Origin of the sequence: Kitasatospora sp. NPDC101155 (genome assembly GCF_044768305.1) — a bacterium.
Classification (GTDB): domain Bacteria; phylum Actinomycetota; class Actinomycetes; order Streptomycetales; family Streptomycetaceae; genus Kitasatospora.
The window spans coordinates 1-57671 of sequence record NZ_JBIWPN010000018.1; the positions used below are offsets into that span (position 1 = coordinate 1).

Annotated in this window: 42 protein-coding genes and 1 rRNA gene (1 of these 43 running past the window's edge); 31 read left to right on the forward strand and 12 right to left on the reverse strand. The window is 73.2% G+C overall.

The genetic code is table 11. The features are described 5' to 3' along the window. Window positions 1-87: ribosomal RNA gene (gene rrf, locus ACIRYZ_RS25640) — 5S ribosomal RNA — on the forward strand; the annotation flags it as partial. Window positions 88-148: 61 nt separating this feature from the next. Beyond that, window positions 149-994, forward strand: coding sequence for a phosphatase PAP2 family protein (locus ACIRYZ_RS25645; RefSeq protein WP_402948142.1), 846 nt, complete (start codon window positions 149-151; stop codon window positions 992-994). Here the strand turns inward: ACIRYZ_RS25645 and ACIRYZ_RS25650 are convergent. Both ACIRYZ_RS25650 and ACIRYZ_RS25655 read right to left on the reverse strand, forming a co-directional pair. Further along, window positions 987-1550, reverse strand: a complete 564-nt coding sequence (locus ACIRYZ_RS25650) for an acetate uptake transporter (RefSeq protein ID WP_387629426.1) — start codon at window positions 1548-1550, stop codon at window positions 987-989. The genes ACIRYZ_RS25645 and ACIRYZ_RS25650 overlap by 8 nt on opposite strands. A gap of 254 nt (window positions 1551-1804) precedes the next feature. Then, window positions 1805-4351 (reverse strand): SpoIIE family protein phosphatase, encoded by a 2547-nt coding sequence (locus ACIRYZ_RS25655; RefSeq protein ID WP_402948145.1) that lies wholly within the window; start codon window positions 4349-4351, stop codon window positions 1805-1807. Between the two features lie 497 nt (window positions 4352-4848). Here ACIRYZ_RS25655 and ACIRYZ_RS25660 point away from each other — a divergent pair, with 497 nt between their 5' ends. The 9 genes from ACIRYZ_RS25660 (at window position 4849) to ACIRYZ_RS25700 (ending at window position 18161) form a co-directional block, all read left to right on the forward strand. Beyond that, window positions 4849-9465: a HAMP domain-containing protein gene (locus ACIRYZ_RS25660; RefSeq protein WP_402948382.1), complete on the forward strand. Its 4617-nt coding sequence runs from the start codon at window positions 4849-4851 to the stop codon at window positions 9463-9465. Between the two features lie 323 nt (window positions 9466-9788). Next, on the forward strand, window positions 9789-10424 hold the full coding sequence (locus ACIRYZ_RS25665; RefSeq protein ID WP_402948148.1) for a response regulator: 636 nt from the start codon (window positions 9789-9791) through the stop codon (window positions 10422-10424). A gap of 168 nt (window positions 10425-10592) precedes the next feature. Continuing rightward, window positions 10593-13271 carry a DNA translocase FtsK gene (locus ACIRYZ_RS25670; protein ID WP_402948151.1) on the forward strand — a complete coding sequence of 893 codons (2679 nt, stop codon included), beginning with the start codon at window positions 10593-10595 and terminating at the stop codon, window positions 13269-13271. A 260-nt stretch (window positions 13272-13531) separates the two neighbouring features. After that, a complete protein-coding gene (locus ACIRYZ_RS25675) occupies window positions 13532-14392 on the forward strand; it encodes a helix-turn-helix domain-containing protein (RefSeq protein WP_402948154.1) in 861 nt (286 codons plus the stop codon). Window positions 14393-14489: 97 nt separating this feature from the next. After that, a complete protein-coding gene (rimO, locus tag ACIRYZ_RS25680; RefSeq protein ID WP_402948157.1) occupies window positions 14490-15995 on the forward strand; it encodes a 30S ribosomal protein S12 methylthiotransferase RimO in 1506 nt (501 codons plus the stop codon). Continuing rightward, entirely contained in the window at window positions 15992-16630 is a 639-nt protein-coding gene (gene pgsA, locus ACIRYZ_RS25685; RefSeq protein WP_402948160.1) for a CDP-diacylglycerol--glycerol-3-phosphate 3-phosphatidyltransferase, read from the forward strand. The genes rimO and pgsA overlap by 4 nt, the downstream gene beginning before the upstream one ends. Next, window positions 16627-17124, forward strand: coding sequence for a CinA family protein (locus tag ACIRYZ_RS25690; protein ID WP_393027271.1), 498 nt, complete (start codon window positions 16627-16629; stop codon window positions 17122-17124). The genes pgsA and ACIRYZ_RS25690 overlap by 4 nt, the downstream gene beginning before the upstream one ends. A 317-nt stretch (window positions 17125-17441) precedes the next feature. Next, window positions 17442-17810, forward strand: a complete 369-nt coding sequence (locus ACIRYZ_RS25695) for a helix-turn-helix domain-containing protein (protein WP_393027273.1) — start codon at window positions 17442-17444, stop codon at window positions 17808-17810. A gap of 57 nt (window positions 17811-17867) precedes the next feature. After that, window positions 17868-18161 (forward strand): hypothetical protein, encoded by a 294-nt coding sequence (locus ACIRYZ_RS25700; protein WP_402948163.1) that lies wholly within the window; start codon window positions 17868-17870, stop codon window positions 18159-18161. Window positions 18162-18238: 77 nt separating this feature from the next. Here the strand turns inward: ACIRYZ_RS25700 and ACIRYZ_RS25705 are convergent, their stop codons facing one another. Beyond that, a complete protein-coding gene (locus ACIRYZ_RS25705) occupies window positions 18239-23035 on the reverse strand; it encodes an ATP-dependent helicase (protein ID WP_402948165.1) in 4797 nt (1598 codons plus the stop codon). Window positions 23036-23246: 211 nt separating this feature from the next. Between ACIRYZ_RS25705 and ACIRYZ_RS25710 the strand changes: the two genes are divergently transcribed. The 6 genes from ACIRYZ_RS25710 (at window position 23247) to rny (ending at window position 30353) form a co-directional block, all read left to right on the forward strand. Beyond that, window positions 23247-24854 carry a S8 family serine peptidase gene (locus ACIRYZ_RS25710; protein WP_402948168.1) on the forward strand — a complete coding sequence of 536 codons (1608 nt, stop codon included), beginning with the start codon at window positions 23247-23249 and terminating at the stop codon, window positions 24852-24854. A 71-nt stretch (window positions 24855-24925) separates the two neighbouring features. Continuing rightward, window positions 24926-25120, forward strand: a complete 195-nt coding sequence (locus ACIRYZ_RS25715) for a DUF3046 domain-containing protein (RefSeq protein WP_402948171.1) — start codon at window positions 24926-24928, stop codon at window positions 25118-25120. Between the two features lie 35 nt (window positions 25121-25155). Continuing rightward, on the forward strand, window positions 25156-26367 hold the full coding sequence (locus ACIRYZ_RS25720; RefSeq protein ID WP_402948174.1) for an AI-2E family transporter: 1212 nt from the start codon (window positions 25156-25158) through the stop codon (window positions 26365-26367). 199 nt (window positions 26368-26566) lie between these two features. Continuing rightward, the gene (gene recA, locus ACIRYZ_RS25725) at window positions 26567-27679 is read left to right on the forward strand and encodes a recombinase RecA (RefSeq protein WP_387626923.1); all 1113 of its coding nucleotides are present in this window, start codon (window positions 26567-26569) and stop codon (window positions 27677-27679) included. 4 nt (window positions 27680-27683) lie between these two features. Beyond that, window positions 27684-28751: a recombination regulator RecX gene (gene recX / locus ACIRYZ_RS25730; protein WP_402948178.1), complete on the forward strand. Its 1068-nt coding sequence runs from the start codon at window positions 27684-27686 to the stop codon at window positions 28749-28751. 132 nt (window positions 28752-28883) lie between these two features. Beyond that, a complete protein-coding gene (gene rny / locus ACIRYZ_RS25735) occupies window positions 28884-30353 on the forward strand; it encodes a ribonuclease Y (RefSeq protein WP_402948181.1) in 1470 nt (489 codons plus the stop codon). Window positions 30354-30404: 51 nt separating this feature from the next. Here the strand turns inward: rny and ACIRYZ_RS25740 are convergent, their stop codons facing one another. The 5 genes from ACIRYZ_RS25740 to ACIRYZ_RS25760 all read right to left on the reverse strand — a co-directional run bounded on the left by ACIRYZ_RS25740 (window position 30405) and on the right by ACIRYZ_RS25760 (window position 35611). Beyond that, window positions 30405-32138, reverse strand: a complete 1734-nt coding sequence (locus ACIRYZ_RS25740) for an FAD-dependent monooxygenase (RefSeq protein WP_402948184.1) — start codon at window positions 32136-32138, stop codon at window positions 30405-30407. A gap of 122 nt (window positions 32139-32260) precedes the next feature. After that, window positions 32261-33109: an amino acid ABC transporter permease gene (locus ACIRYZ_RS25745; protein ID WP_393027293.1), complete on the reverse strand. Its 849-nt coding sequence runs from the start codon at window positions 33107-33109 to the stop codon at window positions 32261-32263. Then, entirely contained in the window at window positions 33106-33756 is a 651-nt protein-coding gene (locus tag ACIRYZ_RS25750) for an amino acid ABC transporter permease (protein ID WP_402948187.1), read from the reverse strand. The genes ACIRYZ_RS25745 and ACIRYZ_RS25750 overlap by 4 nt, the downstream gene beginning before the upstream one ends. A 56-nt stretch (window positions 33757-33812) precedes the next feature. Then, window positions 33813-34718 carry a glutamate ABC transporter substrate-binding protein gene (locus tag ACIRYZ_RS25755; RefSeq protein ID WP_402948190.1) on the reverse strand — a complete coding sequence of 302 codons (906 nt, stop codon included), beginning with the start codon at window positions 34716-34718 and terminating at the stop codon, window positions 33813-33815. A 119-nt stretch (window positions 34719-34837) separates the two neighbouring features. After that, on the reverse strand, window positions 34838-35611 hold the full coding sequence (locus ACIRYZ_RS25760) for an amino acid ABC transporter ATP-binding protein (protein ID WP_402948192.1): 774 nt from the start codon (window positions 35609-35611) through the stop codon (window positions 34838-34840). 383 nt (window positions 35612-35994) lie between these two features. Between ACIRYZ_RS25760 and ACIRYZ_RS25765 the strand changes: the two genes are divergently transcribed. Together ACIRYZ_RS25765 and ACIRYZ_RS25770 are read left to right on the forward strand one after the other, a co-directional pair. Further along, on the forward strand, window positions 35995-36753 hold the full coding sequence (locus tag ACIRYZ_RS25765) for a response regulator transcription factor (protein ID WP_387626911.1): 759 nt from the start codon (window positions 35995-35997) through the stop codon (window positions 36751-36753). A gap of 6 nt (window positions 36754-36759) precedes the next feature. Next, window positions 36760-38193: a sensor histidine kinase gene (locus tag ACIRYZ_RS25770; RefSeq protein ID WP_402948195.1), complete on the forward strand. Its 1434-nt coding sequence runs from the start codon at window positions 36760-36762 to the stop codon at window positions 38191-38193. Window positions 38194-38207: 14 nt separating this feature from the next. Here ACIRYZ_RS25770 and ACIRYZ_RS25775 read toward each other — a convergent pair whose 3' ends face one another. Continuing rightward, window positions 38208-39227, reverse strand: a complete 1020-nt coding sequence (locus ACIRYZ_RS25775) for a TAXI family TRAP transporter solute-binding subunit (RefSeq protein WP_402948197.1) — start codon at window positions 39225-39227, stop codon at window positions 38208-38210. Between the two features lie 153 nt (window positions 39228-39380). On the opposite strand from ACIRYZ_RS25775, the gene miaB reads away from it, so the two are divergent. Together miaB and ACIRYZ_RS25785 are read left to right on the forward strand one after the other, a co-directional pair. Beyond that, window positions 39381-40883 carry a tRNA (N6-isopentenyl adenosine(37)-C2)-methylthiotransferase MiaB gene (miaB, locus tag ACIRYZ_RS25780; RefSeq protein WP_393027307.1) on the forward strand — a complete coding sequence of 501 codons (1503 nt, stop codon included), beginning with the start codon at window positions 39381-39383 and terminating at the stop codon, window positions 40881-40883. A gap of 89 nt (window positions 40884-40972) precedes the next feature. Next, window positions 40973-41671, forward strand: coding sequence for a hypothetical protein (locus ACIRYZ_RS25785; RefSeq protein ID WP_402948201.1), 699 nt, complete (start codon window positions 40973-40975; stop codon window positions 41669-41671). 3 nt (window positions 41672-41674) lie between these two features. Here the strand turns inward: ACIRYZ_RS25785 and ACIRYZ_RS25790 are convergent, their stop codons facing one another. After that, a complete protein-coding gene (locus tag ACIRYZ_RS25790; protein WP_393027311.1) occupies window positions 41675-41920 on the reverse strand; it encodes an antitoxin in 246 nt (81 codons plus the stop codon). A 161-nt stretch (window positions 41921-42081) separates the two neighbouring features. Between ACIRYZ_RS25790 and miaA the strand changes: the two genes are divergently transcribed. The 5 genes from miaA (at window position 42082) to hflX (ending at window position 48850) form a co-directional block, all read left to right on the forward strand. Continuing rightward, window positions 42082-43056: a tRNA (adenosine(37)-N6)-dimethylallyltransferase MiaA gene (miaA, locus tag ACIRYZ_RS25795; RefSeq protein WP_402948204.1), complete on the forward strand. Its 975-nt coding sequence runs from the start codon at window positions 42082-42084 to the stop codon at window positions 43054-43056. A gap of 229 nt (window positions 43057-43285) precedes the next feature. Then, window positions 43286-43798: a hypothetical protein gene (locus ACIRYZ_RS25800; protein ID WP_402948207.1), complete on the forward strand. Its 513-nt coding sequence runs from the start codon at window positions 43286-43288 to the stop codon at window positions 43796-43798. A gap of 105 nt (window positions 43799-43903) precedes the next feature. Beyond that, window positions 43904-44815: a diaminopimelate epimerase gene (gene dapF / locus ACIRYZ_RS25805; protein WP_402948209.1), complete on the forward strand. Its 912-nt coding sequence runs from the start codon at window positions 43904-43906 to the stop codon at window positions 44813-44815. Window positions 44816-45011: 196 nt separating this feature from the next. Further along, a complete protein-coding gene (locus ACIRYZ_RS25810) occupies window positions 45012-47351 on the forward strand; it encodes a RelA/SpoT family protein (RefSeq protein WP_402948212.1) in 2340 nt (779 codons plus the stop codon). Beyond that, window positions 47348-48850, forward strand: coding sequence for a GTPase HflX (hflX, locus tag ACIRYZ_RS25815; RefSeq protein WP_380611936.1), 1503 nt, complete (start codon window positions 47348-47350; stop codon window positions 48848-48850). Before ACIRYZ_RS25810 ends, hflX begins: the two co-directional genes overlap by 4 nt. A 62-nt stretch (window positions 48851-48912) precedes the next feature. Here the strand turns inward: hflX and ACIRYZ_RS25820 are convergent, their stop codons facing one another. Together ACIRYZ_RS25820 and ACIRYZ_RS25825 are read right to left on the reverse strand one after the other, a co-directional pair. After that, entirely contained in the window at window positions 48913-50031 is a 1119-nt protein-coding gene (locus ACIRYZ_RS25820) for a trypsin-like serine peptidase (RefSeq protein WP_402948215.1), read from the reverse strand. A gap of 28 nt (window positions 50032-50059) precedes the next feature. Beyond that, window positions 50060-51265 carry a trypsin-like serine peptidase gene (locus ACIRYZ_RS25825; RefSeq protein WP_402948218.1) on the reverse strand — a complete coding sequence of 402 codons (1206 nt, stop codon included), beginning with the start codon at window positions 51263-51265 and terminating at the stop codon, window positions 50060-50062. A gap of 381 nt (window positions 51266-51646) precedes the next feature. Between ACIRYZ_RS25825 and ACIRYZ_RS25830 the strand changes: the two genes are divergently transcribed. The 5 genes in view from ACIRYZ_RS25830 to ACIRYZ_RS25850 are tightly spaced (at most 12 nt apart) and all read left to right on the forward strand, a layout consistent with a single transcriptional unit that may run on beyond the window. Beyond that, window positions 51647-53398 carry an IucA/IucC family protein gene (locus ACIRYZ_RS25830; protein WP_402948384.1) on the forward strand — a complete coding sequence of 584 codons (1752 nt, stop codon included), beginning with the start codon at window positions 51647-51649 and terminating at the stop codon, window positions 53396-53398. Next, complete coding sequence (locus ACIRYZ_RS25835; protein WP_402948387.1) at window positions 53290-53961, forward strand: GNAT family N-acetyltransferase; 672 nt, start codon at window positions 53290-53292, stop codon at window positions 53959-53961. The genes ACIRYZ_RS25830 and ACIRYZ_RS25835 overlap by 109 nt, the downstream gene beginning before the upstream one ends. Before the next feature lie 9 nt (window positions 53962-53970). Next, window positions 53971-55365 carry a lysine N(6)-hydroxylase/L-ornithine N(5)-oxygenase family protein gene (locus ACIRYZ_RS25840; RefSeq protein ID WP_402948221.1) on the forward strand — a complete coding sequence of 465 codons (1395 nt, stop codon included), beginning with the start codon at window positions 53971-53973 and terminating at the stop codon, window positions 55363-55365. Beyond that, the gene (locus tag ACIRYZ_RS25845; protein WP_402948224.1) at window positions 55343-57166 is read left to right on the forward strand and encodes an IucA/IucC family protein; all 1824 of its coding nucleotides are present in this window, start codon (window positions 55343-55345) and stop codon (window positions 57164-57166) included. The genes ACIRYZ_RS25840 and ACIRYZ_RS25845 overlap by 23 nt, the downstream gene beginning before the upstream one ends. A 12-nt stretch (window positions 57167-57178) precedes the next feature. Beyond that, window positions 57179-57671, forward strand: partial view of an ATP-dependent DNA helicase gene (locus ACIRYZ_RS25850; RefSeq protein ID WP_402948227.1) — the beginning only. 1616 nt of this gene lie beyond the right edge of the window; 493 of the gene's 2109 nt are visible here — the first part of the coding sequence; the start codon lies at window positions 57179-57181; its stop codon lies off the right edge, out of view.

The following is a 57671-nucleotide window of genomic DNA, read 5'->3' on the forward strand; positions in this document are numbered from 1 at the left end:
GGTTACATTCCGAACCCGGAAGCTAAGCCTCACAGCGCCGATGGTACTGCAGGGGGGACCCTGTGGGAGAGTAGGACGCCGCCGAACAATCATTCCAAAAAGACCCCCTCCCATTCGGGAGGGGGTCTTTTTGCGTTAACCTCTGCCAATGCAGAACCTGACCCTGACCTGGCAGTCCGCCGGGGGTGCCGCCGTCGGCCTCTACGGTGGCGCGTACGTCGCCGCGCGGGTCCGGAAGCCGGGGGTCTCGGCGCTGCTGCGAGAGGCCGGCACCCTGCTGGCGCTGTTCGCGCTCTGGCAGTTGGTGGGGCACCTGTCGGTGATGAGCGCCGACCACGCGTTGGACCGGGCGAGCTGGATCCACCACACCGAGCAGATCATCGGACTGCCGGACGAGGCGTCCTGGCAGGCGGCGATCACGCCGTACCCGGTGCTGGTGAGGCTGGCGAACTACTACTACGCGGTCATGCACTTCGCCGTGATGCTTGCTGTGCTGCTCTGGGTGTTCCTGCGGCACCGGGAGCGCTACGCATGGGTGCGCAACACGGTGGTGATCACCACCGCGGTCTGTCTGCTGGTGCAGTTCATCCCGGTGGCGCCGCCGCGGATGCTGCCGCAGAGCGGGTTCCTCGACGTGGCCGCCGAGTACGGGCAGTCGGTGTACGGGGGTGCGGTCGGCGGGGTGGTGGTGGCCGATCAGCTGTCGGCGATGCCGTCGGTGCACGTCGCCTGGTGCGTGCTGGCGGCGGTCGCGGTGGTGCGGGTGTCGCCGAGCCCGTTCCGCTGGGTGGTGGTGTTGCATCCGGTGCTGACGGTCGCGGTGGTCGTGGTGACGGCCAACCACTTCTGGGCGGACGGCATCGTCGCCGTCGTGATCCTGCTCCTCGCCTACGCCGTCCTGGCGTTGGTGGCGCGCCGACGGGGTCGGGCCGCCGTCGAGACGGCGACCCGACCCCGCAGTGGTGCCGAGGAGCGACTGAAGCAGATCACTTGACCGGCAGGGCGACCTTCCCCCAGGAGCCGTTGCTCAGCGCGGAGGTGGCCCAGTACCAGGCGACGAGCCCGGAGACGGCCGCGATCCAGCCGGCCGCCTTGGCGAGGCCGCCGTACCCACCGAAGGTGGCGATGGCGGACAGCACCAGGGAGAGCGTCAGCAGACCGTAGACGGCGCGGCTGAACAGGCCGGCGCCCCAGCTGGCCGCCGTGAGGCTGAGGGCGAGCAGGGCCCACAGCAGCAGGAACAGACCGGCCGCGTTCTTGCTCACGCCGCCCGCCACCGACCAGGTCGCCCAGAAGGCGCCGAGGCTGGTGAAGGCGGTGCCGGTGAAGCCCTCGCCGCGGCGGAGCTGCCACAGGCCCGCGATGAAGAGGGTGACGCCGCCGAGCAGGTGGGCGAGGTGGGCCGCGTCCCCGACACCGGCGCCGTGCAGGATTCCGGTGGAGAGCAGACCGTAGGCGAGCAGTGTCAGGCCGAGGGCGAGGTAGCCGAGGTTACCCGCGTCGGCTCCGGTGGAGCGGGCGTTCGATGCCCCGGTAGCGTCGTTGCTCACCGGAGGCTCCTTTCACTCTGGGCGCGCGCAGGGCGCAGTGACGCTTGGTGTCGTGTCGGTGAGTGGATGCGCGCGACCGCGCCGAGGGCGCACGGCGAAGGGCGTGCGCGGGCAGCGGTCAGAAGTGAGGTCAGAAGTGATGGGCCAGCGGAGAGCCGCTGGTCACGTCCCCGCCGGGGGAGATTCCCCGGCTAGATCGGTGTACCCGGCCCAACTCGCTTGTACCCTTGTGAAGATAACAATTTGTGACCGTGTCAGGCGGTGTGCTGGGTCGGCACCCGCAGGGTCAGGATCGCCATGTCGTCGGACGGCGGCTCCGGGGCGAAGCGCTCGACCGCGCGCTGCACCCGCAGCGCGACCGCCCCGGCGGTCAGGCCGGTACAGCCGGTGAGCACCTCGGCCAGGCCGTCGTCGCCCAGCATCCGCCGCCCCTCGCGGCGTTCGGTGACACCGTCGGTGACGCAGAGCAGGACCTCGCCGGGGGAGAGCACCAGGTGCTCGGCGGTGAGGTCGAGGTCGTCCATGACGCCGAGCAGCGGCTGCGGGGTGGCGGCCCGGTCGACCCGGCCGTCGGTGCGCAGCCGCAGCGGCAGCGGGTGGCCGGCGCAGACCAGGGACAGTTCGGTGCTGCCGTCCGGGCGGGGCGTCAGTTCGCCGTAGAGCAGGGTGAGGAAGCGGCTGCGCGAACCCTCGTCCAGGATGGCCGCGTTGAGCCGGCGGAGCACCTGCGGGGCGTCCAGGCCCTCGCGGGCGAGCAGCCGCAGCGAGTGCCGGGCCAGGCCGGTGACCGAGGCTGCCTCGGGGCCGGTGCCGCAGACGTCGCCGATCGCGAAGCCGTAGGTGCCCTCGCGGATGGTGAACAGGTCGTAGAAGTCGCCGCCGACCTCGTTGCCCTCGCCGGCCGCCTGGTAGTAGACGTCCACCTCGACGCCCGGGATCTCGGGCAGGTCCGGGGGCAGCAGGCTGCGCTGGAGGGCCTGGCTGGTGGCGGTGCGCTCCGAGTAGAGCCGGGAGTTGTCGAGGGCGAGGGCGGCCCGGCGGGAGAGGTCCTCGGCGAGTTCGAGGATCTCCTGGCGGAAGCGGACGCCGGACGGGACGCCCAGCGCGAGCAGGCCGATGACCCGGTTGCGGGCGGTCAGCGGCAGCACCACGGTCTCGCCGAGCAGTCCGGCCAGTTCGGGGCTGTCGGTGAGGCCGAGGGCCTCGGCGGTCCCGGCGGGAGCCGTCCAGAATCGGACGCCGTGGGTGGGGCCGGCCTCGGGGGCGGGGGTCTTGTCGAGCAGGTCGCGCAGCGGGTCGATCCGGTCCTCGTCCTCGTGCAGGACGAAGGCGAGGCCGGCCGAGGCACCGTGGTCGCCGTTGGTGTAGACGGCGCACCAGGAGGAGAGGGTGGGGACGGCCATCTGGGCCATCAGGGCGAGGGTCTGCTCGTGTTCGAGCGTGCCGGCCAGCAGGTCGGAGGCCTCGACGAGGAAGGACAGCGAGCCGCGGCGCAGCCGTTCCAGCTCGGTCAGCCGGGTGCTCTCGACGGCCAGGGCGACCCGGTCGGCCGCGAACTGCAGCCGCAGCGCGTCCTCGTTGTCGTAGCGGCCGGGCACGGCGGTGGCGATGCCGAGCGAGCCGATCAGGCGGCCCTCGACCTTGAGCGGGACGGTGACCAGGGAGCGCATGCCGCTGTCGGCGAGCAGCGGTAGGCCGGTGGGGCGGGCGGAGAGGTCCTCGTGGACGGAGGGCAGCCGGGCGGAGTCGTAGCGGTTGCCGGTCCCGACCGGGAAGCGGGCGTGCCGGCGGTGCCCGTGGTTGAGGCCGGCGGCGGCGCGGAGCTCGAACTCGGTCTCGTCGTCGGTGGTGAGCAGCAGGTACGCGGCGTCGGCGTCGAGCAGGTCGCGGGCGCGCTCGACGGTGCGCTGGAGCAGGGTGTCGAGGTCGTCGGTGTCGACCGGGCCGGCCAGCAGGTCGAGCCGGGGGCCGGTCGGGTCGGGGCGCTCGCCGGGCAGGGTGCGGGCGGGGGAGCGCAGCACGGCGCGGTCGGGTTCGAGGACGAGCAGGCAGAGCGTGGAGGGAACGCCCTCGGTGTCACGCACGCGCACCTGGGCGCCGTACACCTCGACCTCCTCGCCGTCGGCGCGGCGGACGCCGTAGCCGCCCTCCCAGCGGGCCAGCCGCAGGGTGTCGGTGAGGCCGAGGCCGCGGCCGGGGGACTGCGGCCAGACCGCGAGGTCGGCCCAGGGACGGCCGAGGACGGCGGCGGCGGGGTACTGGAAGAGGGCCGCGGCGTCCGGGTTCCAGGCCAGGACGCGGCCGTCCTCGTCGAGCTGGACGACGGCGACGTGCACCGGTCCGGGGCTGCTGGGCAGGTCGCTGCCGGGGGTGGCGGGGACGGCGTAGCGGGTGCCGACCACGTGGGCGGGCAGGGTGAGCCGGAACCAGACGGTCTTCTGCCCGGCCGCGTACTCGACGCCCCAGCGCTCGGCCAGGGCGGAGCACATCAGCAGGCCCCGGCCGCCCTCGCCGTCGGGGTCGGCGTAGCGGTGCCCGTCGCCAAGCGAGGGCAGGCCGCGCTCGGGGTGGTGGTCGGTGACCTCGATCCGGACGGTCTCCTCCTCGCGCAGGCAGCAGACCTCGGCGGCGGTGCCGGCGTGCACGACGGCGTTGGTGACCAGTTCGCTGACCAGGACGACGGCGTCGTCGACGACCTCGGGCAGGCCCCAGCCGAGCAGCGCGTCCCGGACGAACCCCCGGGCGGCGGCCGCGGACCGGCCGTCGGGATCGAAGGTGGCGGCTGCGCGCGCGGTGACCACGTTGCCACTTCTCCTCTGCTGCTCTTGCCCTGGCTGTCCGGGGTGCGGCGCCGACTTCCCCGTGCGCGCCGTCGGGGTGGGCGGCGTCGCTGGGTCGGGTCGCGACCCGGTGCAGCGCTCCACCCTACTTTCCGCTTGGTTCCCCGTGGGGGCGGGGCCGCGAAACAGGCACCTGGGGGTGATTCTGCCCACCTGTTTCGGACGGTGCGGTATCAACCGAGCGCAACCACCCGTATACCCGGTGCCAGTGCTGCCAGACTGGGGGGTCCGCGACGGCCGGTGGGAGCAGTACGGTCGTGTGGGTGCCGGTACGCCGTGGGGTCCGCCGGTACGCAGCCCAGCCGGGCCGGTGCCCGGGTGCGTGCCGTACGGCACGGCGGTCACCGGACAGTTCACTATGTGGGAGGGGCCCGTTGAGTTCGGCCACCAAGGACGCAACCAAGGACGCAACCGGTACGACGCCGCCCGCTCCGCGCGGTGGACGGTCCGGGACGGCGCTGCGGAGCGCGGCCGGCCGGCGATCGGGTCACAACCGCGGCGCCGAGCCGGCCGATCTGCGCAAGCTGCTGGCCGCGTTGACCGCGATGCGGGACGGCAACTTCCGTCGCCGGCTGACGGTTCCGGGCGACGGGCCGCTGGCGGAGATCGCCGCGGTGTTCAACGAGGTCGCCGAGCGCAACCAGCACCTGACCGGTGAACTGGCCCGGGTGCGGCGGGCGGTGGGCCGCGAGGGCCGGCTGAACGAGCGGCTGGAGACCGGTGCGGGCGAGGGCGCCTGGATGGCGGCCGTCGACAACTGCAACGCGCTGATCGACGACCTGGCCCGTCCGATGGCCGAGGTGGGCCGGGTGCTGAGCTCGATCGCCGAGGGCGACCTGGACCAGAAGATGGAGCTGCGCTCGCTGCACAGCAACGGGGTGAGCCACCCGCTGCGCGGCGAGTACCTGAAGATCGGGCGGACCGTCAACGGACTGGTGGACCAGCTCTCGGAGTTCACCGACGAGGTGACCCGGGTGGCCCGCGAGGTGGGCACCGAGGGCAAGCTCGGCGGTCAGGCCAAGGTCCGCAGTGTGTCCGGCAGTTGGAAGGACCTGGCGGACTCGGTCAACACCATGGCGGGCCGGCTGACCGCGCAGGTGCGCAACATCGCCCAGGTGACCACGGCGGTGGCCAAGGGCGACCTGTCCCGCAAGGTCACCGTGGACGTGGCCGGCGAGATGCTGGAGCTGAAGAACACCGTCAACACGATGGTGGACCAGCTGAACAGCTTCGCCGCCCAGGTCACCACGGTGGCCCGGGACGTCGGTACCGAGGGCCGGCTCGGCGGTCAGGCGCAGGTGCCGGGCGTGGCCGGGGTGTGGCGCGAACTGACCGACTCGGTGAACTTCATGGCCGACAACCTGACCGGCCAGGTGCGCAACATCGCCCAGGTGACCACGGCGGTGGCGCGCGGGGACCTCTCGCAGAAGATCGAGGTGGACGCGCGCGGCGAGATGCTGGAGCTGAAGAACACCATCAACACGATGGTGGACCAGCTGTCCGGCTTCGCTGAACAGGTGACCCGGGTGGCCCGTCAGGTGGGCACCGAGGGGCGGCTCGGCGGTCAGGCGCAGGTGCCCTGGGCGGCCGGGGTGTGGCGGGATCTGACCGACAACGTCAACTTCATGGCGAACAACCTCACCGATCAGGTGCGCAACATCGCCCAGGTGACGACCGCGGTCGCCAAGGGCGACCTGTCGCAGAAGATCCAGGTGGACGCGCGCGGGGAGATCCTGGAGCTGAAGAACACCATCAACACGATGGTGGACCAGCTCTCCTCCTTCGCGGACGAGGTGACCCGGGTGGCCCGGGACGTCGGCACCGAGGGCATCCTCGGCGGCCAGGCCAGCGTGCCCGGGGTGTCCGGCACCTGGAAGGACCTGACCAACAGCGTCAACCTGATGGCCAACAACCTGACCAGCCAGGTCCGCAGCATCGCCGAGGTGACCACCGCGGTGGCGCGCGGCGACGTCTCGAAGAAGATCACCGTCGACGCCCGGGGCGAGATCCTGGAGCTGGTGACCACCGTCAACACGATGGTCGACCAGCTGTCGGCCTTCGCCGACGAGGTCACCCGGGTGGCGCGCGAGGTGGGTACCGAGGGCATCCTGGGCGGCCAGGCGCGGGTGCGTGGGGTGTCGGGCATCTGGAAGGACCTGACCGACAACGTCAACTTCATGGCGTCGAACCTGACCGGTCAGGTGCGCAACATCGCCGAGGTTGCCTCCGCGGTGGCCCGCGGCGACCTCTCCAAGAAGATCACCATCGATGCCCAGGGTGAGATCGCGACGCTCGCCGGGACCCTGAACACCATGGTCGACCAGCTGTCCGCGTTCGCGGTGGAGGTCACCCGGGTGGCGCGCGAGGTGGGCACCGACGGCACCCTGGGCGGTCAGGCGAGCGTGCCGGGCGTGGCCGGCATCTGGAAGGACCTGACCGACAACGTCAACCAGATGGCCAACAACCTCACCGGCCAGGTCCGCAACATCGCGCTGGTGATCACGGCGGTCGCCCGCGGTGACCTGTCGCAGAAGATCGACGTCGACGCGCGCGGCGAGATCCTCCAGCTCAAGACCAACATCAACACCATGGTCGACCAGCTCTCGGCCTTCGCCGACGAGGTCACCCGGGTGGCCCGCGAGGTGGGCACCGACGGGCGCCTGGGCGGCCAGGCCCGGGTGCCCGGCGTGGACGGCACCTGGCAGGACCTCACCGAGTCGGTGAACGAGCTGGCCAACAACCTGACCCGGCAGGTGCGCGCGATCGCCCAGGTTGCCACCGCGGTGACCAGGGGCGACCTGAGCCTGCGGATCGACGTGGATGCCGCGGGGGAGCTCGACGAGCTCAAGGACAACATCAACCAGATGATCGCCAACCTGCGCGAGACCACCCGCACCAACCAGGAGCAGGACTGGCTCAAGACCAACCTGGCCCGGATCTCCGGCCTGCTCCAGGGCCGCCGGGACCTGGAGGCGGTCGCCTCGCTGATCATGACCGAGCTGACCCCGGTGGTCTCCGCCCAGCACGGCGCCTTCTTCCTGGCCCAGCCGGCCGGCCGCACCGCCGAGCTGATCACCGAGGACGACGACGAGAACGACACCGTGCTGCGGCTGATCGGCAGCTACGGCTACCAGCGGCGGGCGATGCCGACCACCTTCCGGCCCGGCGAGTCGCTGATCGGCCAGGCGGCGGTAGAGAAGCGGGCGATCATCGTCAAGGAGGCGCCGCCCGGGTACCTCAAGATCGCCTCCGGCCTCGGCGAGGCCTCGCCGACCCACATCGTGGTGCTGCCGGTGCAGTTCGAGGGCCGGCTGCTCGGCGTGATCGAGCTGGCCACCTTCAGCTCCTTCACCACCGTCGCGCTGGACTTCCTCAACCAGATCGCCGACCTGATCGGCGTCACCGTCAACACCATCAGCGTCAACACCAAGACCGAGGGCCTGCTGCTGGAGTCCCAGCGGCTCACCGCCGAACTGTCGATGCGATCCGCCGAGTTGGAGGCGCGCCAGGAGGAACTGGAGCGCACCAACGAGGAGTTGCAGGAGAAGGCCGAGCAACTCGCCCAGCAGAACCGCGACATCGAGATCAAGAACGGCGAGATCGAGGAGGCCCGGCAGGTCCTGGAGGAGCGCGCCGAACAGCTCGCCCTGGCCTCCCGCTACAAGAGCGAGTTCCTCGCCAACATGTCGCACGAGCTGCGCACCCCGCTCAACTCGCTGCTGATCCTGGCCAAGCTGCTCTCCGACAACAACGAGGGCAACCTCTCGCCCAAGCAGGTCGAGTTCGCCGACACCATCCACGGCGCCGGCTCCGATCTGCTCCAGCTGATCAACGACATCCTGGACCTGTCCAAGGTCGAGGCGGGCAAGATGGACGTCCGTCCGGCCCGGATCGCCCTGGTCCAGCTGGTCGACTACGTCGAGGCCACCTTCCAGCCGGTCGCCGTGGACAAGAACCTGGACTTCGCGGTGCGGGTCTCGCCCGCCCTGCCAGTCACCCTGCACACCGACGAGCAGCGGCTCCAGCAGGTGCTGCGCAACCTGATCTCCAACGCCGTCAAGTTCACCGACAGCGGCGGCGTCGACTTCTCGATCAGCGCGGCCAGCCACGGCGTCCCGCAGCACGTGCGCGAGCGGCTGCTGGAGTCCGGCTCGATCCAGGACCCGGACGACGAGCTGATCGCCTTCTCGGTCTCCGACACCGGCATCGGCATCCCCGGCAACAAGCTGCGGGAGATCTTCGAGGCGTTCAAGCAGGCCGACGGCACCACCAGCCGCAAGTACCAGGGCACCGGTCTCGGCCTGTCGATCAGCCGGGAGATCGCCCGGCTGCTCGGCGGCGAGATCCACGCCGAGAGCGAGCTGGGCCGGGGTTCGACCTTCACCCTGTACCTGCCGCTGCGCACCGAGGCCCCGGACGGCGCCCCCGTCGACCGTCAGCCCGAGCGCCCGGGCCACTCGGCCGCGCCGGTGCCGCGCGCCTCGGTCGGGGTGACCCCGGTGGGCCTGCCGGTGCCGGTGGGTGAGAACCCGGCCGACCACTGGGCCCAGGAGGTCCGGGAGCTGGCCGAGGAGCGCCGCCGCGGGGCGTTGGAGCGCCGGCGCAGCGCCGCCCTGGAGAGCGCCGCCCCGCCCCGCCAGGCGGAGCCCGCGCAGCAGCCCCGGCCGGTCCGCGGCGACACCCGCTTCGACGGCCAGCAGGTGCTGATCGTGGACGACGACGTGCGCAACGTGTTCGCCCTGACCAGCGTGCTGGAGCAGCACGGCCTGACCGTCCTGTACGCCGAGAACGGCCGCGAGGGCATCGAGATGCTGGAGCAGCACGAGCACGTGGCGCTGGTCCTGATGGACATCATGATGCCGGAGATGGACGGCTACGCGACCACCGAGGCGATCCGCCGGATGCCCCAGTTCGCCGGGCTGCCGATCATCGCGCTGACCGCCAAGGCGATGAAGGGCGACCGTGAGAAGTCGCTGGAGGCGGGCGCCACCGACCACATCACCAAGCCGGTGGAGACCGACCACCTGCTGTCGGTGATGCACGAGTGGTTGAACGGGGGCCGCGGGCGTGAGTGAGTGAAACGAGCGAGCCGTCGAATGGTGCGTTCCGTGCGGCGTGAACTCCAGGCCGGGCCCCGGGGTTCACGCCTGCCGGTCGGTCGGTTTGCTGGCGGACGGGCCCGGGAACCCGGTAGGGTCACCGATCGTTGCGAACAGTGACCGGACGGCGACACAGTGGTGAGCGTGCGCCGGAGCACTGACTGCGCGCCGTTCCGGATCGGGTCCCGACGGAGCGATGTGCCGGGCGAGGGGGTGCGGCTAGCATGACCGGGGTAGCGGTGGGCAGTACGCGAGTGCCTTCACCGGGCGGCAGGCAGGCGACAGGAGGGCGGGCCCCCATGCAGAAGGCGAAGATCCTCCTGGTCGACGACCGACCGGAGAACCTGCTGGCGCTGGAGGCGATCCTCTCCGCCCTGGACCAGACGCTGGTGCGCGCCGCCTCCGGCGAGGAGGCGCTCAAGGCGCTGCTGACCGACGACTTCGCGGTGATCCTGCTGGACGTCCAGATGCCGGGCATGGACGGCTTCGAGACCGCCGCCCACATCAAGCGCCGCGAGCGCACCCGGGACATCCCGATCATCTTCCTCACCGCGATCAACCACGGGCCGCACCACACCTTCCGCGGCTACGCGGCCGGGGCGGTGGACTACATCTCCAAGCCCTTCGACCCGTGGGTGCTGCGGGCCAAGGTCTCGGTCTTCGTCGACCTGTACGTCAAGAACTGCCAGCTGAAGGAGCAGGCCGCGCTGCTGCGGCTGCAGCTGGAGGCGGGCGGCGGCGAGCCGGCCCTCGGCGGGGCGCTGCTGGGCGAGCTGTCCGCACGGCTGGCGGCGGTCGAGGAGCAGGCGGAGGCGCTGGGCAAGCAGCTGGACGGGGCCGAGGACGCCGGAGTGGCCGCCACCGCGGCGCACCTGGAGCGCAAGCTCGTCGGCCTGCGCCGGGCCCTGGACGCGATGCGCCCGGGCAGCTTGTAGGACGTCCGCCGGGCGCGCGGAGCCGGCGCCCCGCGTTGGGCTGTCCGGGTGGTTTGACGGTGCGGCCGGGTGAAAGCCGGTCAGCGTGACAGTGTGTCTGCGACACGTCCGGGCGCTCCGGCTCGGCCGCATGTGCACCGGTGGTCCACACCGGTAGGCTGCTGACCCATGGCCACTCGCACGCCCGGGAACGCGGCACGTAAGTCGACTCCGGGACCGTCCAAGAAGGCCGCGGTGAAGGCCCCGGGCAAGCCGCCCGCGAAGAAGGCGGCAGCTCGCAGGGCCCCCGCGAAGAAGGCGGCGGCCAAGTCGGCCCCGCCGCCACCGCCGTCCCGCTCGGGGCTGATGCGGCTCCTCAACGCCTTGGCGAGCCCGATCGCCGCGATCTTCCGCGGCGTCGGCGACGGCGCCAAGAACCTCCACCCGGCCCACCGCAAGGACGGTCTGGGCCTGGTGCTGTTCGCACTCGGGATGGTGACCGCCGCCGGCACCTGGTTCAGCCCGCAGGGCTGGCTGGGCGAGGCGGCCACCGCCGTGGTGTCCGGGCTGTTCGGGCGGCTCGACGTGCTGGTGCCGTTCCTGCTGGCCGGGATCGCGATCCGGCTCTGGCGCCACCCCGAGCTGCCGGAGGCCAACGGCCGGATCGTGATCGGGCTGGGCGCGCTGCTGGTCGGCGTCCTCGGCCTGGTCCACATCGGGTGCGGCGCGCCCATGATGGGCAGCGGGGCCTCCCGGATAAGGGCGGCCGGCGGGATCATCGGCTGGGCCGCGTCCACCCCGATGATGGCCGCCGCCGGGCCGGCGCTGGCCGTGCCGCTGCTCCTGCTGCTGGCCTTCTTCGGCCTGCTGGTGGTCACCGCCACCCCGGTCAACCGGATCGGCGAGCGGGTGCGGGGGGTGTTCATACGGCTCGGCGTGATCGAGTCCGGGCCGGAGGACGAGCCGCGCTGGGGGCGTACGCCGGAGCGCGAGCTGTCCACAGACCCGCCGGAGGACGCCGACCCCGACGCCATGCCGTTCACCCTGGACACCGACGGTGAAGACCCGACCGACGAGGTGGCCGCCCGCCGTCGCCGCCGACGGCGCAAACAGAGCGTCGACGACGAGGAGCAGCCGGAGGCCGTCCGGGTCTCGCTCGACAAGGAGCCGCCGGACCCGTACGCCACCCGCGACCTCGCCGCCGGCGCGGCCGCCGACCTGGACGGCGCGCTGGTCTACGGGGTGCCCGCCTCCTCCGCGGTGGCGGACATGATGCACCAGGTCAAGGACCTCACCGCCGCGCCGGAGGAGCCCGCCGTCCCGGCCGCGCGCAGCGGCGGACCGGGCGCGCCCGCGGAGCACGGCCCGGCGCCGGTGCGGATGGAGCAGCTCCAGCTCGGCGAGGGCATCACCTACGCGCTGCCCTCGCTCGACCTGCTGGAGCGCGGCGGCCCGGCCAAGGCCCGCAGCGCCCTCAACGACGAGGTGGTGGCCCAGCTCACCGGCACCTTCGCCGAGTTCAAGGTGGACGCCAAGGTCACCGGCTTCACCCGCGGCCCGACGGTCACCCGCTACGAGGTCGAGCTCGGCCCGGCCGTCAAGGTGGAGCGGATCACCGCGCTCGCCAAGAACATCGCGTACGCGGTGGCCAGCCCGGACGTGCGGATCATCAGCCCGATCCCGGGCAAGTCCGCGGTCGGCATCGAGATCCCCAACCGGGACCGCGAGATGGTCAACCTCGGCGACCTGCTGCGCTCGCGCACGGCCGCGGAGGACACCCACCCGATGGTCGTCGGCATGGGCAAGGACGTCGAGGGCCACACCGTGATGGCCAACCTCGCCAAGATGCCGCACATCCTGGTGGCCGGTGCGACCGGCGCCGGCAAGTCGTCCTGCATCAACTGCCTGATCACCTCGATCCTCGCCCGGGCCACCCCGGACGAGGTGCGGATGGTCCTGGTCGACCCCAAGCGGGTCGAGCTGACCGCGTACGAGGGCATCCCGCACCTGATCACGCCGATCATCACCAACCCCAAGAAGGCCGCCGAGGCCCTCCAGTGGGTGGTGCGCGAGATGGACCTGCGCTACGACGACCTCGCGGCGTACGGCTTCCGGCACGTGGACGACTTCAACGAGGCCGTGAAGGCCGGCAGGGTCACCCCGCCGCTGGGCAGCGAGCGGGAGCTGAGGCCGTACCCGTACCTGCTGGTGATCGTCGACGAGCTGGCCGACCTGATGATGGTCGCGCCGCGCGACGTCGAGGACTCGGTGGTCCGGATCACCCAGCTGGCCCGCGCGGCCGGCATCCACCTGGTGCTCGCCACCCAGCGGCCCTCGGTGGACGTGGTCACCGGCCTGATCAAGGCCAACGTGCCGTCCCGGCTGGCCTTCGCGACCTCCGCGATGGCCGACTCCCGGGTCATCCTGGACCAGCCCGGCGCGGAGAAGCTGATCGGCAAGGGCGACGCGCTCTTCCTGCCGATGGGCGCGAGCAAGCCGGTCCGCATGCAGGGCGCGTTCGTCACCGAGGCGGAGATCGCCAAGGTGGTGCAGCACTGCAAGGACCAGCTGAGCGCCGTCTACCGGGACGACGTGATGGCCGGGGCCGGGCCGAAGAAGGAGATCGACGAGGAGATCGGCGACGACCTCGACCTGCTGATCCAGGCGGCCGAGCTGGTGGTCTCCACCCAGTTCGGCTCGACCTCGATGCTCCAGCGCAAGCTCCGGGTCGGCTTCGCCAAGGCGGGCCGGCTGATGGACCTGATGGAGTCGCGCGGGATCGTCGGTCCGAGCGAGGGCTCCAAGGCCCGGGACGTCCTGGTGAAGCCGGACGAGTTGGACGGCGTGCTGATGACCCTGCGGGGCTGACGGGCCGTGCCCTCCGGGTGTGTTCACCCGTTCGGAGGAGGGTAGGCGCGGTGTGGGGAACCGAACGTCCGTACACCGCGGCACAGGCCGGAAAGTGCACTCCGGGTCCCCGCGAGCCCCCGCTGACGACCGGTCAGCGGGGGCCGGCCCCCGGTCGGAACGGGCGCGCGCATTCCGTCCCGTTTCTGCTTGGGCAACGATCCGTCCACGCCCCTACACTGTTCTCCAGCAGGTGGCCATCCGCTCGAAAGGCGTGCCCCGTGACCATCGGCAAGTCCTCCGACCGTGAGAACGCCCCGTCGTCCGTCGAGCCGACCGACGACGCGGTGCAGGCGGCCGATGCCCCGAGCATCGGCCGGGTGCTGTCCGCCTCCCGGATCGAGGCGGGACTCACGGTGGACCAGGTGAGTACCGCGACCCGGGTGCGGGTGCCGATCGTCCACGCCATCGAGGAGGACGACTTCGACCGCTGCGGCGGCGACTTCTACGCCCGCGGGCACATCCGCTCGATCGCCCGCGCGGTCGGCGTGGACGGTGAGGCGCTGGTCGCCCGCTACGACGCCGCGCACGGCGGCTCGCCGGCCGCCAAGCGCCCGGCCACCCAGCTGATCGACAGCGGCCCGGTCAGGGTGCCCAGCCGCAGCCGGCCGAACTGGGCGGCGGCCATGGTCGCCGCGATCGTCGCGGTGGTCGCGCTGATCGGCTTCAACCTGGTGAGCGGCAAGGGCGGCCACGGCACCACCGGCTCCGCCAGCGCGCCGCTGCCCAGCGGCGCCGGCACCGGCTCGGTCGCCCCGGAAACGCCCGCCGTCCAGCCGCCGGCGCCCACGCCGAGCGCCGCCGCGATCGCCGCCGTCCCGGCCGACAAGGTCACCGTGAAGCTGGTCGCCCAGGGCACCAGCTGGGTCTCGGCGATGGACGGCAACGGCAAGTCGCTGTTCCAGAACAACATCAGCGACGGCCAGGACCAGACCTTCACCGACCCCAAGCAGATCAAGCTGGTGCTCGGCAACGGCGGGGCCGTGCACGCGTACGTCAACGGCAAGGACCTCGGAGTTCTCGGCAAGGACGGCCAGGTGGTGCACGTCACGTACACCCCCGGAGACCCGCAGGCTGGCTGACCACAGGGGCCGTCGAGGGCCGTTGATGATCAGCTGATCCATGGCACACGGCCTCCGGGGCGAACGGCACCGGAGGCCGCGCGTTAATCTTGGGCCTATGCCTGAACGCCGCACTGTCGCCCTTGTCACGCTCGGATGCGCCCGCAACGAGGTGGACTCCGAGGAACTCGCCGGGCGACTGGAAGCCGACGGCTGGTTGCTCGTCGACGACGCCGCCGAGGCGGACGTCGCCGTCGTCAACACCTGCGGCTTCGTCGAGGCCGCCAAGAAGGACTCCGTGGACGCCCTGCTGGAGGCCAACGACCTCAAGGGCCACGGCCGCACCCAGGCCGTCGTCGCGGTCGGCTGCATGGCTGAGCGGTACGGCAAGGAGCTCGCCGACGCGCTGCCCGAGGCGGACGGCGTGCTCGGCTTCGACGACTACGCCGACATCTCCGACCGCCTGCAGACCATCCTCTCCGGCGGCCACCACGCCCCGCACATCCCGCGCGACCGCCGCAAGCTGCTGCCGATCAGCCCCGCCGAGCGGCAGTCCGCCGCCGAGGCCGTCGCGCTGCCCGGCCACGGCGCCGAGGCCGCCGCCGAGCCGATCGCCGACCTGCCCGACGGCCTCGCGCCCGCCTCCGGCCCGCGCACCCTGCGCAAGCGGCTGGACGACAGCCCGGTCGCCTCGGTCAAGCTCGCCTCCGGCTGTGACCGGCGCTGTTCCTTCTGCGCCATCCCGGCCTTCCGGGGCTCGTTCATCTCCCGCCGCCCCTCCGACGTGCTGCACGAGGCCCAGTGGCTGGCCGAGCAGGGCGTCCGCGAGATCGTCCTGGTCAGCGAGAACAACACCTCGTACGGCAAGGACCTCGGCGACATCCGGCTGCTGGAGACGCTGCTCGGCGAGATCTCCGCGATCGAGGGCGTCGAGCGGGTCCGGGTCTCCTACCTGCAGCCCGCCGAGATGCGCCCGGGCCTGATCGACGCGATGACCGGGACCACCGACGTCGTGCCGTACTTCGACCTGTCCTTCCAGCACTCGGCGCCCGCCGTGTTGCGCCGGATGCGCCGCTTCGGCTCCACCGACCAGTTCCTGGAGCTGCTGAAGACCATCCGCGACAAGGCCCCGCAGGCCGGCGCCCGGTCCAACTTCATCGTCGGCTTCCCCGGGGAGACCGAGGAGGACTACGCCGAGCTGGAACGCTTCGTCACCCACGCCGGACTGGACGCGATCGGCGTCTTCGGCTACTCCGACGAGGAGGGTACCGAGGCCGCGACCTACGACGGCAAGCTGCCCGAGGACGTGGTCGCGGACCGGCTGAGCCGGCTGAGCCGCCTCGCCGAGGAGATGACCGCCCAGCGGGCCGAGCAGCGGATCGGCACCGAGGTCGAGGTGCTGATCGAGTCGGTCGAGGACGGCGTGATCGAAGGCCGCTCCGCCCACCAGGCTCCGGAGACCGACGGCCTGACCACCCTGAACGGCGTCGAGAACCCGGCGGTCGGGCAGTTCTGGCGGGCCACCGTGGTGGCCAGCGAGGGCGTCGACCTGATCGCCGAGGCGCTGGAGCGGGTGCGACTGCCCAGGACTTCGGGGGCCGAGGCTCCGGGAGCCGGGGAATGACCAAGGGGCCCGGCGCCCCGGCCGCGGCCCACCCGGGCAGACCGGCGGCCGCCCTTCCGCCGGCGCCCAGTGTCTGGAACATCGCCAACGTGCTCACGATGGTCCGGGTCCTGCTGGTCCCGGTCTTCGTGACGCTGCTGTTCGCCGACGGCGGGCACAACCCCAAGTGGCGCGCCGTCGCCTGGGCCGCGTTCGCGATCGCGATGATCACCGACCTGTTCGACGGTGAACTCGCCCGCCGCAAGGGCCTGGTCACCGACTTCGGGAAGATCGCCGACCCGATCGCCGACAAGGCGATCATGGGTTCGGCGCTGATCGGCCTCTCGCTGCTCGGCGACCTGCCCTGGTGGGTCACCGTGGTGATCCTGGCCCGCGAGCTCGGCATCACGCTGATGCGCTTCTGGGTGATCCGCTACGGGGTCATCCCGGCCAGCCGCGGCGGCAAGCTCAAGACGCTGACCCAGGGCACCGCGGTCGGCATGTACGTCCTGCCGCTGACCGGCTGGCTGGCCACCGGACGGGCCGTCCTGATGGCCCTGGCGGTGGTGCTCACCGTCGCCACCGCGCTGGACTACATCGGACAGGCGCTGCGACTGCGCCGCGAGGGAACGGCCGCGGAGCGCGCGGACCGGTGAGCGACGGGGGAGACCGGGTGACGGACTACGAGCTGGCCGATCGGGCGCACACCGCGCTGCGGGCCCAGGGGGGCACCCTGGCCGTCGCCGAGTCGCTGACCGGCGGGCTGCTGGCCGCCGCGCTGGTGGACGTCCCCGGGGCCTCCGCGACCTTCCGCGGCTCGGTCACCGCCTACGCGACCGAGCTGAAGGCCTCGGTGCTCGGTGTGGACGAGGGCCTGTTGGACGTGTACGGTCCGGTGCACCCGGTGGTGGCGCGGCAGATGGCCGAGGGCGTGCGGGGGCTGCTGGGGGCCACGTACGGGCTCGCGACGACCGGGGTGGCCGGTCCCGACCCGCAGGACGGTCAGCCGGTCGGCACGGTACACCTGGCGGTGGCCGGCCCGGGGGGAACTCTGGTCAGTTCGCCCCTGCTGTCGGGTGGTCGTGCCACAATCCGTCACGGGGCGGTGACCGCCGCACTGGAGCTGCTCGTCGGCCGGCTCGCTCGATAGGGGCCCGGCTGAGGATCTCCACCGAACCGAGATCTGTCGAACCGGCACGCGCGGGTATGGCACTGCTGGAGGATCGTGTTACATCCGAGGTCCTGGTTGGGCAGATACCAGATGGCGAACGAGTTGCGTGATGGTGGCCGGGTGGGTCGCGTCGGGTACCACGAGGGGCCCGCGAACCCGGGTGTGACACCGGAACGAGGAGGGGGACGGCCTTGCAGCCCAGAGTGAACACGACCGGGGTCCCCGCACGCGAAGCGGGCAAGGCGGTACGGTGGGGGCGTGACATCTCGATCCGCAGTCCGAGGAGGGAGGCACCGATGATCCTGCTCCGTCGCCTACTGGGCGATGTACTGCGTCGGCAGCGCCAGCGCCAGGGCCGCACACTCCGCGAGGTGTCGGCGGCCGCCAGGGTTTCGCTCGGATACCTCTCCGAGGTCGAGCGGGGACAGAAGGAGGCCTCCTCGGAGCTGCTCTCCGCCATCTGCGACGCACTCGACGTCCGGATGTCCGAGGTCATGCGCGAGGTCAGCGACGAGCTGTCGCTCGCCGAACTTGCGGCGATGGCCACCCTCTCCGAAGGTGATCTGCTGAGGCCGGTACTCGAACCGGTTCCGCTGCCCGCCCCCGGCGCCGACCGGGCGACCATGTCGCCCAAGGCCCCTGCGATGGACGTGGTCGCCGCCTGATTCCGGCCTCGACACCCGGGCTCCACCGATGCCCGGGGCGAGCGGAGGAGGGCGGTCGTGCGGAGACTCGCGACGGTGCGCACGGTGGCCCGAATAGGGCTGCGGGCGCGGCGGTTGGTGCCCTGGCCGGCCAGATGGGCCCCGGTGGTCCTGACGGCCGGGCTCGGTTGGTGGCTGGTGGCTGTCAGGGGGCAACTCGCCGACGACGCGGTGCTGGGCCTGCTCGCGGCCGGTGGTTGGGGTCTCGGCCTCATCCCGGTCCACGCGGACCGGAACGCGACCGGACCGGTCCGGCGTCGGCGCCAGAAGGCCGTGGGCCGGGTGGAGACGCAGTCGCCGCCGGTCGGATGATCAGATGTGGCTGAAAGCCGTGGGGTCGTTGGCCCCGCGGCCTTCGGCGTTCCCGTGCACGCTCCGGACGCGGCTTCCTAGGGCCGCAGCCGGAGGCCGCGCGGGGTGGCGTGGAAACCGGCCTCCTCCAGGGCGCGGCCGAGGTCGGAGCCGAGCGCGGGCTCGCCGTTGGCCCGCTCCACCGTGACGCTGCCGAGCGCGCCCGCGCGGACCGCCTCGGCCAGCGCCCCGGCGGCCAGCGCCCGGGTCGCCTCGTCCTCGGGCCAGGCCAGCAGGGACTTGCCGCCCCGCTCCACGTACAGCGCCAGCTCGCCGTCCACCAGGACCACCAGGGCGCCCGCCTTGCGGCCCGGTCGATGGGCGGTGGACTCCTTGCGGCCGGGGACGGTGGGTGGCTCGGGCCAGGGCAGGGCGGCGCCGTAGGCGTTCGCCGGGTCGGCGGCGGCCAGCACCAGCAGCTGCGGCGGTTCGGCGGTGGGAGCGGCCGGCCACTCGGTGCTGCGGGCCCGCTCCAGCCGGCCGTTGACCGAGCGCAGCCTGTCGGCCGCGCCTTCCATGGCGAACTGGGCGCCGCCCAGGCCCTCGACGAAGTAGCCCCGGCGGGCCCGGCCGCGCTCCTCCATCGCGGCGAGCACCCGGTAGACGCCGGCGAAGCCGCCGGGCACCCGTTCGGCCGCCACCGTGCCCCGGGTGAGCAGACCGTGCCGGTCCAGCAGGCTCTGCGCCTGGGCGGTGGCCCGGACCGTCGGGTCGGCGGCGAAGGCGGGCAGCAGCGACCAGCGCCCGGCCACCGTCGGCGGGCCGCTGCGCAGCGCGCCGCCGACCCGGCCGAAGGCGCGGCCGGCGCCGCCGTAGCGGCCGCGCGGGGTGGCCCGGGGCGCGCGGTGGGCAGTGGCGCCCGCGGTACGGCCGGAGCCGAGCAGGGCGCGCAGCGGGGCCAGGGTGTCGTTGGTGACGTACCCGGCCCAGACCAGGTCCCAGAGCGCCTCGACGATCTCCGGCTCGGCGGTGTCCTCCGGGAGCTGCTGGACCAGTTGGCGGAAGAACAGGCCGTAGCCGCCGGTCAGCGCCTGCATCAGCGCGCTGTGCAGCGGGGTGAGCGCGGGCGGGACGGGCTCGGGGCGCAGCAGGTGGGCGTTCTCGGCCAGGTGCAGGCTCAGCCAGCCGTCCTTGCCGGGCAGCGCGCCGGCGCCGCACCAGCCGATCTCGCCGGCGGCCGTCAGCTCGTCCAGCAGGCCGGGGGAGTAGTCGGCGAGCCGGGCCGGGAGGATCAGCTTCTCCAGGGCGGAGGCGGGCAGGGCTGTGCCCTGGAGCTGCTCGACCACCCGGAGCAGGCCGTCCGGGCCGCGCAGCCGGTGGCCGGCCAGGTGCTGCCACTGCGGGAGGAAGGCGGCCAGGGCGCGCGGCGGGACGGGCTCGACCTCCTGGCGCAGGGCGGCCAGCGAGCGGCGGCGCAGCCGGCGCAGCACCTCGGCGTCGCACCACTCGGGGGCGGTGTGGCCGGGAGGGGCAGCGCGAAGCGCTTCCGAAGAAGGGTGGTGGCGGGCGACGGGTGGGATGAACTGCCCCTGGACCAGGCGGCCCGCGGCGGTGAGCCGGTGCAGGGTGCCGGTGACCACGGCGGTGCCCAGGCCGTAGCGGGTGCCCGCCTCGGCCGCGGTGAACGGGCCGTGGGTACGTGCGTGGCGGGCCAGCAGGTCGCCCAGCGGGTCCTTGACCGGCTCGGTGAAGGCCTCGGGGACGCCGACCGGCAGCGGGGTGCCGAGCGCGTCACGCAGCCGTCCGGCGTCCTCGATCGCGGCCCAGCGCTGCTCGCCGGCGATCCGGACCTGGATCACCCGGCGGGCGGCCTCCAGCTCCAGGGCCCAGAGCGGTTCGGCGCCGCGGGCCGTCAACTCGGCCTCGGTGAGCGGGCCGAGCAGGCGCAGGGCGTCGGCGACGCCCTCGGCGTCCTTGATCCGCCGCTCGGGGGTGAGGCGTTGGAGTTCGGCCTCCAGCTCGGCGAGGACCCCGGGGTCGAGCAGTTCGCTCAACTCGGCCTGACCGAGGAGCTCGGACAGCAGCCGGGAGTCCAGCGAGAGGGCGGCGGCTCGGCGTTCGGCGAGCGGGGAGTCGCCCTCGTAGAGGAACTGGGCGACGTAGCCGAACAGCAGCGAGCGGGCGAAGGGCGAGGGCTCGGGGGTGGTGACCTCGACCAGGCGGACCGCGCGGGACTCCAGGTCGCCCATCAGCTCGACCAGGCCGGGGACGTCGAAGACGTCCTGCAGGCACTCCCGGACGGCCTCCAGGACGATCGGGAACGAGCCGTACTCGGAGGCGACTTCGAGCAGTTGGGCGGCGCGCTGGCGCTGCTGCCAGAGCGGGGTGCGGCGGCCGGGGTTGCGGCGGGGGAGCAGCAGGGCGCGGCCGGCGCACTCGCGGAAGCGGGAGGCGAACAGGGCGGAGCCGCCGACCTGGTCGGTGACCAGCTGCTCGATCTCGCCGGGGTCGAACAGGGCGGCGTCGGCGCCGACCGGGGCCTCGTCCGGGGCCGCGCCCGGGGGTGAACCGGCGGGTTCGGACGGGCTGCTGAAATCGAAGTCGGGGGCCAGGAGATCGGCGTCGGGCAGGCGGAGCACGATGCCGTCGTCGGCGTGCATGACCTGGGGGTCCAGGCCGTGCTTCTCGCGCAGCCGGGCGCCCAGGGCCAGGGCCCAGGGGGCGTGCACCTGGGCGCCGAAGGGGGAGTGGATGACGATCCGCCAGTCACCGAGCTCGTCCCGGAAACGCTCGACCACGATGGTGCGGTCGTCCGGGAGGTGGCCGCAGGCGGTGCGCTGTTGGGCGAGGTAGTCGAGCAGGTTGGCGGCGGCCCACTCGTCCAGGCCGGCCTGCTTGAGGCGCTCGGTCGCGGCCTCCGGCCGGAGGGCGCCCAGCTCGCGGGTGAACGCGCCCAGGGCGCGGCCGAGTTCGAGCGGGCGGCCGAGGGTGTCGCCCTTCCAGAACGGGAGCCGACCCGGGACGCCGGGGGCGGGGGTGACCAGCACCTTGTCGTGGGTGATCTCCTCGATCCGCCAGGAGGTGGTGCCGAGGGTGAACACGTCGCCGACGCGGGACTCGTAGACCATCTCCTCGTCCAGCTCGCCGACCCTGCCGCCGCCCTTCTTGCCCGTCTTCGAATCGGACGCAGTGGTGCCGGCGATGAAGACGCCGAACAGGCCGCGGTCGGGGATGGTGCCGCCGGAGGTGACGGCCAGGCGCTGGGCGCCGGGGCGGCCGGTGACCGTGCCGGCCACCCGGTCCCAGACCACCCGGGGGCGCAACTCGGCGAAGGCGTCCGAGGGGTAGCGGCCTGCCAGCATGTCGAGCACGGCGTCGAAGGCGGACTGCGGGAGGGTGGCGAAGGGCGCGGCGCGGCGGACCACGGTGAGCAGGTCGTCCACCGGCCAGGCGTCCAGGGCCGTCATCGCGACCAGCTGCTGGGCCAGCACGTCCAGCGGGTTGCGCGGGATGCGCAGTGCCTCGATCCGGCCGGCCCGCATCCGCTCGGTCACCACGGCGGACTGCACCAGGTCCCCCCGGTACTTGGGGAAGAAGACGCCGGTGGAGACGGCGCCGACCTGGTGGCCGGCCCGGCCGACCCGCTGCAGGCCGGAGGCGACCGAGGGTGGGGACTCGACCTGGACGACGAGTTCCACGGCGCCCATGTCGATGCCCAGCTCCAGGCTGGAGGTGGCGACCACGGCGGGCAGCCGACCGGCCTTCAACTCCTCCTCGACGAGCGAGCGCTGTTCCTTGGAGACGGAGCCGTGGTGCGCCCGCGCGATGACCGCGGGCGCACCCTTGGCGGCGCCCGAGCCGCCCATCAACTGGGCCGGGGCGTGCGCCTCGGGGACGGCGGTGCCGGTGGCGCGCTCGTGGGCGATCTCGTTCAGCCGGTTGCACAGGCGCTCGGCCAGGCGGCGGGAGTTGGCGAAGACGATGGTCGAGCGGTGCGCCTCGACCAGGTCGACGATCCGCTCCTCGACGTGCGGCCAGATCGAGGCCTGACGCTGCGGGTCGCTGCCGGCGGCGCCGCCGGTGGCCGGGGCGGCGGGCAGGTCGTCCAGGTCAGGGACGGGGACGACCACCGAGAGGTCGAACTCCTTGGCGGCGGCGGGCTGGACGACGGCGGCGCCGCGCTGGGGGCTGAGGAAGCGGGCCACCTCCTCGACCGGGCGCACCGTGGCGGACAGGCCGATCCGGCGGGCCGGGCGGTCCAGCAGCTCGTCCAGCCGCTCCAGGCTGAGTGCGAGGTGGGCGCCGCGCTTGGTGCCGGCGACTGCGTGCACCTCGTCCAGGATCACCGTGTCCACGCCGCGCAGCGCCTCCCGGGAGGAGGAGGTGAGCAGCAGGAAGAGCGACTCGGGGGTGGTGATCAGGATGTCCGGCGGGTGGGTCGTGAAGCGGCGGCGGTCGGCGGCGGGGGTGTCGCCGGAGCGGATCGCGACCTGGACCTCCGGCTCGGGCAGACCGAGGCGGACGGCGGCCTGGCGCAGGCCGGTCAGCGGGGCGCGGAGATTGCGTTCGACGTCCACCGCGAGGGCCTTGAGCGGCGAGACGTAGAGCACCCGGCAGCGGCGCTTGGGCTCGGCGGGGGGCGGGGTGCTGCTGAGGCGGTCCAGCGCGGAGAGGAAGGCGGCGAGTGTCTTGCCGGAGCCGGTGGGGGCGACCACCAGGACGTCGGTCTCCCGCCGGATGGCGCGCCAGGCCTCGGACTGGGCGGTGGTGGGGGCGGAGAAGGCGCCGGTGAACCAGGCCCGGGTGGCCGGGGCGAATCCGGCCAGGGGGTCGTCGGCCGGCGGGGTGTCGGCGGGCGGGTCGCCGGCGGGCGGGGTCGGGTGCTGGGGCGCCATGCCCCCATGGTGCCGGGTGGGACTGACAAGCGGGCCGGCGGTCGGGGGGCTCGTCGGGGGGCGGGTGCGGCCGTGGGTGTAGTCGAGAAGGCGGGAACGATAAACCACTTATATCGTAATGAATCGGACATGTGATCAATCCGTGGCTGTGACCGCACCGCCGTGGCCCGCATGCCGTGACCTCACCGGACCGACGAGCGGAGACCGTGGGATGGCGCAGGCGCACCAGTCCGGCAGTCCCGCCCGCGCGGTTCGCCGGCGCAGGATCCGCGGGCCCGTCCGGATGCTGCTGGCGATGCTGCTCACGGCCCTGGTGGTCGGCGGGGCCGTGCCGTACGTCTCCGGGCCCGGGCGGGCGTACCTGAGCTACCTGGTACTGGCCGGGCAGGAGGACGCCGAGGGCGCCGCCCGGGCGGGGGCGGAGAGCCGGGCGGCGGGCGGACAGGTGGTGCAGGAGTACCTGCAGATCGGGGCGGTGCTCGCGTACGCGACCGGCGGCTTCGCGGACAAGGTCCGGGCCCGGCCGGGGATCGCCGCCGTGGGGGCGACCCGGACCGCGCCGGTGGTGGGGCCGCCGCGGGCGGTGGACGGGGCCGGGGACTTCGCGGCGGGGACGGAGCGGGGGAGTTCGGAGGGGCGTGCGACTTCCGGCGGACGCGTGGCTCCGGGTGGGCGTACGGTCCCCGACGGGCGTGCGACGACCGGCGCGCGTGTGACCGCCCGCGGACGGGCGGCTTCCGAGGGGGAGGAGGGCGGGACGCCCACCGTGCCCGATCCGGCGGAGGGCGGCGCCTGGAACCTCGCCATGCTGGGGCCGGCCTCGGGGCGGACCGGGGACGCCGGCGGGGGGACGCCGAGTGCCGAGGCGCTGCACAAGGTGCTGGTCGCGGTGCTGGACTCGGGCGTGGACGACAGCCACCCGGACCTGTGGGCCGCCGTCGACCCGAAGGCCTCGGCCTCCTGTGCGGACGGGCGGCCGGACGCCCGGACCGGCTCCTGGCGGCCCGACTCGGGAGTGGGGGAGAGCGGTCACGGCACCCACGTCGCCGGGATCATCGGCGCGGCCCGGGACGGGAAGGGCGTCACCGGGGTCGCGCCGGGGGTGCGGATCGCCGCCGTCCGGCTGCTCGGGCCGCTGGGGCAGTACTACGCGGAGAACATCGTCTGCGGCATGCTCTGGGCGGCCGACCACGGGGCCAAGGCGATCAACAACAGCTACTTCGCGGACCCGTGGAAGTACAACTGCCCCGAGGACCGGGACCAGGCGGCGCTGGTCGCGGCCGTCGGCCGGGCCGCCGCGTACGCCCAGCGCAAGGGCGCGGTGGTGGTCGCCTCGGCCGGCAACGACGGACAGGACCTCGGCGCGGCCCGGACCGACGAACGCAGCCCCAACGACCGGGGCTCCGAGCCGGCCCGTACCCGCTACCTGGGCACCGAGTGCATTCGCCTTCCCGGCGAACTCCCGGGCGTGGTCACCGTCACCGCCGTGAACCGGGACGGGCGTCCGTCCTCGTACTCCAACTACGGGCGCGGGCACGTCTCGCTCGCTGCCCCGGGCGGGGATCCGGACGGCGGGGCGCAGGGGGCGATCGTCTCCGACTGGCCCGGGGGGCAGTACGCGGCGCTGGCGGGGACCTCGATGGCGGCGGCCCATGTCGCCGGGGCGGTGGCGATCGCGGCGGCGTTGCATCCGGATCTCGGGTCCGGTGGGTTGGCCGCCCTGCTGGCGACTACGGCTGCGGCGGGGTGTCCGGTGGGGCCGCGGGCTTGTGGGGATCGGCAGTATTTCGGGGCGGGGTTGTTGGCGTTGCCCCGTTGAGGGGTGGATGGGGTGACGGCGGAGGAGTGGCAGCCACGGGGGTTCGGTGCGAGGTCCGGGATACTGGGGGCATGAGGCTGACGGAGTTCTGGCGACGGATGTACGCGCACTTCGGGGAGGGGTACGCGGAGTCCTTCGCGTCCGACCACGTGATGAGCGAGCTGGGCGGGCGGACGGTGCGCCAGGCGCTGGAGGCGGGCTGGGAGGCCAAGGACGTCTGGCGGGTGGTCTGTGAGACCCAGGGGGTCTCCACCCTGCTGCGCTGAGCCTTCCCCCGGGGGTGGTGGCACAGACTGTCGGGGTGACGATCAGCGGAGAGCAGAAGAACGAGGAAGGGTCGGCGCGGGCCGTCGACGAGGAGCGGGCCCTGTGGGGTGGGATGCCGCGCTGGCTGCCCCGGGCGATGGTGCTGTTCCTGGTGCTGGTCGGGCTGTTCCAACTCGCCGACTGGGCGTTCCGGCAGCTGATCGACCTGTTCGTGATGCTGCTGGTGGCCTTCTTCCTCTCGCTGGCGCTGGAGCCGGCGGTGGACCGGATGGCGGCGCGCGGGGTGCGTCGTGGGGTGGGCACCTTCCTGGTGTTCGTCGCGGTCGGGATCGCGGTGACCGGGTTCCTGGCGGCGCTCGGCACCTTGTTGGTGGATCAGGTGGCGAAGATCGCGGGGGACATGCCGCACCTGGTCGACAATCTGATCGGCTGGGTCAACCGGACCTTCCATCAGGACCTCTCGCTGGGTGAGCTGCAGAAGCGGCTGCTCAAGGATTCCGGCACCATCGAGAGCTACGCCCAGCAGGCCGCCGACAATGTCTGGGGTGTCTCCTCCACCCTCATCGGAGGGCTCTTCCAGGCCTTCACGGTCGGGCTGTTCACCTTCTACTTCACCGCCGAGGGCCCTCGGGTGCGCCGGACGGCGTGTTCCCTGCTGCCGCCGTCGAAGCAGGGCGAGGTGCTGCGGGCCTGGGAGATCGCGCTCGCCAAGACCGGCGGCTACCTGTACTCGCGGGCGGTGCTCGCGGTGGTGTCGGCGGCCGGGCACTGGGTGATGTTCGAGCTGATCGACCTGCCGTACTCGGCGGCGCTGGCGATCTGGGTGGGCGTCATGTCGCAGTTCGTGCCGACCATCGGGACGTACCTGGCGGGGGCGCTGCCGGTGCTGGTCGCGCTCACCGTGGAGCCGGTGGACGCGCTGTGGGTGCTGGTGTTCACGGTGGTCTACCAGCAGATCGAGAACTACGTGCTGCACCCGAGGATCACCGCGAGGACGGTGGACGTGCACCCGGCGGTGGCCTTCGGCGCGGTGATCGCGGGCGCCGCCCTGCTGGGCGCGGTGGGCGCGCTGATCGCGATCCCGGCGGCAGCCACCCTGCAGGGCTTCGTCGGGACGTACGTGCGGCGGTACGAGGTGGCCACCGATCCGCGGATCGACCGCGGTGAGCAGCGGCGGGCCCGTCGGGAGCTGCGGCGGGAGGCGGCGCAGCGGCTGCGGCGGATGGTCGGGGGCGACGGCGAGTGACCGGTGGCGGGGCGCGGTCGGTCCGAGGGCCCGCCCCGCGTCGGGGCCGGACGTGCGAGGCTTGAATCGAACAGATGTTCTTTGTACTCTCCGGCGAGGAGTTTTCCACAGGCTGAGCCGGGTGGGGCTCGTTTGTCAGTGGGACGCGCTAGCGTCGGTGACGATGAAGCGCACAGCACAGAACCCGAGGGAAAAAGCCATGGCAGGTACGGACCGCGAGAAGGCCCTGGAGACCGCTCTCGCCCAGATCGAGCGGCAGTTCGGCAAGGGCTCGGTGATGCGCCTCGGCGAGAAGGCCAATGAGCCGGTCGAGGTGATCTCCACCGGATCCACCGCCCTGGACGTCGCCCTCGGGGTCGGCGGCATCCCGCGCGGCCGAGTGATCGAGATCTACGGCCCCGAGTCCTCCGGTAAGACCACCCTGACCCTGCACTTGGCCGCCAACGCCCAGCGGGCCGGCGGCACGGTCGCCTTCGTCGACGCGGAGCACGCGCTCGACCCGGAGTACGCCAAGAAGCTCGGCGTGGACACCGACGCCCTGCTGGTCAGCCAGCCGGACACCGGTGAGCAGGCCCTGGAGATCACCGACATGCTGATCCGCTCCGGCGCGATCGACCTGGTGATCATCGACTCGGTCGCGGCGCTCGTCCCGCGCGCCGAGATCGAGGGCGAGATGGGTGACTCGCACGTCGGTCTGCAGGCCCGGCTGATGAGCCAGGCGCTGCGCAAGATCGCCGGTGCGCTGAACCAGTCGAACACCACCGCCATCTTCATCAACCAGCTGCGCGAGAAGATCGGCGTGATGTTCGGTTCGCCGGAGACCACGACCGGTGGCCGGGCGCTGAAGTTCTACGCCTCGGTCCGCCTGGACATCCGCCGGATCGAGACCCTGAAGGACGGCACCGAGGCGGTCGGCAACCGCACCCGGGTCAAGGTCGTCAAGAACAAGGTCGCCGCGCCGTTCAAGCAGGCCGAGTTCGACATCCTCTACGGCATCGGCATCAGCCGTGAGGGCGGCCTGATCGACATGGGCGTCGAGCACGGATTCATCCGCAAGTCCGGCGCCTGGTACACCTACGAGGGCGACCAGCTCGGCCAGGGCAAGGAGAACGCCCGCAACTTCCTGCGGGACAACCCGCAGCTCGCCGACGAGATCGAGCGGAAGATCAAGGGCAAGCTGGGCATCGGCCCGAAGACCGAGGAGCCCGCCGAGGGCGAGGCGGAGGCCGCTGCCGACGGCGCCGCCAAGCCGATCACCGCGACCGCCGCCAAGACGGCCGCGGCGAAGAAGACGGCGGCTGCCAAGGCCTGAGCCGTTGACGCAGTACGACACGGTGGGCGGCGGCCCGGCGGGCCCCGAGGACGACGACTACGGCCCGCCGGACTGGTTCGCCGCGGTCGCGGAGGAGCCGGAGCCGGAAGGAGAGCCGGAGCCGGAACCGCGGCCGTCGGCGGCCCGGCCGCGGTCGCAGTCCCGCAAGGGGCGGCGGGAGCGCGCGTCCACCACACAGTGGGCATCCGGCCCGGAACCGGAGTTCGACCGGGCTCCGGTCCGGGCGGTGCGCGGCGCGGCGTCCGGTCCGGGGCCGGCGGAGGCCTCGGTCGAGGCGCTCGGGCTGGTCTCGGCCTCCGAGCTGCGCACCGGCCGCCGTCGGCGCCGCTCGGCGCTGGCGGCCGAGGAGTTCGAAGCCGCCGAGGGCGGTGCCGTGCCCGCGGACAGCGGCTGGGGCGAGGCGGAGGCGGCCGGTCACGGGGGTGCGGCCGCCTCGACGGCCCGCTCCGGCACGGGACAGCGTCGCGGTCGTCGCGGTGGGCGGTCCGCCGAGGGCCTGCCGGATGAGGAGGGCGGCGCCGCCCGTACCTCCCGCAAGCGGGCCGAGGAGCAGGTCGATCCGGAGACCCGCGCCCGGGACATCTGCCTGCGGCTGCTGACCGGCGCCGCCAAGACCCGCAAGCAGCTCGCCGCCGCCCTGCGCAAGCGGGAGATCCCGGAGGACGTCGCCGACGAGGTGCTCACCCGGCTCGAAGAGGTCGGGCTGATCGACGACGCGGCCTTCGCCGGGGCCTGGGTGGAATCCCGGCACGCCGTCCGGGGCCTGTCCCGGCGGGCGTTGGCCCAGGAGCTGCGCACCAAGGGCGTGGCCGCCGAGCTGGTCGAGCAGGCCGTCGCCCAGCTCGACCACGACGACGAGGAGGACGCGGCCCGGGCGCTGGTGGAGCGCAAGCTGCGCTCCACCCGGGGGCTGGACCCGCAGGTCCGGACCCGGCGGCTGGTGGGCATGCTGGCCCGGCGCGGTTACTCCGAGGGGCTGGCCTTCCGGGTGGTGCGGGGAGCGCTGGAGGAGGAGGCGGCCGACGGACTGTCGGAAACCGGGTGGGAGTAGTGGCAGTTCCGCACACTTCTTGGTCCGGACCAGATCAAGTCTTGACCCTCTCGTGACCCGCACCTGGCCTCGCACTCAGTGCGGGGGGCGCTTCCGGACGCGCCCGCGCAGGGACGGGGAGTGGGGCGCGGCATGGGGATCTCGGCGGCCACCGGCACGGGCGAGTCCGTGCTGCCGATCGTCGGGTCGGCCGCCGCCGTCCTGCTGGTGCTCGCGGTGCTGGCCGCGCTGCTGGTCAGACGGTTGCGGGCGGACCGCCGGCGGGCCCTCGCCGAGGTCGAGCGGGTCCGCCGGTGGGCCGAGGAGCAGACCGGCCGGCAGCGGGCCGAACTCGCCCGGCGCGAGGACGGCGTGGCCGAGGAACTGCGCCGTCTGCGCCGACGGGAGGACGAACTGGCGGAGCGCTCCGTGGAGTTGGAGCGCTCCCGGGGCGAGGCCGAGGCGCTGGTGGCCCGCCGGACGGCCGCGCTGGAGCGTGCCGCCGGGCTCTCCGCCGAGCAGGCGCACGCCCAACTCCTGTGCGAGGCCGAGGAGTCGGCCCGCCGGGTGGCCGCCGTCAGGGTCCGGGAGATCGAGCGTGAGGCCAAGGAGGAGGGCGAGCGCCGGGCCAGGGACATCCTGGCCGGGACGATCCAGCGGCTGGCCGCGGAGCAGACCGCGGAGACCGCCGTCACCGTCTTCCGGCTGCCCGGCGAGGAGATGAAGGGCCGGATCATCGGCCGCGAGGGCCGCAACATCCGCTCCTTCGAGGCGGTCACCGGGGTCAACCTGATCGTCGACGACACCCCCGGCTCGGTGCAGCTCTCCTGCTTCGACCCGGTCCGCCGGGAGACCGCCCGGCTCACCCTGGAGCAGCTGGTCGAGGACGGCCGGATCCACCCGACCCGGATCGAGCACATCCACGAGCGCAGCCGCGCCGAGGTCGAGGCGCGCTGCCTCCGGGCCGGCGAGGACGCCCTGCTGGACGCCCGGGTCGGCGGGATGCACCCCGAACTCGTCCGCACCCTGGGCTCCCTGCGGTATCGGGCCTCGTACGGGCAGAACGTGCTGGGGCACCTGCTGGAGTCCGCGCACCTGGCCGGGATGATGGCCGCCGAGCTGGGGGTGGACCCGGAGCCGGTGCGCCGGGCGGCGCTGCTGCACGACATCGGCAAGGCGCTCACCCACGAGATGGAGGGCAGCCACGCGGCGGTCGGCGCGGACCTCGCCCGGCGGTACGGAGAGTCCCCCGAGGTGGTGCACGCGATCGCCGCGCACCACGGCGAGGTGGAGCCCCGGAGCGTGACGGCCGTGCTGACCCAGGCGGCGGACGCCTGCTCGGGCGGGCGGCCCGGGGCACGCAAGGAGTCGCTGGAGGTGTACGTGCGGCGGCTGGCGCGGCTGGAGGAGATCGCGCGCTCGCACACCGGGGTGTCCGAGGTGTACGCGATGCAGGCCGGGCGCGAGGTGCGGGTGATGGTGCGTCCGGAGGCGGTGGACGACCTGGGGGCGGAGCTGATCGCCCGTGAGGTGGCCCGGCAGGTCTCGGCGGAGCTGACCTACCCGGGCCAGATCCGGGTGACGGTGGTCCGGGAGAGCCGGGCCACGGCGGTGGCCGGCTAGGACCTGTCTCCTGGGTTCCGGCGGATCCGGCAGGGGTCCAGGAGACCGGCCCTAGCTCGCCGAGTCCACCTGCTGAGGCTCCGGAGCGGGCTCCGGCGACGCCCCGGGCTCGGGCTCCGGCGCGCCGGCGATCGGGGCCGGGCCGCCGCGGGCCCGGTCGGCGAGCATCAGCAGGTCCTCGGCGGCCGCGCCCTGGGTGAGGCCGACCAGGTGGCCGTCCGGCCGGATCAGCAGCACGGTGTGCGGCCCGGCGCCCGGGTACTCCTCGGTGACCAGTACCTCGGCCGGTACCGGCAGCGCGGCGGCGACCTCGGCGAGCCGGGGCATCAGCCCGGCGCCGAGCCAGTGCTCGGAGGACCAGACGGCGGTGCCGGGGGCGACCAGCAGCAGCAGGAAGGTGGCACCGAGCCGGGCGTGCAGGTGGTCCGGGGTGCCGTCGGCGGCGAGCACCGGCAGGTCCGGGACGAGCACCCCGGGGGCGGTGGCGGGCAGCAGCTCGCTGAGCGAGGTGGTGCCGCGTGCGCCGCGCTGCGCCGGCACCCGGCCGGGGACACCGGAGGGCGCTGCCGGGTAGGCGGGCGCGCCGCCGAAGCGGCCGGTGCCCAACTGGCCGTCGGCGAGCAGCGGGGCGTGCTTGCGGAAGCCGCCGACCAGCAGCGAGCGGCGGGTCTGCTGCCAGCCGCGCAGCGGGCGCAGCAGCGGCATGGACTGGTCGACGGCGCGCAGCCGGGCGCCGACCGCGCCGCGCCGCTCGGCCTCGTAGCCGTCCAGCAGCGAGCCGCCGGGCTGGGGGCCGCCGGAGTGGAGGTGCCAGGCGAGGGCGAGCCGCCAGGCGAGGTTGTCGGCGTCGCGCAGCCCGTCGGCCAGGTTCTGCATGCCGAGTGCGCCGTGCAGGTGGGCGGCGTCGCCGGCCAGGAAGCAGCGGCCGCTGCGGAAGCGGGCGGCCAGGCGTTGCTGGGCGGTGTGGTCGGCGGCGGCGAGCAGTTCGAAGCTGGGCAGTTCGCCGCACCAGCCGGTGAGGGTGGAGGTGACCCGGGTGAGCAGGGTGTCGCCGGTGACGATGCCGGGCCAGGTGGCGTGCGGGTCGACCTGTTCGGTGGGGGCGGGCCGGCCTGGGGGAAGCCGCCAGTCGAGCCGCCAGACGCCGTCCGGCAGCGGACGGGCGGAGGCCTCGCGGTCGCCGCGCCACGGGGGTTCGCGGTGCAGCCGGGCCCCGTCGAAGGGCAGGTCGACCCGGACGGTGGCGATGGCGTTGCGGTCGACCGCCGGGCGGCCGGGGAAGCGGATCTTCAGCAGCTTGCGGACGGTGGAGCGGGCGCCGTCGCAGCCGACCAGGTGGCTGCCGCGCCACCAGGTGGCGGAGCCGTCCTGGGTGCCGTGGGTGCGGACGCTGACGCCGTCGCGGTCCTGTTCGAGTTCGACGACCCGGTTCAGCGGGACCAGCCTGACCAGCGGGGTGCCGGTCAGGGCGTCGCGCAGACCGCGCTGGAGGCGGTGCTGGGGCAGGTGGAAGGTGGGGGAGTCGGTGAGGTCGAGCCGCAGCACCTCCTGGCGGCGCCGCCAGATGGCGAAGGAGTCCCACAGGGCTGAGTCGGAGACGGCCCGGGAGTAGCCGATCCGGGTCAGGAAGGCGGCGGTGTCGGCCCCGAGGACGACGCTGCGAGGGCCCTCGGGGCAGAGCCCGGAGCCCTCGTCCAGGACGACGGTCGGCACCTCGTGCCGGGCCAGCGCGAGGGCCAGGGCCAGACCGACCGGTCCGGCCCCGACCACGATCACCGGGTCCATGCGGGGACCTCCGGGCACGAACCGGCCCATGGGCCGGCGTCAGTTACCGCTGCCGCATATGCCGCGTGGATGCTCCCGGGAGGTGTCACGAAGAGCAATGCAACAGTTCACCTGCGTGTCCGTCAAGCAGCAGATGAAGTGCGCCGGTTCGCGCCGCGACGGCCGCGTGCCTCGATCCAGCGCGCGAGCGCGGTCAGCAGCAGGCACAGGGCGATGTAGATCGGCCCGATCACCAGCACCACGGGGATGTAGGGGAAACCCGCAGCGTTCAGTGGCTGGGTGGCGATCTTCTTGCCCATGAACAGCAGCTCGTTGTACGTGATGATGTAGCCGAGCGAGGTGTCCTTGAGGGTGACGACCAGCTGGCCGATCATCGACGGCAGCATCGAGCGGACGGCCTGCGGCACCAGGATGGAGGACATCACCTGGGTCTTGCGCATCCCGAGGGCGTACGCCGCCTCGCCCTGGCCGCGGGGGACGGCGTTGACGCCGCTGCGGATGATCTCGGCCTGGACCGAGCCGTTGTAGAGGGTGAGGCCGAGCACCAGGGCCCACATCGGGTCCTTGGCGAAGAACGCGTAGTAGAGCCCGACGATCAGGATCAGCAGCGGCATCGCCCGGAAGAACTGGACGACGGCGGTGCAGGCCCAGCGGACCGGCTTGTGGTCGGACAGCTGGCCGGAGGCCAGCAGCGCGCCCAGGGAGAGCGAGAAGACGGCGGCCAGGCCGAACGCCTTCAGGGTGGCCAGCAGGCCGTCCACGATCATCTGCTGGACGGCGTTGTACTGGAACGGGTCCCAGAGGTCGGCGTCGAACTGGCCGTTGTCGGCCAGGGTGGAGACGACGTACCAGAGCAGTCCGGCGACGCCGATCAGCGCGAGGACGCCGAAGAGGCGGTAGCGGGCGCGGGCCTTCGGGCCGGGGGCGTCGTAGAGGACGCTGGCCGAGGCAGGGCGCTGGAACACGTTCATCGGGCCACCGCCAGTCGGGATTCCAGGAAGCGGAAGAGGGTGGCGACCGCCGCGCTGATCAGCAGGTAGGCGCAGGCCACCCAGAAGAAGATCGCGAAGATCGAGTAGCCGCGCTCGGAGAAGGTCTGCTGGGCGCTGTACAGCTCGGGGACGCTGAACGCGCCGGCGATCGCCGAGTTCCTCGGCAGCGCGATGAACACGCTGCTCATCGGGCCCAGCACGGTCCGGCCGGCCTGCGGCAGGACGACCAGGGTGAGGGTCTGGCCGAAGGTCATGCCCAGGCTGCGGGCCGCCTCGGCCTGGCCGAGCGGCACGGTGTTGATGCCGGAGCGGATCACCTCGCAGACGAACGAGGCGGTGTACCCGCCGAGCGCCAGCACCGCGAAGACCAGATGGCTGAAGTGCACGCCCAGCGGCGGCAGGCCGAAGGTGACGGCGAAGAACAGCAGGGTCAGCGGGGTGTTGCGGAACAGCGTCACCCAGGTGGTGCCGAAGGCGCGCAGGACCGGCACCGGGGAGACCCGGAAGGCCGCCAGCAGGGTGCCCAGCAGCAGGGCGAGCAGGGCGCTGAGCGCGCTCAGCTCGATCGTCTGCAGGAAGCCGTCGCGGAACAACGAGAAGTTGTCCTGCTCGAACAGGAACCCCATCCGGCGGCCCTCCTCTCACAGATGGTCAGAACGGGTGGTCGGGTACGGCGGTCGGATCAGTAGCGGTCGAGGGTCGGGATCTCGGGCGCGGCGGAGCCGGACGCGCCCAGGGTCGCGTCGTAGGCCTTCTTCCAGTCGCCGTTGTCCTCGTGGGCCTTGAGGGCATCGCTGATCGCGTCGCGCAGCGCCTTGTCGTCCTTGTTGAGGCCGATGCCGTAGTTCTCCTTGGTGAACGGCTTGCCGACGACCTTGAGCTTGCCCTTGTACTTGGAGGCGTAGCCCTTGAGGATCGCGTCGTCGGTGGTGACCGCGTCGACCTCGCCCGACATCAGCTTCTCGACGCAGGCCGAGTAGGTGTCGAACTGGGTGATCTTCGGGTTGTACTGCTTGATGTTCTGGATCGAGGTCGAGCCGGTCGCGGTGCAGACGTTCTTGCCGCTGGTGCTCTCCGGGCCGGTGATCGAGGTGTTGTCGCTCTTCACCAGCAGGTCCTGGCCGGCGATGTAGTACGGGCCGGCGAAGGAGACCGTCTTCTTGCGCTCGTCGTTGATGCTGTAGGTGCCGACGTAGAAGTCGATCTGGCCCTTGGCGATGGCCGGCTCGCGCTGCGAGGAGACCAGGGTCTGCCACTTGATCTGCTGCGGGGTGAAGCCGAGGTCGGCGGCGACCATCTTGGCGATCTCGATGTCGAAGCCGCTGCGGTCGCCGCTGGCGACGTCCTCCCAGCCGAGGTTCGGCTGGTCGGCCTTGGCACCGATGATCAGCTGGCCGCGCTTCTTGGCCTCGGCCAGGATCGCGGAGTCGATCTTGACGTCGGTCTTGACCGTGTAGGTCGGCAGCGCCGGGGCGTTGCTCGCGCTCGCGTCGGTCGAGCCGGCGGGGGAGCCGTCCTTGCCGCAGGCGGCGGTGGCGGTGAGCGCGACGGCACAGAGCGCTACGGCGAGGGTGCGAGAAGTCCTCATGAGGGTTGTTCTCCTGGGGCTGGGCCACGGTTTCAACCGGGCTCTGGCGTCTGGAAGTTGTGCGCGGGCAGGGCCGACCGGCGTCATTGCCGGGGGCGGCCCCGCGTGGTCTCGAAGCGTCAGTGGTGCAGGATCTTCGAGAGGAAGTCCTTGGCGCGCTCGGAGCGCGGCGCGGTGAAGAAGGCGTCCGGGGTGTTCTGCTCGACGATCTTGCCGTCGGCCATGAACAGCACGCGGTTGGCGGCGGAGCGGGCGAAGCCCATCTCGTGGGTGACCACGACCATCGTCATACCGTCGGCGGCCAGCTGGCGCATGACCTCCAGCACCTCGTTGACCATCTCCGGGTCGAGCGCCGAGGTCGGCTCGTCGAAGAGCATCACCTTGGGCTTCATCGCCAGCGCCCGGGCGATCGCCACCCGCTGCTGCTGGCCGCCGGAGAGCTGGGCCGGGTACTTGTCGGCGTGCGCCGCGAGGCCGACCCGTTCCAGCAGCTCGCGGGCGGTCTTCTCGGCGTGCGAGCGGATCACCTTGCGCACCTTGACCTGGCCGATGACCACGTTCTCCAGCACGGTCTTGTGCGCGAACAGGTTGAAGCTCTGGAACACCATGCCGACCTCGGCGCGCAGCCGGGCCAGCTCCTTGCCCTCGGCGGGCAGCGGGCGGCCGTCGACGGTGATCCCGCCGGAGTCGATCGTCTCCAGCCGGTTGATCGTCCGGCAGAGCGTGGACTTGCCCGAGCCGGACGGGCCGATCAGGACGACCACCTCGCCCTGGTGGATCTCGAGGTTGATGTCCTGCAGCACGTGCAGTGCGCCGTAGTGCTTGTTGACGCTGTTCAGCACGACCAGCGGGGCGGCTGCGGGGGTGGAGTCCTCGACAGGGCTCTCGATCATCGCGCCTGCTCCCTCTGTGTCGGATCGTGCCTGCCCGGGAAGTAGTCAACTCCCTTGGGCGGCAATGGTGGTACGAATCCGGGAGCCACGACCGGCGGAGCCGCAGCCCCCGGTGGGGCGACCTTAGGAGCGCTGACGGTGCCCCGTCAGCCGATCTGAGCGGAACTTGAGGATCACAAAACGGCCACACGGTGGGTACGCGCTGTTCGCGAAGGTGCCTACGGGGCATGTCACAGCGGGAATCCGCGCCGGTGCTCCCCGTCCCCCAAGGGCCCGGTGCGCGGTCGAACCTGGCGCCGGGCCGCCCGCTGGCCCATACTGCGCAGGAGCCGGGCCCCGACCGGTCGGGCCCGGAGACCACGTGGGGAGAGGAGGAGAACAGGATGCGACTGCTGCTCGTCGAGGACGACGAACGCGTGGCCGCCGCGCTGGTCGCGGTGCTGGGCCGGCACGGCTTCCAGGTGCGGCACGCCCGCAGCGGGCACGAGGCACTGGACGCCCTGGTGCCGGACGGCAACGAGCCGTACCGGGTGGTGCTGCTCGACCTCGGGCTGCCTGACCGCGACGGCTTCGAGGTGTGCAGCCGGATCAGGGCCGGCAGCGGAGTGCCGGTGATCATGGTGACCGCCCGCGCCGACATCCGCTCCCGGATCCACGGCCTCAACCTGGGCGCCGACGACTACGTCACCAAGCCGTACGACATGGGCGAGTTGCTCGCCCGCATCCACGCGGTGGCCCGCCGCGGCGCCCCGCCCTCCTCGGCGGCGGTGCCCGCGCCGGACGCCGTACCGCAGCAGCGCGGCCCGCTGGAGTCCCGCGGCATCCGGATCGACCGGGAGCGCCGCCGGGTCAGCGTGGACGGCCGCGACGTGCCGCTCACCCGCAAGGAGTTCGATCTGCTGGCCCTGCTCGCCCAGAGCCCCGGTGTGGTCTACCGGCGCGAGCAGATCTTCAGCGAGGTCTGGCGCAGCGGCTGGGAGGGCAACGGCCGCACTCTGGAGGTGCACATCGGCTCGCTGCGCAACAAGCTCGCGCTGCCCGGCCTGGTCGAGGCCGTCCGCGGCGTCGGCTACCGGCTGATCCCCGACTGCCCGACGTCCACCGCGGCCGACCCGGCCCCGCCCGCCCCCGCGGAGCACTGACCGCACGTGCGCACCCGCCTGCTCGGCATCCTGATCGCCCTCATGCTCTGTGTCCTGGCCGCCCTGGGGCTGCCGCTCGCGGCGGCGTTCGCGGCGGCCGAGCAGAGCAAGGTGGTCGTCGACCGGCTCGACGACGCCGCCCGCTTCGCCCAGGACCTGCCCACCTCCGGCGCCTCTTCGCTGGCCGCCGCCCGCAAGGGCGACCCGGAGCCCGCCCCCGGCGACCTCAGCCGCCGGCACGCGATCGACGCCGAGGTCCGGCGCTACTTCGACCTGTACGGCGTGCGGCTGGGCATCTTCCAGCGCGACGGCATGCCGATAGCGGTGGCCCCCAGGGACTGGCGGGTGCCCGCCGTCGGCTGGGGCGCCACGGCCTTCCAGGAGGCGCTGGACGGGCGGCGCAGCCACAACCCGCCGCAGGTCTGGCCGTGGACCGAGGACCGGACGATCACCGTCGCCGCCCCGGTGGTGCGCGACGGCGACGTGGTCGCGGTGGTGCTGAGCGAGTCCCCGACCGGGGCGCTGCGCACCCGGGTGCTGCACAAGTGGCTGGTGGTGGCCGGCGGCGAGGCGGTCGCGATGATCGTCGCCGTGCTGCTGGCCGTCCGGCTCACCGAGTGGGTGCTGCGCCCGGTGCGCACCCTGGACCGGGCCACCCACGACATCGCCACCGGCCAGATGGCCGCCCGGGTCGCGCCCGGCGGCGGACCGCCCGAACTCCAGCGGCTGGCGCGCTCGTTCAACGAGATGGCGGACCACGTGGTGCACGCCATGGACCAGCAGAAGGCCTTCGTCGCGGACGCCTCGCACCAGCTGCGCAACCCGCTGTCGGCACTGCTGCTGCGGGTCGAGGTGCTCGGCCTGGAACTGCCCGAGGGCCATGAGGAGGAGCTCAGCGGCGTCCGGGAGGAGGGCACCCGGCTGGCCCGGGTGCTGGACGACCTGCTCGGGCTGGCCACCGCCGAGCACGCCCGCCCCGAACCGGAGCAGACCGACCTCACCCAGCTGACCCTGGCCCGGGTGGACGGCTGGCAGCCGGTGGCCGAGCAGCGCGGGATCGAGTTGCGCTGGGACGGCCCGGCGCTGGCGATCGGCATGGCGGACCCGATCGGCTTCGGCTCCGCGCTGGACGCCGTCCTGGACAACGCGCTCAAGTTCAGCCCGTCCGGCAGCCGGGTGCGGCTGCGGGTCGCGGTGCGCCGGGACGAGGTCGCGGTGACCGTCACCGACGCCGGGCCGGGCCTGACCGAGGACGAGCTGTCCCGGGCCGGCGACCGGTTCTGGCGCAGCCCGCGGCACCAGAACGTGGACGGCTCCGGGCTGGGCCTGTCCATCGCCCGCACCCTGCTGGCGGCAGGCGGCGGCTCGCTCGGCTTCGCCCCGGTCAAGCCGACCGGACTCGCGGTGACCTTGGCGGTGCCGCGGCCGGAGAGGCCCTAGCCAGCCGTGGCTTCTCAGGGCTTCACCGAGCGGTAGTAGCGCGCGGCGCCCTCGTGCAGCGGGAGCGGGTCGGTGTAGACGGCGGTGCGCAGGTCGACCAGCTGGGCGGCGTGCACCTGGGCGCCGATCTGGTCGCGGCTGTCGATCACCGCCCGGGTCATGCCCTCGACCAGTTCCGGGTTCACGTCGTCCCGGGTGATCAGCAGGTTGGGCACAGCGACGGTGGCGACGGCGTCCTGGGGCTCGGCGTTCGGGTAGGTGCCCTTGGGCATGGTGGCCGCCCGGTAGGCGTCGGTGCCGCTGCCCTCGGCCTTGTGCAGGGCCTCGGACAGGTCGCTCAGCGGGACGAGCCGGATCCGGACGTGGTCGGAGAGGTCGGTGAGCGCGCTGGTCGGCAGGCCACCGGACCAGAAGAAGGCGTCCAGCTTGCCCTCGCGCAGCTGGTCGGCGGCGTCGCCGACGCCGGCCATCACCGGGGTGATGTCGTGGTCCGGGTCCAGGCCGGCCGCGGCCAGCAGCCGTCTGGTCACCAGGTTCACCCCGGACTGCGGCAGGCCCACGCCCACCCGCAGGCCCTTGAGGTCGGCGGTGCGGCGCACGGTCGAGGAGGCCGGGACGATCAGCTGCAGGTAGTCGTCGTACAGCCGGGCGATCGCCCGCAGCCTGTCCTTGCCGGGGCCCTGGTAGTCGGCGACCGCGTCGGCGGTGGCGATCGCGAAGGTGTCCTGGCCGGTGATCACCCGGGTGAGGTTGTCTATCGAGCCCTCGGTGTTGTCCAGGGCCAGCCGCACCCCCGGCACGGTCCGGGAGACGTGGGCCTGCAGCAGCTGCCCGTACCGGTCGTAGACGCCGCGCTGCACACCGGTCGCGAAGCGGGTCTCCCCGCGCGGGTAGCCGGGCGTGCGGCCCGCCGACAGCCACCAGCCGCCCAGTCCGGCGACCAGCAGCACCAGCACCAGCACCGTCCGCCACAGCGGGCTGCGGGCCGCGCGGCGGACGGCGGCGCCGAGACGTGACGGATTGGTGGGGGCCATGCAGGGATACTGCCAGGCGCTCCGGCCGAACGGGAGGGGTAAGCGGCACCCGCGCCGGAGCGAGGAGCGTCGGCGCCGGGTCCGAGCGCCCCGGAGGCGAGTGCGTGAACACGGCCGGGAAAACCGGTTCGCGGCTGCCCGTACCCTGGTCTGGTGAGCGGTGAGAGCGGATTGAAGAGCTACAAGGTCGTCACGCACGGCTGTCAGATGAACGTCCACGACTCCGAGCGGCTGTCCGGCCTGCTGGAGGACGCGGGCTACGTCAAGGCCGGGCCGGAGGGCGACCCGGACCTGGTCGTGTTCAACACCTGCGCGGTGCGGGAGAACGCCGACAACAAGCTGTACGGCAACCTCGGCCAGCTCGCGCCGGTCAAGAGCCGTCACCAGGGCATGCAGATCGCCGTCGGCGGCTGCCTGGCCCAGAAGGACCGCGAGACCATCGTCAAGCGCGCCCCCTGGGTCGACGTGGTGTTCGGCACCCACAACATCGGCCACCTGCCGGCCCTGCTGGAGCGGGCCGCGGTCGAGCGCAAGGCCCAGGTCGAGATCCTGGAGTCGCTGGAGACCTTCCCCTCCACGCTGCCCACCCGCCGTGAGTCCGCGTACGCCGCCTGGGTCGCCATCTCGGTCGGCTGCAACAACACCTGCACCTTCTGCATCGTCCCCGCGCTGCGCGGCAAGGAGGAGGACCGCCGGCCCGGCGACGTCCTCGCCGAGATCGAGGCGCTGGTGGACGAGGGCGTTGTCGAGGTCACCCTGCTCGGCCAGAACGTCAACGCCTACGGCTCCGACCTGGGCGACCGCGAGGCCTTCTCAAAGCTGCTGCGCGCCGCCGGCCAGATCGAGGGCCTGGAGCGGATCCGCTTCACCTCGCCGCACCCGCGCGACTTCACCGACGACGTGATCGCCGCGATGGCCGAGACCCCGAGCGTGATGCACCAGCTGCACATGCCGCTGCAGTCCGGCTCGGACCGCGTGCTCAAGGCGATGCGCCGCTCCTACCGGCAGGAGCGTTTCCTCGGGATCATCCGCAAGGTCCGCGAGGCGATGCCGGACGCGGCCATCTCCACCGACATCATCGTGGGCTTCCCCGGCGAGACCGAGGAGGACTTCGAGGAGACGATGCACGTCGTCCGCGAGGCCCGCTTCACCAACGCCTTCACCTTCCAGTACTCCAAGCGCCCCGGGACCCCGGCCGCCGAGATGGCGGACCAGATCCCGAAGGAGGTCGTCCAGGCCCGCTACGACCGGCTGATCGCCCTCCAGGAGGAGATCTCCTGGGAGGAGAACAAGAAGCAGGTCGGCCGCACCCTGGAGGTCCTGGTCGCCGAGGGCGAGGGCAAGAAGGACGACCGGACCCAGCGGCTGTCCGGGCGCGCCCCGGACAACAGGCTCGTCCACTTCAGCAAGCCCGACGAGCCGGTGCGCCCGGGCGACATGGTGACCGTCGAGATCACCTACGCCGCCCCGCACCACCTGCTGGCCGAGGGCCCGGCGCTGGCGGTGCGCCGCACCCGGGCCGGCGACGCCTGGGAGAAGCGCCAGGCCAAGCCCGCCGACAAGCCGGCCGGCGTGCTGCTCGGCCTGCCGAAGATCGGCGTCCCGGCCGAGCTGCCGCTGGCCGCGCCGGCGGGCGGCGCCTGCTGCGGGGACTGACACCCGGTTCCGTACGTGCGGCCCGGCGGCGAGTGCGCGAGTAGCCAGCTCCCGCCGGGCCGTCGGTCGTCCCGGCTAGAGTGATCCACATGCTGGTAGCCGCCGCCGTGTGCCCCTGTCCGCCGCTGCTCGTCCCCGAGGTCGCCGCCGGGGCCGCGCCCGAGCTGGACGAACTGCGCGCCGCCTGTGACGAGGCGCTGGCGGCGCTGGTCGCGGCCGAGCCGCAGCTGGTCGTGATGGTCGGCGCCGGGCCGGAGGCCGAGGTGTGGACCGAGGGCGGGGCCGGGTCCTTCCAGCGGTACGGGGTGCCGCTGGTCGCCAAGCTGCCCGGCGACCGGGTGGAGGGGCCGGAGCTGGCACCCTCGTTGACCGTCGGGGCCTGGCTGCTGGAGCGCGCCGGGGTCACCCTGCCCACGCACGCCTGCGCGGTACCCGCCGACGCCCCCGCCGACCGGATGCTCGGGCTCGGTCAGGGCCTGGCCGGGCTCGCCGACCGGGTCGCCCTGCTGGTGGTGGGCGACGGCAGCGCCTGCCGCTCGGTGAAGGCGCCCGGCTACCTGGACGAGCGGGCCGAGGGCTTCGACGCGGAGCTGGCCGCCGCCCTGGGCTCGGCCGACCTGCCCGCCCTCGCCGCCCTGGACGCCGTGCTCGCCGCCGAACTCAAGGCCGAGGGCCGGGCGCCCTGGCAGGTGCTGGCCGGCGCCGCCGAGGGCGCCGGCCTCACCGCGCGGCTGGGCTACCAGGACGCGCCGTACGGGGTCGGGTACTTCGTGGCGTCCTGGAGCTGAGCCTCAGGACCGGGGGGCCTCGCCCCCGTCACCCGGCTTCGGCTTGTGGGCGAAGTCGTCCACCGCGTCCTTGGCCTTGCTGGCGCCGTGCTCGATCTTCTCGCTGTACTTGCCCTTGGTCGCCTTGTCGATCGCGCCGCCGGCCTTGTCCACCATCTGATCGATCTGGTCGCTGTGCTTGCCGGCGAGCTCGCTGGCCTTCTCCTTGAGCTCCTCGGCCTTGCCCTTGAGGTTGTCCATCAGACCCATGGCGATCTCCTTCTCTCCCTGTCCCCCGTATAACGCCTGCGAGCGGTAAAGCGTTCGCAAAAACGGCCCCGGCCGGCCAGGCGGCCGGAAACAGTCACGGAAGCAGTCCTCGGACAGTCATATCCTCGCGCAGCCGGGGGTGAGCGGCAGCCCGGTCTCCGATGCTCCAAGGGTTTTGCGAGACTGGAGCGGTGAGCAGCTCCCGTACCCCGCGCGTCGTATCGATCGTCGGCGCGACCGCCGCCGGCAAGTCCGACCTGGCCGTCGCCATCGCCCGCACCCTCGGCGGCGAGGTGATCAACACCGACTCGATGCAGCTGTACCGGGGCATGGACATCGGCACCGCGAAGCTCACCATGGACGAGCGCGGCGGAGTGCCGCACCACCTGCTGGACGTCTGGGAGGTCACCGAGGCAGCCAGCGTCGCCGAGTACCAGCGGCTGGCCCGGGCCGAGATCGACCGGCTGCTCGCGGCCGGGCGCACGCCCGTCCTGGTCGGCGGCTCCGGGCTGTACGTCCGGGCGGCGATCGACGAGATGGAGTTCCCCGGCACCGACCCGGCGGTGCGCGCCCGGCTGGAGGCCGAGCTGGAGCAGCACGGCCCGTACGGGCTGCACCGGCGGCTGGCCGAGCTGGACCCGGCGGCCGCCGAGGCGATCCTGACGAGCAACGGGCGGCGGATCGTCCGGGCGCTGGAGGTCATCGAGATCACCGGGCAGCCGTTCACCGCCAACCTGCCGAGCAACACCGCCGTGTACGAGGCGGTGCAGATCGGCGTCGCGGTGCCGCGCCCCGAACTGGACGAGCGGATCACCCTGCGGGTCGACCGGATGTGGGAGGCCGGACTGCTGGACGAGGTACGGGAGCTGGAGAAGGTCGGACTGCGCGAGGGGAGGACCGCCTCCCGGGCGCTCGGCTACCAGCAGGTGCTCGACCACTTCGCCGGCGAGTGCACCGAGGACGAGGCGCGGGCCGAAACCGTACGGGCCACCAAGCGCTTCGCCCGCCGTCAGGAGTCCTGGTTCCGCCGGGACGACCGGATCCACTGGCTCTCCCGCCCGGCCGGCACCGACCCGGTCGAGCTGCTGGAACGATCCCTCGAACTGATTGGACGTCAGGGGATTCCGGCCGCGTAGGAGCGGTTTTGGCCAATTCGGCGGTGCACCTGCGCGCGCAGGCGACCGTGCAGGACGAACCGGGGGTCACGGCCCGATCACGTGATGGCCACGGATCACCCGAGGACCCCGGTCACGTCCCGAACGGCCCCTCTGGACATGCCATCATCGATGCCATAGGGGTCGGCCCGTGCGGGCCGACCGTGCCCGGCCGCGAGTCCGCTCGTGTCGAACTGTCAGGGGAGGCCGTGTGTCAACGGGTACCGGCCCCGAACCCGGTCAGGGCGGGAGTGTCACCGCACCGGCCGAGGAGTTCGACGAGTCGACGATGGGGGACCTTCCGGTGCTGACCGGCCTGGGAGCGCCGACCTCGTACGCGGCCGCGGTGCCCGCGCTGGACACCCGCACCCCGCCGAACGCCGCGGTGCACGAGCGGGAGATCCGGCCGCTGCGCCGGCTGCGCTGGTGGCAGACCCTGCCGATCGCCCTGCTGGGCACCCTCGGCTCGCTGATGTTCGCCTTCCCGCTCGCCTTCGGCTCGGCCGGCGCGCGCGCCACCATGGTCGGGATGCTCGGGCTGCTGTTCACCGCCGCCTCGGTCGGCTGGGGAGCGATGGCCGCCCGGCACGCCGGATACAAGTGGCCGGGGCTGCCGCGCCGGGGCTCCGGGAAGCGGGCCGGCTGGAAGGCGATCGTGGTCTACACCCTGATCGCGCTGGCCGCCTGCGCGCTCGCGGTCTGGCGGGTCGCCTACCTGCGCTGAGCGGGCCGCTGATCGCGCTGAGCCGGCCGTGCGCCCTTTCCCGCCCCGAGCCGAAGGGCAGGAGCGCCCGGAGGCGAGCGGGCGACGATCAGTACCATCGGAGGGGTGAGCGCATCCACTCCCCAGCAGGCCGGTCTCCCTTTCTTCAAGGGGCACGGCACCCAGAACGACTTCGTGATCGTGCCGGACCCGGACGGCGTGCTGGAGATCGGCCCGGAGGCCGTCGCCGCGCTGTGCGACCGACGGGCCGGCATCGGCGCGGACGGGCTGCTGCGCGTGGTGCGCGCCGCCGCCGAACCGGCCGCCGCCCACCTGGCCGACCGGGCCGAGTGGTTCATGGACTACCGCAACTCCGACGGCAGCATCGCCGAGATGTGCGGCAACGGCCTGCGGGTCTTCGCCCGTTTCCTGGTCGAGGCCGGCCTGGCCGAGCCCGGCGAGCAGGCGATCGCCACCCGCTCCGGGGTGCTCACCGCGAAGGTCGCCGAGGACGCCGGGGACGGCACCCCCGGGGACGTCACCATCGGCATGGGCCGCGCCCGGCTGCCCGGACCGGACGGCATCGAGGTCGCGGTCGGCGACCGGCGCTGGCCCGCCCTGAACGTCAACATGGGCAACCCGCACGCGGTGGCCTTCGTCGAGAGCCTGGACCACGCCGGCGAGCTGCGCACCGCGCCGTTGACCAGCCCCGAGGGCGTCTACCCGGAGGGCGTGAACGTCGAGTTCGTGGTGGACCGCGGCCCGCGGCACGTCGCGATGCGGGTGCACGAGCGCGGCTCCGGCGAGACCCGCTCCTGCGGCACCGGCGCCTGCGCCGTCGCCGTGGCGGCGATCCGCCGGGACGGCCTGGACCCCGCGACCACCGGCGAGGCGGTCTCGTACACCGTGGACGTGCTGGGCGGCCGACTGGTCATCACCGAACACCCGGACGGCCGGGTGGAGATGGCCGGACCGGCGGTGATCGTGGCCGAGGGACGGGTCGACGCGCGCTGGTGGGAGTCGCTGCGCCGCGGCTGAGGGCCCGGTTTGCCCATTTCGTACGGCGACGAATCCCCCCGATCGGGTGATACCGGTCGCGGACGGGAATCACGGCATCGCAGAACGTGCTCTGCTCGGTAGCATGGACCACCGGGTCGATCCCCCTGGGAGGGGTGGCAAGATCACCCTCCCTCGGGAGGGGCAGCGCCCGGCGACCGTTGCCGGAGGTGCGCCGATGACCATCGAAGCCGGGCAGTCCCTCGCGGGACAGCCGACGACCGCACGGCAGGCCGGGGCCAGGCGGCCCCTGGGAGAGCTCGGCCGGGCCGCCCTGGGCCGGGCCGGGCGGGCCGCGTTACTGGCCACCGGCCGCCCGCCCGTGCCGGACGCCCTCGAACCGCTCGTCCGGGTCCACCGCCGACATCACCCGCAGGCCGACCTCGGGCTGCTCGCCCGGGCGTACCGGCTGGCCGAGGCCAGCCACCGCGGCCAGAAGCGCAAGAGCGGTGAGCCGTACATCACCCACCCGCTGGCCGTCACCATGATCCTGGCCCAACTCGGCGCCGGGACCACCACCCTGGTCGCCTCGCTGCTCCACGACACCGTCGAGGACACCGATCTGACGCTCGACCAGGTGGGTGCCGGGTTCGGGCCCGAAGTCGCCTACCTGGTCGACGGGGTGACGAAACTGGAGAAGGTCGACTTCGGCGCCGCCGCCGAGGCCGAGACCTTCCGCAAGATGCTGGTCGCCACCGGGGACGATGTCCGGGTGATGGTGATCAAGCTCGCCGACCGGCTGCACAACATGCGCACCATCCGGCACATGAAGCCGGCCAGCCAGGTGCGGATCGCCAAGGTCACCCGGGACGTGCTCATCCCGCTGGCCGAACGGCTCGGCATCCAGGTGCTCAAGGCGGAGCTGGAGGACATCGTCTTCGCCACCCTGCACCCCGAGGAGCACGCCCGGACCCGTGCCCTGATGGCCGGTCACGAGGCCGAGCCGGACACCCTGCTGGAGCCGTTCGCCCGGCAGCTGGCCCGTCAGCTGGCCGAGACCGGGGTCGCCGCCGAGGTGACCGTCCGGCCCCGGCACTGCGTCTCGCTGCACCGGGTGCTGCTGGAGCGGGCCGCCGCGCCCGGGCCGGACGGGCGGCCGCAGGGGCCGCAGCCGGCCGACTTCGGGCGGCTGCTGGTGGTGGTCGAGGAGAATGCTGACTGCTACGCCGTGCTCGGCGAGCTGCACACCTGCTGGACGCCGCTGCCCGGGGAGTTCAAGGACTTCGTGGCCGCCCCCAAGTTCAACCTCTACCAGTCGCTGCACACCGCCGTGGCGCTGGAGGGCCGTGCGGTGGTCGAGGTGCTGGTCCGGACCCGGCGGATGCACGAGGTGGCCGAGACCGGGGTGGTCGCGCTCGGCGACCCGACCCCGGCCGGCACCACCCAGGACGCCGACGAGCTGGACCGCACCGACCCGGCCCGGCCCGGTTGGCTCAGCCGGCTGCTGGAGTGGCAGCAGGAGACGCCCGACCCGGACGCCTTCTGGTCCGCGCTCACCGCCGACCTGGCCGGCGACCGCGAGATCACCGTGGTGACGGAGAGCGGCGAAACGCTTCAGCTGAGGGCCGGGGCCAGCTGTGTGGACGCGGCCTACCTGCTCGGCGAGGAGACCGGCCACCGATGTATCGGCGCCCGGGTCAACGGCCGGCTCACCGCGCTGTCCACCGTCCTGCAGGACGGGGACGTGCTCGCGGTGCTCACCGAGAACCTCCCGGCGGGTGGCAGCCAGCCGTCCGGCCCCTCGCCGGAGTGGCTGGCGCACGCCCGCACCCCCGCCGCCCGGCTGGCCATCGAGCGCTGGCTGGCCGACCACCCGGCCCGGCTGCCGGTGGTGCGCACCGGCCCGGCGGGCGGCCAGCCCGCTCCGCCCGCGCACCGGGCCGGCGAGCGCCGGGCCGCCCCGGTCACGGTGGCCGGGCGGCCCGGCGCGCCGGTGCGGCTGGCCCGCTGCTGCACGCCCGTCCCGCCGGACGAGGTGGCCGGCTACCCGATCCGCGGCGGCGCGGTGGCCGTGCACCGCACCAGCTGCCCCGCCGGGCAGCGGCTGCGCGCGGACGGCCGCGCCGAGCTGGAGGTCCGCTGGCGGTCCGAGGGCGCCCCGGCGGCCGGGCACCGGGTCACCCTGCTGGCCGAGGCGCTGAACCGGCCCCGGCTGCTCGCCGACCTCACCGCGGCGATCTCGGGCGAGGGCGTCGGCATCGTCTCGGCCGAGGTCGAGCCGCCGCAGGAACTGCGGGTGCGGCACACCTACACCGTCGAACTGCCGGAGCCGGGCACGCTGCCGGTGCTGATGCGGGCGATGCTCAAGGTCTCCGGGGTGTACGACGTGAGCCGCCCGCACGCCCCGGAAGGGGCCCGGCCCCGGCACTCCGCGGGAAATGGGGGTGACCGGCCTGCGCCGGGCGTGCGACCATCGTGGGGAATTCACGACCGGTCCACGGCGTTCACAGGGCACAGGGGCCCCGGTGACAGCCGAGGGTCCGCACCGCAGCCTCACAGCGACCAAAGGACAGAATGACCTCCACGTTCGACACCCGCGACCACGCCGACGCCCCGCGCCGCATCGGCGGTCTGCGGGCGGAAGCCCTCATGGACGAGGACCTCGCGGCCATCGACGAGGACCTCGGCCACAGCTACGACGGCGACCAGTACGACCGCAGCGAGCGTGCGGCCCTGCGCCGGGTCGCCGGCCTCTCCACCGAACTCGAAGACGTCACCGAGGTCGAGTACCGCCAGCTGCGCCTGGAGCGCGTGGTGCTGGTCGGTGTCTGGACCGACGGCACGCTGGAGGAGGCGGAGAACTCGATGGCCGAGCTCGCCGCGCTCGCCGAGACGGCTGGCTCCGAGGTGCTGGACGGCGTCATCCAGCGGCGCGACAAGCCCGACGCGGCCACCTACATCGGCTCCGGCAAGGCGCAGGAGCTGCGGGACATCGTCGCCTCCAGCGGCGCCGACACCGTGGTCTGCGACGGTGAGCTCACCCCCGGCCAGCTGATCCACCTGGAGGACGTGGTCAAGGTCAAGGTCGTCGACCGGACGGCCCTGATCCTGGACATCTTCGCCCAGCACGCCAAGTCCCGGGAGGGCAAGGCGCAGGTCTCGCTCGCGCAGATGCAGTACATGCTGCCGCGCCTGCGCGGCTGGGGTCAGTCGCTGTCCCGGCAGATGGGTGGCGGTGGCTCCGGCTCCTCGGGCGGCGGCATGGCCACCCGTGGTCCCGGTGAGACCAAGATCGAGACCGACCGTCGTCGGATCCGCGAGAAGATGGCGAAGCTCCGCAGGGAGATCGCCGACATGAAGAAGGGCCGCGACACCAAGCGCCAGGAGCGCAAGCGCCACCAGGTGCCGTCCGTGGCCATCGCCGGGTACACCAACGCCGGCAAGTCGTCCCTGCTCAACCGGCTCACCGGCGCGGGCGTGCTGGTGGAGAACGCGCTGTTCGCCACCCTGGACCCGACCGTGCGCCGGGCCCAGACCCCGAGCGGGCGGCTCTACACCCTGGCCGACACCGTCGGCTTCGTCCGGCACCTGCCGCACCACCTGGTCGAGGCCTTCCGCTCGACCATGGAGGAGGTCGCCGACGCGGACCTCATCCTGCACGTGGTCGACGGCTCGCACCCCGAGCCGGAGACGCAGCTGGCCGCCGTCCGCGAGGTCATCGTCTCGGTCGAGGCACAGAACGTGCCGGAGATCGTGGTGATCAACAAGGCGGACGCCGCCGACCCGCACGTGCTGCAGCGCCTGCTGCGCCGCGAGCCGCACGCCATCGTGGTGTCGGCCCGCAGCGGCGCGGGCATCGACGAGCTGCTGAAGCTCATCGACGACGAGCTGCCGCGCCCGGCCGTCGAGGTGCGGGCCCTGGTGCCCTACACCCAGGGCGCACTGGTCTCCCGGGTGCACAAGGAGGGCGAGCTGCTCGCCACCGAGCACACCGGCGAGGGCACGCTGCTGCACGCCAAGGTGCCGGCCGAGCTGGCCGCGGAGCTGGAGCACTTCGCGGTGGCCCTACAGGGCTGACCGGTTCCGTCGGAGGACCCCGGACGATCACGTCCGGGGTCCTCCGTGTTTCCCGGGGCGCGTTACCTCACGTTCTTGGTGAAGTAGTCGAAGGCCTGCTTCGCCTGGTCCTGCAGCGACGGCCCGGCCAGGTACCCGGCCGGGTTGCGGTTGCCGATCGCGCTGACGCTGATCAGGTTGGGCCTGCCGTCCTTGGTGATGAACCAGCCGCCGCCGCCCGCCCCGCCCGTCATGGTGCAGCCGATCACGTACATCGGCGGGCGGCTGCGGTCGAAGGAGAGCGCGCCCGGCGCGGCGAGGGAGTCGCAGCGGTTCAGCTCCATGCCGTCGAAGGGCCGCTCGACCGGGTAGCCGTACGCGACGGCGGAGCCGACCTGCTCGCGCGGGGCGTTGAACCAGACCGGGACGGAACCGCCGACCTTCTCCTCCAGGGACGGACCGGGGTCCGACTCGCCGCGCACCCGGACGATCGCGTAGTCGTACTGGCTGTGGGCTCCGACGCCGCCCTCCTGCAGCCAGGTCGGCGACACCAGCGCGCGCACCGCCGTCCACCGGCCGTACGGGGCGGCCTGCTGGTCGCCGTACGGCTTGCCGCGGCTCGCCCGGCCGTCCCGGTTGAAGCCGGGCACGAAGACCAGGTTCCTCACCCAGGCGCCGCCCTTGCCGTCGGTCAGACAGTGCGCGGCGGTGTAGACCAGGTTGCTGCGGCCCGGGTTGACCGGGTCGGAGACCACTGTGCCGGAGCAGACCGCGTCGCCCTGGGGCGTGGTCATCAGCAGCTTGCCGACCACGGCGGAGTCCGGGCCGTACGGGTGCTGCTGCGGCCTGGCCTGGACGGCGGCCGGCGGGGCGTCGCGCTGGACGGTGCTCGGCGCGGTGGCGGTCAGCGCGTACTCCGGGGTGGGCCTGGCCTTGGCGGCCTCCATTCGGGAGGGCGACCAGTAGCCCGGGGCCACCGGGTTGGCGAAGCCGCTGTCGGTCACGTAGCGGGCCCAGTCCTCCAGCTTCCAGCCGCTCAGGTCGCCCAGGCTGGTCGGCGCGGCCTTGGGCAGCGCGGCGGGCGGCGTGGCCGGGGCGGCGGGGCCGTCCGGCCCGCAGGCGGCCGCGGTGATCGTCAGGGCGGCGAGCAGCGCGGCGCCGGCCGTCGCGGCCCGGCGCCCACTGCTGCTGATCGTGCGCAAGCTGGTTCGTCCCCCGTGGTGGTACCGGTCACTGTTTCCTGGAGATCCAGTCCAGGGCCTGCTTGGCGACCGACTCCAGGTACGGGCCGCTCAGCGAGGTGTGCTCCTGGGTGCCGATCGAGGTGTTGCTGACCAGGGCGGTCCTCCCGTCCGGCATGGTGGCGAACCAGCCGCCGCCGCTGGCGCCCTGGGTCATGTCGCAGCCGATGGTCAGCATCGTCGGGCGCTTGGCGTCGAAGGACAGCCGGGTCGGCTTGCCGCCGTCGCACTTGTAGAGCTCCTGGCCGTCGAACGGCTTGACCAGCGGGTAGCCGACGGCCGAGACCTTGAGCTGGTCGCGGGGCGCGTCGAACCACACCGGGACGGCCGAACCGACCGTCTCCTCAAGGGACTTGCCGGTGTCGTTCTGGTTGTGCACGCGCATCACGGCGAAGTCGTACTGGTTGGCGGCGTCACCGGTCTGGCCGCCCTCGACCATCCACTGCGGCGAGGTGGTGACCTGGTCGGCCCACCAGGTGCCGAGCGGGGCCAGCTCGGACAGCGGGGCCTTCTTGCCGCCGCTGGAGGCACCGGAGTTGTTGTAGGCGGGAACGAAGACCAGGTCCTTGTAGAAGTTGCCGCCCTTGCCCTCGTGCACGCAGTGGGCGGCCGTCCAGACCAGGTTGCTCTTGCCCGGGTGCTGCGGGTCGGCGACCACCGTGGCCGAGCAGTTGCCCCGGCCGCCCTGGGCGGAGAAGAACACCTTGCCGGAGGGCTGCTTGAGGTACGGGCGGGGCACCTGCACGGCCTTGACCACCGGGGGCTCCGGGTCGGTCACGCCGTCGTCGGTGGAGGGCTTGGGGGTGGCGGGGGCCGGCTTGGCGGTGGGCGGGGCCGGGTCGGCCGGCTTGGCGTCGCCCATCTTGTCCGGGTCCCAGAAGTCCTTCACCACCGGGTTGTTGAAGACGTGCTTGGACGCCCACTTGTCCCAGTCGTCGAACTTCCACTTCTTCAGGTCGTCCCAGCTCTTCGGCAGGCCGTCCAGCAGGCTGGTCGGCAGGCCGGAGGGCAGGGTGATCCCGCCGACGGCGCCGCCGCCCGGGGTGGCCGCGCCGCTCGCCGCGGTGACACCCGGTGGCGGCGCGGCGGTCTTCCCGCCGTCGCCGGCCGGGCCGTCCGGTCCGCAGGCGCTCGCGGCGAGCAGCGTTCCGGTGACCAGGGCGGCGGCCAGGGCTGACCGGTGGATCGATGGCATCAGTGCGCTTCCCCCTGTGCTCGGTCGGACTTCGGTGTGGCGGCTCACCGCTCTGGAGTCTTCCATCGCCGTACAGGACGGCCGTGGCCGCCCCCAGGGTTGCGGGGCCGGCCGTAGGTCACCGATCCGTGACGCGCGACCAGGCGGCTCTTCGGTGCAGCAAGGCCTTCCGCCCCCGGGGTGGACAATCCTCGATCTTCACCCGGACGAGTGAGCCGTCCTTGTGATCACCCGTCAGGGATAGGTAACCCTTACTTGACGCGACGGTGCGAGCGCCCGCCGATCCTCTCCACCACCAGCGCGCGTCCGCACCCCCACGCGCACCAAGGAGCAGCCTTGAGCACCGCCCTCACCGGAGCCCCGCCCGAATCGCCGCTGTTCATGGACCAGCCCCTCGGGCCCGACCCGCTGCTGCACCCGGATCCCGCCGTCGCCGCCGAACAGGCCGCCCTGGAGGGCCTGCTGCGCTGCTGGACGCGGGAGACCGACGCCCGGCCCGGACCGGACGGGCGGCTGCGGATCGACGTCCTCGGCGGCGCCGCCCGGCTCACCGCGCCGGTCCGCTACTGGTCGCCCGGCGGCTGGCACCGTTTCGGCCCGGCCACGCTCTCGGCCGGGGAAGGGACCGCCGAGGCCCCGGTGGACGCCGTCACCGCCGCCGCGCTGCTCGCCGCCGCGGCCGCCGAACGACCCGACCCCGGGCAGGTCGCCGACCTCGCCGCCCGGGTGGCCGACTCGGTGGTGCGCACCGCCGAGATCCTCGCCCACCGCCGTACCGCCGCCGAACCCGGCGGGCCGGAGCGCTCGCACTTCCTCGCCGCCGAACAGTCCCTGCTGCTCGGCCACCCGCTGCACCCCACCCCGAAGAGCCGCGACGGCCTCGGCCCGGCCCAGAGCGCCGCCTACTCGCCCGAACTGCACGGCTCCTTCCAACTGCACTGGTACGCGGTCGCGCGCGAACTGCTCGCGGCCGGCTCCGCCGTCGCCGACAGCGCCGACCGGCTCACCGCCGCCCTCCTCGGCGGCCGCACCGCCCTGCCGTCCGGCACCGCCGCCCTGCCGCTGCACCCCTGGCAGGCCCGCGAACTCGCCCACCGCCCGGCCGTCGCGGCCCTCCTCGCCGACGGGCTGCTGCACGACCTCGGCCCGGCCGGCGAGCCCTGGCACCCCACCTCCTCGGTGCGCACCGTCTACCGTCCCGGCACGCCGTGGATGCTCAAGCTCTCGCTCGGCCTGCGGATCACCAACTCCCGCCGGGAGAACCTGCGCAAGGAACTGCACCGCGGCCTGGAGATGCACCGGCTGCTGGAGAGCGGGCTGGCCGCCGAGTGGCGCGCCGCCCACCCCGGCTTCGACATCGTCCGCGACCCGGCCTGGATCGGCGTCGACCACCCCGACCTCGGCGACCCCGGCGGCCTGGACACCGTGCTGCGCGCCCAGCCCTTCGCGCCCACCGACCGGGCGCTGTGCGTGGCCGGCCTGGTCGCCGAACAGCCGCTCGGCACCGGCGCCACCGTGCCGTCCCGGCTCGGCGACACCCTGCGCTCGCTCGCCGCCCGCACCGGCCGCCCGCTGCGCACGGTGGCCGCCGAATGGTTCCTGCGCTACCTGGACGCCGTCGTGCTGCCCGTCCTGTGGCTGGACGGCCGGGGCGGCATCGCCCTGGAGGCGCACCAGCAGAACAGCATCGTGCTGCTGGACGCCGAGGGCTGGCCCTGCGGCGGCCGCTACCGCGACAACCAGGGCTACTACTACCGGGAGAGCGCCGCCGAGCGGCTCACCACCCGGCTGCCCGGGCTCGGCACGCAGAGCGACACCTTCCTGCCGGACCCGGTGATCGACCACCACTTCGCCTACTACCTGGGCATCAACCACGTCCTCGGCCTGATCGGCGCCCTCGGCTCCCAGGGCTTGGCCGACGAGACGGTGCTGCTGGCCGCGCTGCGCCGGTTCCTGGCCGGCCCGCAGGCGACCGCCACCGGCTCGGCACTGCCCGCGCTGCTGCTGGACGCGCCCACCCTGCCCTGCAAGGCCAACCTGCTCACCCGGATCAACGGCCTGGACGAACTGGTCGGGCCGGTCGCCACCCAGTCCGTGTACGTGGACATCCCCAACCCGGTGGCGAGCGCCTGATGTTCCACGACCTGCCCGGGTGGGGCGAAGTTCCCACCCCGGCCGGCGGGTTCCGGCTCAGCCCGGTCCGGCTGCCCGCCGACCTGGAACTGCTCGCTGGCTGGATGAACGACCCCGAGGTCGACGAGTTCTGGCAGCTCGCCGGGCCGCCCGCCGTCACCGAGCGGCACGTCCGGGCCCAACTCGACGGCGACGGACGCAGCGTGCCCTGCCTGGGCCTGCTCGACGGCGCGCCGATGAGCTACTGGGAGGTCTACCGCGCCGACCTCGACCCGCTCGCCGGGCACTACCCGGCCCGGCCGCACGACACCGGCGTGCACCTGCTGCTCGGCCCCGCCGCCAGCCGCGGCCGGGGCCTGGGCGGTCACCTGCTGGCCGCCCTCGCCGACCTGGTCCTCCGGCAACGACCACGGTGCGAACGAGTCGTGGCCGAACCGGACATCCGCAACCGGCGCTCGGTCCGGGCCTTCGAGCGGGCCGGATTCCGGGCCACCGCCGAACTCCACCTGCCCGACAAGCGCGCCGCCCTGATGGTCCGCGAACGAGACTCGACTCCCGCCTAGGACACCCCTGTGGACACCTCGACACTCCCGCCCTACGACCTGCTCGGCGTCGGCATCGGCCCGTTCAACCTCTCGCTCGCCGCACTCGCCGAACCCGTACCCGGCCTGCGCACGCTCTTCTGCGACCAGCGACCGGAGTTCCGCTGGCACCACGGGATGCTGGTGGACGGGGCCCGGATGCAGGTGCCCTTCCTCGCCGACCTGGTCTCCCTGGTCGACCCGACCAACCCGTGGTCCTTCCTCAACTACCTGCGCGCTCAGGACCGGCTGTTCCCGTTCTACTTCGCCGAGCGCTTCCAGCTGCCCCGCCGCGAGTACGACCACTACTGCCGTTGGGCCGCCGAGCGGCTGCCCAACTGCCGCTTCGGCACCGAGGTCACCGCGCTGCACTGGGAGGATCCCCACTACCGGGTCGAGTTGACCGACACCGCGACCGGCCGGCGCTCCGCCGTACGGGCCCGCAACCTCGCGCTCGGCGTCGGCACCCGGCCCGTACTGCCCGAGGCCTTCGCGGGGCTGGCCGGCCACCCGACGGCCTTCCACTCCGCCGAGTACCTCGACCGCCGCGCCGACCTGGCCCGCGCCCGGGACATCACTGTGGTCGGCAGCGGGCAGTCCGGCGCCGAGGTCTTCCTCGACCTGCTCCGCCGCCACGAGGACGACGGCGTCCGGCTGCGCTGGCTCACCCGCACCCGGGCGCTCGCCCCCATGGAGTACTCCAAGCTCGGCCTGGAGCACTTCACCCCCGACTACACCCGCTACTTCCACGGCCTGCCCGGGCCCGTCCGGGACGCCCTGGTCACCGCCCAGTGGCAGCTGCACAAGGCCGCCAGCGCCGAGACCCTCGCCGAGATCCACGACCACCTCTACGAGCGCACCATCGGCCGCCCGATCGACGCCGCCCCGGTCGAGATCACCCCCGGCACCGCCGTCACCGACGCCCGCCCCGGCCCCTGCGGGGGCCTCGAACTGCACTGCCGGCACACCGACTCCGGCACCGAGCACCTGCTGCGCACCGACGCCGTGGTGCTCGCCACCGGCTACCGCGCCGCCCGTCCGGCCGCGCTCGAACCGCTTGCCCACCTGATCGACTGGGACGGGACCGGGCGATACCGGGTCGACCTCGACCACCGGGTCGCCACCCGGCCCGAGCTCACCGGCGGCCTCTACGTCCAGAACGCCGAACTGCACACCCACGGCGTCGGCACCCCCGACCTGGGCCTCGGCGCCCACCGGGCCGCCGTCATCCTCAACGCCGTCACCGGCCGCACCGTCCACCGACTGCCCGACCGCACCGCCTGGACCGGCTTCGCGCCGCCCGCCCCCGCCGGTCGCGCCGCACAGCCCACCCCCGTCGTCCCCCGTCCCCAGGAGCTGACCCGTGCCGCAACCGTCGGCCGCTGAACCGCCGCTCTACCTACCCCCGCACCTCACCGCCGGGCGCTGGCAGCGGGCCGGCCGCGCCCTGCTGGCCAAGATGTTCGGCGAGTTCGCCTACGAGGAACTGCTCACGCCCGTCCCCGGGGCCCTCGACGGCGACTACCTGCTGAAGCTGCCCGAGGCCGAGTACCGCTTCACCGCCCGCCGCGGCGCCTACGGCAGCTGGCAGGTCGACCCGGAGTCCATCCGCTGCTCCCGCCCGGACGGCCTGGACCCGCTGCGCTTCCTCCCGTACGCCCGGCAGACCCTCGGGATGCGCGGCGAGACCACCGCCCACCTGATCCGTGAACTCTCCGCCACCCTGACCGCCGACGCCCGCCAGCTCGCCACCGCGCTCACCGCCGCCGAACTCGCCGAGCTCGACCACCCGGCGCTGGAGGGACGGCAGGGCGGCCACCCGTGGATCGTCCCCAACAAGGGCCGGATCGGCTTCTCCGGCGCCGACACCGCCCGCTGGGCCCCGGAGGCCCGCAGCCCGCGCCCGCTGCCCTGGATCGCCGTCCACCGCCGACTCGCCCAGTACCGCGGCGTGCCCGGCCTGGAACAACCCGAGCAGCTGTACGCCCGCGAGCTGGACGACCCGGACGCGCTGCGCGCCCCGCTCGGCGCGGAGGCCGACGACTACCTGCTGCTGCCCGTCCACCCCTGGCAGTGGGACGAAACGGTCCTGCCGCTGTTCGCGCCCTGGATCGCCTCCGGCGAGATCGTCCCGCTGCCCTCCGACGGCGACCCACGGCTGCCCCAGCAGTCCATCCGCTCCTTCTTCAACACCGCCCACCCCGAGCGCTGCACCGTCAAGCTGCCGCTGTCCATCCTCAACACCCTGGTCTGGCGCGGCCTGCCGGTCGAGCGCACCCTCGCCGCGCCCGCCGTCACCGCCTGGCTGCACGGGCTGCGCGACGCCGACCCGTACCTGCGGGACGAATGCCGGGTGATCCTGCTCGGCGAGATCGCCTCCGTCACCGTCGACCACCCGGTCTACCGGGAGATGCCCGAATCGCCGTACCAGTACAAGGAGCTGCTCGGCGCGATCTGGCGCGAACCGCTCGGCCCCTTCCTCGCCGAGGACGAGCGCGCCCGCACCCTGGCCGCGCTGCTGCAGACCGGCTCGGACGGGCGGGCGCTGGCCGCCGAGCTGATCGCCCGCTCCGGCCTCACCCCCGCCGAGTGGACCGGCCGACTGTTCGCCGCGATGCTGCCGCCGCTGCTGCACTTCCTCTACCGCTACGGGCTGGTCTTCTCCCCGCACGGCGAGAACGCCATCGTGGTCTTCGACGACCGTGGCACCCCGACCCGGCTCGCGGTCAAGGACTTCGTCGACGACGTCAACCTCAGCGACCAGGACCTGCCCGAGCTGCGCGACCTGCCCGCCGAGGTCGCCGACGTGCTGTTGCGGGACAGCCCGCAGGGGCTCTGCCAGTTCATCCACTCCGGGCTGTTCATCGGCGTCTTCCGCTACCTCGCCCCGCTGCTGGAGGCGCAGGCCGGACTGCCCGAGACCGAGTTCTGGGCCCTGCTGCGCGCCGAGATCCACCGCTACCAGGACCGCTTTCCCGAGCTGCGCGAGCGCTTCGAGCTGTTCGACCTGTTCCAGCCCCGGATCACCCGGCTCTGCCTCAACCGCAACCGGCTGCTGCTGGACGGCTACCAGGACCGCCCGCACCGCCCGCACGCGGCCCGGCACGGGACGGTGCCGAACGCGCTGGTCGCCGTGGACGTGCGCCTTCCGGCTGGATGGGACCGGATTGTCACCCCCGCCCCGTAGGGTGGAAGGGCCATGACGAACGACTCCGAACCCCTGCCCGCGACGGACCTCGGCGACGAGGCCGAGGAAGCCGTCGCCGTCCCGCGCTCGCGGATCCCCGAACTGCTGCACGCCGCGGTGGCGGCCGTCGGCGGCGTGGAGCGCCCCGGCCAGATGCGGATGGCCGAGGCCGTCGCCGACGCCGTCGACCACAGCGAGCACCTGCTCGTCCAGGCCGGCACCGGCACCGGGAAGTCCCTGGCCTACCTGGTGCCGGCGCTCGCCCACGGGGACCGCGTGGTGGTCGCCACCGCCACCCTGGCGCTGCAACGCCAGCTGGTGGAGCGGGACTTGCCGCGCACGGTCGACGCACTGCACCCGGTGCTGCGCCGCCGCCCGCTGTTCGCGATGCTCAAGGGCCGCTCCAACTACCTGTGCTTGCACCGGGCCAACGAGGGCACCCCGAGCGACGAGGGCGAGGGCCTGTTCGACCCGGTGGACGCGCTCGGCGGGCCCACCGGCAAGC

Excerpts from the sequence above, each read along its gene's own strand:
- ACIRYZ_RS25645 (WP_402948142.1), top strand. The coding sequence starts at position 149 with ATGCAGAACCTGACCCTGACCTGGCAGTCCGCCGGGGGTGCCGCCGTC.
- ACIRYZ_RS25665 (WP_402948148.1), top strand. The coding sequence starts at position 9,789 with ATGCAGAAGGCGAAGATCCTCCTGGTCGACGACCGACCGGAGAACCTG.
- ACIRYZ_RS25670 (WP_402948151.1), top strand. The coding sequence starts at position 10,593 with ATGGCCACTCGCACGCCCGGGAACGCGGCACGTAAGTCGACTCCGGGA.
- rimO (WP_402948157.1), top strand. The coding sequence starts at position 14,490 with ATGCCTGAACGCCGCACTGTCGCCCTTGTCACGCTCGGATGCGCCCGC.
- pgsA (WP_402948160.1), top strand. The coding sequence starts at position 15,992 with ATGACCAAGGGGCCCGGCGCCCCGGCCGCGGCCCACCCGGGCAGACCG.
- ACIRYZ_RS25695 (WP_393027273.1), top strand. The coding sequence starts at position 17,442 with ATGATCCTGCTCCGTCGCCTACTGGGCGATGTACTGCGTCGGCAGCGC.
- ACIRYZ_RS25705 (WP_402948165.1), bottom strand. The coding sequence starts at position 23,035 with ATGGCGCCCCAGCACCCGACCCCGCCCGCCGGCGACCCGCCCGCCGAC.
- ACIRYZ_RS25710 (WP_402948168.1), top strand. The coding sequence starts at position 23,247 with ATGGCGCAGGCGCACCAGTCCGGCAGTCCCGCCCGCGCGGTTCGCCGG.
- ACIRYZ_RS25715 (WP_402948171.1), top strand. The coding sequence starts at position 24,926 with ATGAGGCTGACGGAGTTCTGGCGACGGATGTACGCGCACTTCGGGGAG.
- recA (WP_387626923.1), top strand. The coding sequence starts at position 26,567 with ATGGCAGGTACGGACCGCGAGAAGGCCCTGGAGACCGCTCTCGCCCAG.
- rny (WP_402948181.1), top strand. The coding sequence starts at position 28,884 with ATGGGGATCTCGGCGGCCACCGGCACGGGCGAGTCCGTGCTGCCGATC.
- ACIRYZ_RS25740 (WP_402948184.1), bottom strand. The coding sequence starts at position 32,138 with ATGGACCCGGTGATCGTGGTCGGGGCCGGACCGGTCGGTCTGGCCCTG.
- ACIRYZ_RS25745 (WP_393027293.1), bottom strand. The coding sequence starts at position 33,109 with ATGAACGTGTTCCAGCGCCCTGCCTCGGCCAGCGTCCTCTACGACGCC.
- ACIRYZ_RS25750 (WP_402948187.1), bottom strand. The coding sequence starts at position 33,756 with ATGGGGTTCCTGTTCGAGCAGGACAACTTCTCGTTGTTCCGCGACGGC.
- ACIRYZ_RS25755 (WP_402948190.1), bottom strand. The coding sequence starts at position 34,718 with ATGAGGACTTCTCGCACCCTCGCCGTAGCGCTCTGTGCCGTCGCGCTC.
- ACIRYZ_RS25760 (WP_402948192.1), bottom strand. The coding sequence starts at position 35,611 with ATGATCGAGAGCCCTGTCGAGGACTCCACCCCCGCAGCCGCCCCGCTG.
- ACIRYZ_RS25765 (WP_387626911.1), top strand. The coding sequence starts at position 35,995 with ATGCGACTGCTGCTCGTCGAGGACGACGAACGCGTGGCCGCCGCGCTG.
- ACIRYZ_RS25775 (WP_402948197.1), bottom strand. The coding sequence starts at position 39,227 with ATGGCCCCCACCAATCCGTCACGTCTCGGCGCCGCCGTCCGCCGCGCG.
- ACIRYZ_RS25785 (WP_402948201.1), top strand. The coding sequence starts at position 40,973 with ATGCTGGTAGCCGCCGCCGTGTGCCCCTGTCCGCCGCTGCTCGTCCCC.
- ACIRYZ_RS25790 (WP_393027311.1), bottom strand. The coding sequence starts at position 41,920 with ATGGGTCTGATGGACAACCTCAAGGGCAAGGCCGAGGAGCTCAAGGAG.
- miaA (WP_402948204.1), top strand. The coding sequence starts at position 42,082 with ATGCTCCAAGGGTTTTGCGAGACTGGAGCGGTGAGCAGCTCCCGTACC.
- ACIRYZ_RS25810 (WP_402948212.1), top strand. The coding sequence starts at position 45,012 with ATGACCATCGAAGCCGGGCAGTCCCTCGCGGGACAGCCGACGACCGCA.
- hflX (WP_380611936.1), top strand. The coding sequence starts at position 47,348 with ATGACCTCCACGTTCGACACCCGCGACCACGCCGACGCCCCGCGCCGC.
- ACIRYZ_RS25825 (WP_402948218.1), bottom strand. The coding sequence starts at position 51,265 with ATGCCATCGATCCACCGGTCAGCCCTGGCCGCCGCCCTGGTCACCGGA.
- ACIRYZ_RS25830 (WP_402948384.1), top strand. The coding sequence starts at position 51,647 with ATGGACCAGCCCCTCGGGCCCGACCCGCTGCTGCACCCGGATCCCGCC.